Annotated in this window: 35 protein-coding genes, 7 tRNA genes and 1 pseudogene; 19 read left to right on the top strand and 24 right to left on the bottom strand. The window is 71.3% G+C overall.

The features are described from left to right. From ABT170_RS32520 to ABT170_RS32500, 5 genes are all read right to left on the bottom strand, one after another. Positions 1–2,084 (bottom strand): DEAD/DEAH box helicase (locus ABT170_RS32520; protein WP_351873392.1); only part of this gene is annotated, 2,084 nt, incomplete at its 3' end. Positions 2,085–2,293: 209 nt separating this feature from the next. Then, positions 2,294–2,872 (bottom strand): hypothetical protein, encoded by a 579-nt coding sequence (locus ABT170_RS32515; RefSeq protein WP_351873389.1) that lies wholly within the window; start codon positions 2,870–2,872, stop codon positions 2,294–2,296. Positions 2,873–3,130: 258 nt separating this feature from the next. Continuing rightward, entirely contained in the window at positions 3,131–3,505 is a 375-nt protein-coding gene (locus ABT170_RS32510) for a fluoride efflux transporter FluC (protein ID WP_351873386.1), read from the bottom strand. Further along, a complete protein-coding gene (locus ABT170_RS32505) occupies positions 3,502–3,981 on the bottom strand; it encodes a fluoride efflux transporter FluC (protein ID WP_351873442.1) in 480 nt (159 codons plus the stop codon). The genes ABT170_RS32510 and ABT170_RS32505 overlap by 4 nt, the downstream gene beginning before the upstream one ends. Before the next feature lie 62 nt (positions 3,982–4,043). After that, positions 4,044–4,394: a metallopeptidase family protein gene (locus ABT170_RS32500; RefSeq protein ID WP_266932415.1), complete on the bottom strand. Its 351-nt coding sequence runs from the start codon at positions 4,392–4,394 to the stop codon at positions 4,044–4,046. Positions 4,395–4,505: 111 nt separating this feature from the next. On the opposite strand from ABT170_RS32500, the gene ABT170_RS32495 reads away from it, so the two are divergent. The 4 genes from ABT170_RS32495 to ABT170_RS32480 all read left to right on the top strand — a co-directional run bounded on the left by ABT170_RS32495 (position 4,506) and on the right by ABT170_RS32480 (position 6,467). Then, complete coding sequence (locus ABT170_RS32495) at positions 4,506–6,101, top strand: metallophosphoesterase family protein (RefSeq protein ID WP_329944897.1); 1,596 nt, start codon at positions 4,506–4,508, stop codon at positions 6,099–6,101. 81 nt (positions 6,102–6,182) lie between these two features. After that, positions 6,183–6,255 (top strand) — tRNA-Glu (locus ABT170_RS32490). A 38-nt stretch (positions 6,256–6,293) separates the two neighbouring features. Continuing rightward, a tRNA-Asp gene (locus tag ABT170_RS32485) sits at positions 6,294–6,368 on the top strand. Between the two features lie 22 nt (positions 6,369–6,390). Next, a tRNA-Phe gene (locus ABT170_RS32480) sits at positions 6,391–6,467 on the top strand. A gap of 38 nt (positions 6,468–6,505) precedes the next feature. On the opposite strand, the gene ABT170_RS32475 is transcribed toward ABT170_RS32480, so the two are convergent. The 3 genes from ABT170_RS32475 to ABT170_RS32465 are packed head-to-tail and all read right to left on the bottom strand — an operon-like array spanning position 6,506 to position 8,703. Continuing rightward, positions 6,506–7,366 carry a cytochrome c biogenesis CcdA family protein gene (locus ABT170_RS32475; RefSeq protein ID WP_329944896.1) on the bottom strand — a complete coding sequence of 287 codons (861 nt, stop codon included), beginning with the start codon at positions 7,364–7,366 and terminating at the stop codon, positions 6,506–6,508. Further along, complete coding sequence (locus ABT170_RS32470; protein ID WP_351873381.1) at positions 7,363–8,166, bottom strand: DsbA family protein; 804 nt, start codon at positions 8,164–8,166, stop codon at positions 7,363–7,365. Before ABT170_RS32470 ends, ABT170_RS32475 begins: the two co-directional genes overlap by 4 nt. 54 nt (positions 8,167–8,220) lie before the next feature. Further along, complete coding sequence (locus ABT170_RS32465; RefSeq protein ID WP_351873379.1) at positions 8,221–8,703, bottom strand: hypothetical protein; 483 nt, start codon at positions 8,701–8,703, stop codon at positions 8,221–8,223. Between the two features lie 161 nt (positions 8,704–8,864). Between ABT170_RS32465 and hrpA the strand changes: the two genes are divergently transcribed. From hrpA to ABT170_RS32450, 3 genes are all read left to right on the top strand, one after another. Continuing rightward, positions 8,865–12,797, top strand: coding sequence for an ATP-dependent RNA helicase HrpA (gene hrpA, locus ABT170_RS32460; protein WP_329944893.1), 3,933 nt, complete (start codon positions 8,865–8,867; stop codon positions 12,795–12,797). 152 nt (positions 12,798–12,949) lie between these two features. Beyond that, positions 12,950–13,024 (top strand) — tRNA-Asp (locus tag ABT170_RS32455). Positions 13,025–13,162: 138 nt separating this feature from the next. Next, positions 13,163–13,420 (top strand): DUF6274 family protein, encoded by a 258-nt coding sequence (locus ABT170_RS32450; RefSeq protein ID WP_329944892.1) that lies wholly within the window; start codon positions 13,163–13,165, stop codon positions 13,418–13,420. Between the two features lie 520 nt (positions 13,421–13,940). On the opposite strand, the gene bldC is transcribed toward ABT170_RS32450, so the two are convergent. Together bldC and ABT170_RS32440 are read right to left on the bottom strand one after the other, a co-directional pair. Further along, complete coding sequence (gene bldC, locus ABT170_RS32445) at positions 13,941–14,147, bottom strand: developmental transcriptional regulator BldC (protein ID WP_003949541.1); 207 nt, start codon at positions 14,145–14,147, stop codon at positions 13,941–13,943. Between the two features lie 658 nt (positions 14,148–14,805). Then, complete coding sequence (locus ABT170_RS32440; protein WP_329944891.1) at positions 14,806–15,678, bottom strand: DUF8083 family protein; 873 nt, start codon at positions 15,676–15,678, stop codon at positions 14,806–14,808. A 171-nt stretch (positions 15,679–15,849) separates the two neighbouring features. On the opposite strand from ABT170_RS32440, the gene ABT170_RS32435 reads away from it, so the two are divergent. Both ABT170_RS32435 and ABT170_RS32430 read left to right on the top strand, forming a co-directional pair. Next, a complete protein-coding gene (locus tag ABT170_RS32435; protein WP_329944890.1) occupies positions 15,850–16,932 on the top strand; it encodes a Leu/Phe/Val dehydrogenase in 1,083 nt (360 codons plus the stop codon). 334 nt (positions 16,933–17,266) lie between these two features. Then, a complete protein-coding gene (locus ABT170_RS32430) occupies positions 17,267–17,521 on the top strand; it encodes a DUF3073 domain-containing protein (protein WP_326678655.1) in 255 nt (84 codons plus the stop codon). Positions 17,522–17,695: 174 nt separating this feature from the next. Here the strand turns inward: ABT170_RS32430 and purM are convergent, their stop codons facing one another. Both purM and purF read right to left on the bottom strand, forming a co-directional pair. Continuing rightward, positions 17,696–18,769: a phosphoribosylformylglycinamidine cyclo-ligase gene (gene purM, locus ABT170_RS32425; RefSeq protein ID WP_351873373.1), complete on the bottom strand. Its 1,074-nt coding sequence runs from the start codon at positions 18,767–18,769 to the stop codon at positions 17,696–17,698. A gap of 60 nt (positions 18,770–18,829) precedes the next feature. Next, a complete protein-coding gene (purF, locus tag ABT170_RS32420; RefSeq protein WP_266932424.1) occupies positions 18,830–20,356 on the bottom strand; it encodes an amidophosphoribosyltransferase in 1,527 nt (508 codons plus the stop codon). 570 nt (positions 20,357–20,926) lie between these two features. Here purF and ABT170_RS32415 point away from each other — a divergent pair. After that, positions 20,927–21,019, top strand: coding sequence for a putative leader peptide (locus ABT170_RS32415; RefSeq protein ID WP_351873371.1), 93 nt, complete (start codon positions 20,927–20,929; stop codon positions 21,017–21,019). Between the two features lie 267 nt (positions 21,020–21,286). Beyond that, entirely contained in the window at positions 21,287–22,741 is a 1,455-nt protein-coding gene (locus ABT170_RS32410) for a sulfatase family protein (RefSeq protein WP_351873368.1), read from the top strand. Between the two features lie 118 nt (positions 22,742–22,859). Here the strand turns inward: ABT170_RS32410 and ABT170_RS32405 are convergent, their stop codons facing one another. The 7 genes from ABT170_RS32405 to purS form a co-directional block, all read right to left on the bottom strand. Then, positions 22,860–23,363: an META domain-containing protein gene (locus tag ABT170_RS32405; protein ID WP_443034334.1), complete on the bottom strand. Its 504-nt coding sequence runs from the start codon at positions 23,361–23,363 to the stop codon at positions 22,860–22,862. A gap of 51 nt (positions 23,364–23,414) precedes the next feature. Then, positions 23,415–24,215: a maleylpyruvate isomerase family mycothiol-dependent enzyme gene (locus ABT170_RS32400; protein ID WP_351873365.1), complete on the bottom strand. Its 801-nt coding sequence runs from the start codon at positions 24,213–24,215 to the stop codon at positions 23,415–23,417. A gap of 43 nt (positions 24,216–24,258) precedes the next feature. Then, positions 24,259–25,209, bottom strand: a complete 951-nt coding sequence (locus ABT170_RS32395) for a M23 family metallopeptidase (RefSeq protein ID WP_351873362.1) — start codon at positions 25,207–25,209, stop codon at positions 24,259–24,261. A gap of 48 nt (positions 25,210–25,257) precedes the next feature. Beyond that, positions 25,258–25,764 carry an ArsR/SmtB family transcription factor gene (locus tag ABT170_RS32390; RefSeq protein WP_266932428.1) on the bottom strand — a complete coding sequence of 169 codons (507 nt, stop codon included), beginning with the start codon at positions 25,762–25,764 and terminating at the stop codon, positions 25,258–25,260. 102 nt (positions 25,765–25,866) lie between these two features. Continuing rightward, positions 25,867–28,116, bottom strand: coding sequence for a phosphoribosylformylglycinamidine synthase subunit PurL (gene purL / locus ABT170_RS32385; protein WP_266932429.1), 2,250 nt, complete (start codon positions 28,114–28,116; stop codon positions 25,867–25,869). Then, positions 28,113–28,793, bottom strand: coding sequence for a phosphoribosylformylglycinamidine synthase subunit PurQ (gene purQ / locus ABT170_RS32380; protein WP_329944884.1), 681 nt, complete (start codon positions 28,791–28,793; stop codon positions 28,113–28,115). Before purQ ends, purL begins: the two co-directional genes overlap by 4 nt. Continuing rightward, positions 28,790–29,041 carry a phosphoribosylformylglycinamidine synthase subunit PurS gene (gene purS / locus ABT170_RS32375; RefSeq protein WP_266932431.1) on the bottom strand — a complete coding sequence of 84 codons (252 nt, stop codon included), beginning with the start codon at positions 29,039–29,041 and terminating at the stop codon, positions 28,790–28,792. The genes purQ and purS overlap by 4 nt, the downstream gene beginning before the upstream one ends. Positions 29,042–29,439: 398 nt before the next feature. On the opposite strand from purS, the gene ABT170_RS32370 reads away from it, so the two are divergent. The 8 genes from ABT170_RS32370 (at position 29,440) to ABT170_RS32335 (ending at position 34,835) form a co-directional block, all read left to right on the top strand. Continuing rightward, positions 29,440–29,775, top strand: coding sequence for a histone-like nucleoid-structuring protein Lsr2 (locus ABT170_RS32370; RefSeq protein WP_329944883.1), 336 nt, complete (start codon positions 29,440–29,442; stop codon positions 29,773–29,775). Positions 29,776–30,255: 480 nt separating this feature from the next. Continuing rightward, positions 30,256–30,327 (top strand) — tRNA-Gly (locus ABT170_RS32365). Between the two features lie 80 nt (positions 30,328–30,407). Beyond that, positions 30,408–30,480 (top strand) — tRNA-Gly (locus ABT170_RS32360). Positions 30,481–30,673: 193 nt separating this feature from the next. Further along, positions 30,674–31,741, top strand: a complete 1,068-nt coding sequence (locus ABT170_RS32355; protein WP_351873356.1) for an ABC transporter ATP-binding protein — start codon at positions 30,674–30,676, stop codon at positions 31,739–31,741. Further along, positions 31,738–32,511: an ABC transporter permease gene (locus tag ABT170_RS32350; protein ID WP_351873353.1), complete on the top strand. Its 774-nt coding sequence runs from the start codon at positions 31,738–31,740 to the stop codon at positions 32,509–32,511. Before ABT170_RS32355 ends, ABT170_RS32350 begins: the two co-directional genes overlap by 4 nt. A gap of 16 nt (positions 32,512–32,527) precedes the next feature. After that, complete coding sequence (locus ABT170_RS32345) at positions 32,528–34,120, top strand: sensor histidine kinase (protein ID WP_351873350.1); 1,593 nt, start codon at positions 32,528–32,530, stop codon at positions 34,118–34,120. Next, entirely contained in the window at positions 34,117–34,737 is a 621-nt protein-coding gene (locus ABT170_RS32340; protein ID WP_329944879.1) for a response regulator, read from the top strand. The genes ABT170_RS32345 and ABT170_RS32340 overlap by 4 nt, the downstream gene beginning before the upstream one ends. 22 nt (positions 34,738–34,759) lie before the next feature. Further along, positions 34,760–34,835: transfer RNA gene (locus ABT170_RS32335), tRNA-Gly, on the top strand. A gap of 64 nt (positions 34,836–34,899) precedes the next feature. On the opposite strand, the gene ABT170_RS32330 is transcribed toward ABT170_RS32335, so the two are convergent. From ABT170_RS32330 to ABT170_RS32310, 5 genes and pseudogenes are all read right to left on the bottom strand, one after another. After that, a complete protein-coding gene (locus ABT170_RS32330) occupies positions 34,900–35,811 on the bottom strand; it encodes a phosphoribosylaminoimidazolesuccinocarboxamide synthase (RefSeq protein ID WP_329944878.1) in 912 nt (303 codons plus the stop codon). 303 nt (positions 35,812–36,114) lie between these two features. Further along, positions 36,115–37,596, bottom strand: a complete 1,482-nt coding sequence (locus ABT170_RS32325) for a N,N-dimethylformamidase beta subunit family domain-containing protein (protein ID WP_266932438.1) — start codon at positions 37,594–37,596, stop codon at positions 36,115–36,117. 828 nt (positions 37,597–38,424) lie between these two features. Next, the gene (locus tag ABT170_RS32320; protein ID WP_329944876.1) at positions 38,425–40,134 is read right to left on the bottom strand and encodes a M48 family metalloprotease; all 1,710 of its coding nucleotides are present in this window, start codon (positions 40,132–40,134) and stop codon (positions 38,425–38,427) included. 387 nt (positions 40,135–40,521) lie between these two features. Further along, entirely contained in the window at positions 40,522–41,772 is a 1,251-nt protein-coding gene (gene purD / locus ABT170_RS32315) for a phosphoribosylamine--glycine ligase (protein ID WP_351873347.1), read from the bottom strand. Between the two features lie 214 nt (positions 41,773–41,986). After that, positions 41,987–42,723: pseudogene (locus ABT170_RS32310) on the bottom strand (DNA polymerase III subunit gamma and tau); the annotation flags it as partial.

The following is a 42,723-nucleotide window of genomic DNA, read 5'->3' as shown; positions in this document are numbered from 1 at the left end:
CGCCCGGACGGACGGTCGTCACGACGGTCACGGCTGAACGACGGACGGTCGTTGTCACGACGCTCGAACGAACGACCACCACGGTCATCACGACGGTCACCGCCACCGGAGCGGAAGCCACCGGACGGACGGTCGTCACGACGGTCACGGCTGAACGACGGACGGTCGTTGTCACGACGCTCGAACGAACGACCACCACGGTCATCACGACGGTCGCCACCACCGGAGCGGAAGCCACCGCGGTCGCCACCGCGGTCGTTGCCGCCGCGGTATCCACCGCGGTCGCCGCCGCGGTCGTCACGGCGGTTGTCGCGGCGCTCGTAGTTGCCGCGCTCGTCACGGCGCTCCTCGCGCACGACGGGCTGCTCCGGCACGGACACGGCGGCCTCGATCGCGGCCTCCGCCTCGGCGGTGACCTCGGCCACCGCCGCCTCCGGGTCGTCGCCCCGCTCGCGTGCGGCGCGGGCGACCAGGCGGTCGGCCTCCTCGCGCAGCTCACCGGCACGGCGCTGGACGCGCTCCAGCTGCTTGGTCAGGTCGGCGACCTCGCGCTCGGCCTGCTTGGCGGCGTTGTTCGCGGAGTCGGCCTGGACCTCGGTCAGCGAGCGGGCGCCGGTGATCTCGGCGACCTCCGGCTCGAAGACGCCCGCGCCCTGGACGATGTGGCGCGAGGCGTCGACGCCCGCGTCCTCCATCAGGCGGAAGATCTGGCGGCGCTGGTGCGGAAGCGCCAGCGAGACGACGACACCGGACTTGCCGGCACGGGCGGTACGGCCCGAGCGGTGCAGGTAGTCCTTGTGGTCACCGGCCGGGTCCACGTTCAGGACCAGGTCGATGCCGTCGACGTGGATACCGCGGGCGGCGACGTCGGTGGCGACCAGGGCGTTGACGTAGCCCTTCTTGAAGTCCTCAAGGACGCGGGTACGGGCGCCCTGCGTCATACCGCCGTGCAGCGCGTCCGCCTTCACGCCGGAGTCGATGAGCTGCTCGGCGATGCGGTCGGCACCCAGCTGGGTACGGACGAAGATGATCGTGCGGCCCTTGCGGGCGGCGATGGCGGCCGTGACCGGCGCCTTGTCCTTCGGCTTCACGACGAGGACGTGGTGCGACATGGTCGAGACGTTGCCCTGGGCGCTGTCGACCTCGTGGCTGACCGGGTTGGTCAGGTAGCGCTTGACCAGGGTGCCGATCTCGTTCTCCATGGTGGCGGAGAAGAGCATGCGCTGGCCGCCGCCGGGGATCTGGTCGAGCAGCTCGGTGACCTCGGGCAGGAAGCCCAGGTCGGACATCTGGTCGGCCTCGTCGAGGACGGCGACCTGGACGTTCTCCAGGGAGCAGGCGCCCCGGTTGATGATGTCGCGCAGCCGGCCCGGGGTGGCGACGAGGACGTCGACACCGCGCTCCAGCGCGTAGATCTGGTTGCCCATCGACGTACCGCCGCAGACGACCTTCATCTTCAGGCCGAGCACATCGCCGTACGGCTGGAGCGCGTCCGCGACCTGCATCGCGAGCTCACGGGTCGGGGTGAGGATGACGGCGCGGGGCTTCTTCTTCTCGGTGAAGCCGCCGGCCAGCGCGGCCAGGGTCGGCAGACCGAAGGAGAGGGTCTTGCCGGAACCCGTACGGCCGCGGCCGAGGATGTCCTTCCCGGCCAGGGCGTCCGGGATGGTCGCCGCCTGGATCGGGAAGGGAGCGGTCACACCGTTCTGGGCGAGCTTGCGGACGATGCCGTCGGGCAGTCCGAGCGAGCCGAAGGTGACGGTCGGCTCGGCGTCGGCGTCGGCCTCGTCGCTGTCGGCCTGCACGTCGGAGACCTCGGCGGACGCCTTGGCGTCGGCGACCTCGGCGGACGCCTCGGCCAGCGCCTCGGCCTCGACGACGTCCACGACGGTGACGGGGGTGACGGGGGTCGTGGCAGTGGTGGTGGTGTCGGCGACGGGGGTGGTGTCGGCGACGGTCACATCGGCCTGAGCCGCCTGGGATGCCTGCGAGGCCTGGGCCACTACGGCCTCGGCGAGCTCAGCGAGCTCGGCGTTGTCGACGCTCTCGGGCATGACGGTGTGGTCAGAACTGGAAATTGACATGCGAAATGCGAAACCTTCCGGAGTCTCGGCACGCGCCCGTAACTCCGTGATTCGCAATTTCGACCGCCTCAATGCGGTCCAGCCACGGCAAGGGAGAGTACGCGCCACACGGCGCTCTTCTGTGTCGGCGCCGGGCAATGGGATCAAACGATCTACCACCATACGCACCCTCACCCACATCGCGCAAACCGCCCCCTCCCCCGGCCGCCCTACATCGGCCCCACCTGCGGTGATGCCTCCGGAGTCCGCAGCGACTGCGGGCGCGCCGGTGCTCTCATCGCATCAGTCCGGAACTGTGCGGCGGGCGAGACCGAGGGGGGTGGCGTGGGCGGTTCCGAGGGCTGCGGGGGCTCCGGATCGGGGTCGGGTCCGGGGCCGGGCTGCGAGGGGCCCGGCGGCTCCGGGGTGACCTGCGGCGGGGACTCCCCGGGCCCCGGTACGGAAGAGCTCGGCGCCGGCGGATGGCCGCCCCGGGTGGGCAGCGGGCTGCCGGGAACCGGGCGCGGGCCCTGTGGCGCGTGCGAGGACGCGGCCCCCGAGGCGTCCGGGTCCGGCTCCCCCGGGACCTCCCGGTCGGAGTGCGTGCGGGCGAGGCGTCCGCCGGAGCCGGCCCGGCCGGAGTCCGGCACCGCGCCACCGCCCGGCCCGGCCTCCCCGCCCTTCTCGTCGGCGGACCGTGAGGGCCCCGGCCGCGCGGCGTCGTCGCCGACGCTCATACAGCCGGTGGACGCGGCGATCGTCAACGCGGTGACAGTGGCCCAGCGGACAGGAGCGGACAGATGGCGCACGGGTGATACCTCCGGGGCGAGGAGACGGCGGAGTGGAGCAGCCACGCGGAACGGCGGGAAGCGACGGCCGGACGGAACGACGCGGTGGGACCGCGAGGACGCACGACGACAGGGCCGTAAAAGGAGCGGCTCCGTGCCCAACTCCCCGACCCCCGCCGGAGACACGCCCGCGGCGTCACCCGCCCGGCCCGCGGCGCCTCCCGTCACACCCCGGGCCCGCCCGCCGCGCACCCCGGCGCACGCCCTTCCCGCACCCCGTCAGACGCCGAATCCACCGGCCAGCTCGGCGCCCAGGAGAACCGCCCCCAGCCCCACCAGCAGGGACGCCACCACGTTCGCGGCCGCCAGGAAGGCCCGGCCGCCCTCGGCCAGCCGCAGCGTCTCGTACGAGAAGGTCGAGTACGTCGTGAGCGCCCCGCACAGCCCCGTGCCCAGCAGGGCGTACGTATGTGCGGAGACCGCGGCCCCGGTCAGCACCCCGAGCAGCAGGCTGCCCGCCGCGTTGACGGTGAACGTTCCCCACGGGAACACGTACGGCAGCCCAACGCCGTGGCGCGCCCGCACCGCACGGTCGGTCAGATGGCGCAACGCCGCCCCGGCGGCACCGCCGATCACCACCAGCAGCCAGTTCATCCCCGCCGCCCGCCTGCGGACCGCCCGCCCTCGGACCGCCCCAGCAGCGCCCGGGTCGTCGCGGCGGCGCCCCACACCGCGCCGAGCGCGCCCACGACCGTCGCCGCCGCGTAGGCCATGGCACGCGGCACCTCCTGGCGCACCAGGAGCCCCGACACATCGGCCGCGTACGTCGAAAAGGTCGTGAACCCGCCGAGCACCCCCACCCCGAGGAACGGCCGCACCAGCGGACCGGTGACCGTGCCCCGCTCGGAGACCAGCACCATCAGGACGCCGATCAGGGCGCAGCCGGTCACATTGACGACGAGGACGGTCCACGGGAAGCCCCCGTCGGCGGCCGGCCAGAGCCGCAGGGCCGCGTACCGTGCCACGGCGCCCAGCGCCCCGCCGGCCGCGACGGCCCCGAGGACCCCCGCCTGCCCGGACGGACCGGTGCCGTCACCGCCGCCTCCGCGGCCGTCACCATCGCCGTCCACCGCGCCGTCGCCGCCGCTGATCGCATGGCCGCCGCCGGGCCGCCGCCCGGAACGGGGACCGCTCACCCGTAACCCAGCGCGTGCAGCCGCTCGTCGTCGATGCCGAAGTGGTGGGCGATCTCGTGGACCACGGTGATCTCGGTCTCCGCGACGACGTCCTCGTGGGACTCGCACATCCGCAGCGTCGGGCCCCGGTAGATGGTGATCCGGTCCGGCAGCACTCCGGCGTACCACTCACCGCGGTCCGTGAGCGGAGTGCCCTCGTACAGCCCGAGCAGCTCGGGGTCGCCGGGGTCCGGTTCGTCCTCGACGAACACCGCGACGTTGTCCATCAGCCGCGTCAGCTCCGGCGGAATCCGGTCAAGAGCCTGGCTCACCAGCTCTTCGAACTGCTCCCGCGTCATCTCCAGCACCCCGCCATTGTCACGTATGACGGACCCGAACGGGGGAGTCCGCCGGGGTGGGCCCGCGGCCTGCCGCCATGCCCCCGCATGGCGGGCGCCGTATCGGGGCATACGGGTCCAATGGCCCGCGACCCGTTCCGTGCCGCAGTCGCCCGCACCCGGCACCGCCCCCGAACCGAGCGCCACCCCCGCACCTCCCTCCGCAGCGTCCTCCGCAGCCCCTTCCACCACCCCCTCCGCTCCCCCGGGGACCCCGCCGACCCCCTCGCCGGCGCCCCGAACCCGTACCTCCGTGCCCTGGGCCTGCTCGCCGTCGTCGTCCTGGGGGCCTGGCTGGGACTCCTGATCGTGGGCAGCGTCCGCACCCCGGTCGGGCCCATGGACACGAACATGACCCTGCGCCCCTCCCTCACCGGCGGCAGCAGGATCAACGTGGCCCCGCTCGGCGCCCTGGAGCTGGACTCGCACGTCGCCCCGCTCCGGCTGGACGTCGACGTCGACCGCCTCGACCCCGGGCGCTCCCAGACCCTGGTGGACCACCCCGAACAGTTCTCCGGCCTCCAGGACCAGGTCACCAGGGACGTCGCCACCGGCACCCGCGAGCTGGCCGTGCGCTCCTGCGCGGCCGTCGTCTCCGGCGCCACCGCGCTCGGCCTCGCCGTCTACCGCCGCCCCCGCCGCGCCCTGGCCGCCGGAGGGCTCGCGCTGACGCTCCTGGCCGCGTCCGCCGTCAGCGCGTACGCCACCTGGAACCCGAAGTCCGTCCTGGAGCCGCGGTTCTCCGGACTGCTGTCCAGCGCCCCCTCCGTCGTCGGCGACGCCCGCTCGATCGTCACCGAATTCGATGTCTACCAGCGGGAACTGGCCCGGCTCGTCACCAATGTCACCAAGCTGTACGACGCCACGTCCACGCTCCCCGTCTACCGCCCGGACCCCGGCACCATCCGCGTCCTGCACGTCTCCGACATCCACCTGAACCCCGCGGCCTGGCACATCATCGGCTCCCTCGTCGAGCAGTACGAGATCGGCGTGATCATCGACTCCGGCGACACCATGGACCACGGCAGCGCCGCCGAGAACGGCTTCCTGGACCCGGTCCGGGACCTCGGCGCGCCCTATGTCTGGGTCCGCGGCAACCACGACTCCCCGGTCACCCAGGACTATCTGAAGGGCTTCGAGAACGTGCGTGTCCTGGACGAGGGCAGCGCGGTGAGCGTCGCCGGGCTGCGGATCTCCGGCATCGGCGATCCGCAGTTCACCCCGGACCGCTCCCTCCCCGCCGAGGGCCGGGTGGCCGAGCAGGCGGCGGGCGCCCGGCTCGCCGCGGCCATCCGCGCCCAGAAACGGGCCGGCACCCCGGTGGACATCGCGGTCGCCCACGACCCGAACGCCGCCCGGGAGACCGACGGCACGGTCCCGCTGGTGCTCGCCGGGCATGTGCACCACCGGGTGAACGAACTCCTGAAGCTCGGTACGCGCCTGAAGGTCGAGGGCTCCACGGGCGGCGGCGGACTGCGCGCGGTGCAGAACGAGAAGCCCGAGAAGGTGCGCGCCTCGGTGCTCTATCTGGACCGGGCCACCCGCCGGCTGCAAGCGTGGGACGAGATCACCCTGGGCGGTCTGGGCCTGACGACGGCCGAGGTCAGCCGCCATCTTCCACAGGAGAACCTGGAGAACGGGGGACCCTCGCCGACGCCCGTCGCGACCTCCCGGTAAACCGTTTTGGCGATAGCTCCCCGCATCCCATATGCTTCTCACGTCCCCGACGCGCTGCAAAGCGAACAGGTGGGCCAATTAGCCCTCATCGTCTAGTGGCCCAGGACGCCGCCCTTTCAAGGCGGTAGCACGGGTTCGAATCCCGTTGGGGGCACGCTTTACCGTGTGCGAGACTCGTCTCGCACATTGCTTGGTCCTGTGGAGCAGTTTGGAGTGCTCGCCACCCTGTCAAGGTGGAGGCCGCGGGTTCAAATCCCGTCAGGACCGCTGCAGCCCTTGTGCGCTGCGTGGCTGGGTAGCTCAGTTGGTACGAGCGATCGCCTGAAAAGCGATAGGTCGCCGGTTCGATCCCGGCCCCAGCCACCACCCGAAGGCCCCGTCCACCGGACGGGGCCTTCGCCGTGTCAGACGCCTTCCTTCCGCTCCGGCGTACCGGTGGTGCCGCCGTCCCGCCGCCGCCAGGCCCGTACGCCCAGCACCAGCAGCACCACAGCCACCACGGACCCCAGCAGTACGCCATCGGGCACCCGCTCGCCGAGACGCTGCGCCCACTGCTCGACCGCGAACGAGTCGTCCACGTTCAGCAGACCGGGCAGCGCCGTCGTCCCGTCGTAGATCAGGAACAGCGCGCCGAGGCCGATGAAGAACAGCCCGGAGAGCAGCGACGTGGTGTGCAGCTCGAAGCGGCCGAGCCGGAAGGTACGGCCGCGCAGCCAGGCACGGCGGCCGAGGTCGAAGCGCTCCCAGAGCAGCGCCAGCACGAAGAGCGGTACGGCCATGCCCAGTGCGTAGACCGCGAGCAGCAGCCCCCCGTAGACCGGGCTGCCGCTGACGGCCGCCACGGTGAGGACGCTGCCGAGGATCGGCCCCGCGCAGAATCCGGCCAGGCCGTAGACCGCGCCCAGGGCGTAGACCGAGAACGCGGTGGTGGGGCGGATCCGGCCGCTGAGGGCCGCGATCCGCCGCGAGGCGAAGCCCAGCCCGACGATCTGGGCGACGCCGAGCGCGATGATCAGCCAGCCCGCGCCCGTGACGAGGGCGTCGCGGTGGCTGTAGAAGAGCCGTCCCGCGTACGAGCCGGCGGCGCCGAGCGGGACGAGGGTGGTGGCCAGACCGGCGTAGAAGATGCCGGTACGGGCCAGCAGGCGCGAGGTGGAGTCGATGGAGTACGCGAAGAAGGCCGGGAGCAGCAGGGCGCTGCACGGGCTGACCAGTGCGAGCAGCCCGCCGAGGAAGGCCGCGAAGTAGCCGATGTCCGCCGTCACTTCGCGGAGTTCCCCGCGTTGCCGGTGCCGGCGCTCTTCGCCTGCTCGGCCGCTTCCTCGATGGCCTGGGTGAAGGCCTCCATCGGCTGGGCTCCGGCGATCGGGCGGCCGTTGATCAGGAACGAGGGGGTGGAGGTGGCGCCGATGCCGTACCCCTGCTCCTGGTCCTTGCCGACCGCGGCGCGCGCCGCGGCCCCGTCCAGGTCGGTCATGAACCGGTCGATGTCCTTCACCCCGGCCTGCTGGGCGAGCGCCTTGAGCCGGTCCTTGCCGAAGCCCTTCTCCTTGGCTCCTTCGGCGTAGGCGGCCTGGTGGAACTGCCAGAAGCGGTCCTGCTGTCCGGCGGCCCAGGCGGCGCGGGCGGCGGCCTCGGACTCCTCGCCGAAGATCGGGAAGTTGCGCCACTCGATGCGCAGGGTGCCGTTGTCGACGTACTTCTTCACCAGTTCGGGCTCGGTGTCACGGGCGAACTTCCCGCAGTAGCCGCACTTGAAGTCGGCGTACTCGATGAGCACGACCGGGGCGTCCGCGCGGCCCTGGGCGAGCTTGTCGCCCGCGTCGCGGCGGGCCAGCTTCGCCAGCTCGGGGTAGACGCCCTCCGCCGGGTCGGTGGACACCTCGGCGGCCGGTGCCGAGGCGGAAGCGCCGGAGCCGGAGTCGGGGGCGGTGGCGCGGTACGAGACGAAGCCTAGGAGGCCGGCGGCGATGACGACGACGGCGCCGTACATCAGTGGCTTCCTGGCGGACGAGGAAGAGCGCGGGGACGAGGAGGTGGAGCGGGTGCGGTGGGGCGTGGGCATGGGGCACTCCGTGCTGATGATGCGGGAAAGGGGCAGGGCGGGGCAGCGGGGCTGCTACACCCTCAGCACGGAGAGTTCGACGGGGGTGGGCGTGGCGGGAGCGGGGGCGCACAGCCGTATCCGTACGAGCGCGCGGGCCGGCTCCTGGCCGATGACCGCGGGCAGGCCCCACTGGACGAGGCCGGGCGCCTGGTCGTTCAGCGCGCGGGCGCGGACCGGGGCGGCGGGTTCGGTGCCGTCGTGGTTCCGCTTCTTGCCGCAGCCCGGGATGCCGGAGCCGCCGCGGTCCTCACCGGCGAGGACCGCGGTGTCACCGGCGTCGGCAAGGACGGCGGGCACGGCGGCGGAGCCGTCGGAGGCGGAGTCATCTGCGCCGGCATCGGGCACCGCTGCCGGCGCCCCCGCCGGGACCGCCCCCACCGGGCCCGTCACCGCTGCGTCCCGGGCGACCGGGGCCGATGTCGCCGCCGGTCCGCAGAACAGCCCCAGGACCACCGCGAGCACCGCCGTCAGGCAGCACCACTGCGTACGGGACACGGGGACGGCCTTTCCTGGAGAATCCTGCGGGGCACGCGTTCAGTTGCCCGAAATGGTACGTGCCATGACCGCCTCCGCTCCCGCGGTCACCGGGAAGGTGACGCAGTCCGCGTGAAATGCGTTCGCCACTCCTCGGGCCCGGGTGAGATCCTGGGACCCGTATGTCTACTTCCTTTGCCGATCTCCAGTCCCAGCTCGGCCGGCTCTCGCTCCGTGACGCGCACCGGCTCGGCCGTCGCCTCGAAGGTGCCCGCCGGATCCGCAAGCCCGAGGCCCGACAGTCCGTGCTGGACGAGATCGCGGCCGAGTCGGGGAAGGCGGCCGAGCGGCTCGCCGGGCGCGCCGCGCGGATGCCCGCCCTGTCGTACCCGGAACAGCTTCCGGTCAGCCAGAAGAAGGACGAGATCCTTGAGGCGATACGCGACCACCAGGTCGTGATCGTCGCCGGGGAGACCGGTTCCGGGAAGACCACGCAGATCCCCAAGATCTGTATGGAGCTGGGGCGCGGCGTCCGGGGCATGATCGGCCACACCCAGCCGCGCCGCATCGCGGCGCGCACGGTCGCGGAGCGGGTCGCCGAGGAGCTGAACACCCCGCTCGGCGAGACCGTCGGCTGGAAGGTCCGCTTCACCGACCAGGTGAACCCGGACTCGACCTTCGTGAAGCTGATGACGGACGGCATCCTGCTGGCCGAGATCCAGACGGACCGCGAGCTGCTCGCCTACGACACGATCATCATCGACGAGGCCCACGAGCGGTCGCTGAACATCGACTTCCTCCTCGGCTATCTGGCCCGGCTGCTGCCCAGGCGCCCGGATCTGAAGGTCGTCATCACCTCCGCGACCATCGACCCCGAGCGCTTCGCCCGGCATTTCGGCGAGGCACCGATCGTCGAGGTCAGCGGGCGTACGTATCCGGTCGAGGTGCGCTACCGCCCGCTCCTCGAAGAGGACAGCGCGGATCCCGACCGGGACCAGATCACCGCGATCTGCGACGCCGTCGACGAACTCCACGGGGAAGGACCCGGCGACGTCCTGGTCTTCCTCTCCGGCGAGCGGGAGATCCGCGACACGGCGGACGCGCTGAACAAGCGCAATCTCAGGCACACCGAGGTGCTCCCCCTGTACGCGCGTCTCTCGCACGCCGAGCAGCACCGCGTGTTCCAGCGCCACACCGGCCGCAGGATCGTTCTCGCGACGAACGTCGCCGAGACCTCGCTGACCGTTCCCGGTATCAAGTACGTGATCGACCCGGGCAACGCCCGTATCTCCCGGTACAGCCACCGCACCAAGGTCCAGCGGCTCCCGATCGAGCGGATCTCCCAGGCCAGCGCGAACCAGCGCAAGGGCCGTTGCGGCCGTACGTCGGACGGCATCTGCATCCGGCTGTACTCCGAGGACGACTTCGTGACCCGGCCGGAGTTCACGGACCCCGAGATCCTCCGGACGAATCTGGCCTCCGTCATCCTCCAGATGACCGCGGCGGGCCTCGGCGAGATCGAGAAGTTCCCCTTCATCGACCCGCCGGACCACCGCAATATCCGCGACGGCATCCAGCTGCTCCAGGAGCTCGGCGCGCTGGATCCCGCGGAGAAGGACGCCTCGAAGCGGCTCACACCGCTGGGACGCAAGCTCTCCCAGCTGCCCGTCGACCCGCGGCTGGCCCGCATGGTCATCGAGGCCGACCGCAACGGCTGCGCCCGTGAGGTCATGGTGATCGCCGCCGCGCTCTCCATCCAGGACCCGCGCGAGCGGCCCTCGGAGAAGCAGACGCAGGCCGATCAGCAGCACGCCCGGTTCAAGGACGAGACCTCCGACTTCCTGGCGTTCCTGAATCTGTGGCGCTACATCCGCGAGCAGCAGAAGGAGCGCGGCTCCTCCAGCTTCCGCCGGATGTGCAAGCAGGAGTATCTGAACTTCCTGCGCATCCGCGAGTGGCAGGACATCTACGCCCAGCTGCGTACGGTGGCCAAGCAGATGGGCATCGCCGTCGAGGAGCCCAAGGCCGACGAGGGCGTCCCCGAGCAGGCGGTGCACACCTCGCTGCTGGCCGGGCTGCTGTCGCACATCGGGCTGAAGGACACCGAGAAGAACGAGTACCTGGGCGCACGAAGCGCCAAGTTCGCGATCTTCCCCGGTTCGGCGCTGTTCAAGAAGCAGCCCCGGTTCGTGATGTCCGCCGAGCTGGTCGAGACGTCCCGGCTCTGGGCGCGGGTCAACGCCCGGGTCGAGCCGGAGTGGATCGAGCCGGTCGCCCAGCATCTGCTGAAGCGCACCTACAGCGAGCCGCACTGGGAGAAGGACCAGGCGGCGGTGATGGCCTACGAGCGGGTCACGCTCTACGGGGTACCGATCATCGCCCAGCGCAAGATCAATTTCGGCCGTATCGACCAGGAGGCCTCGCGCGACCTCTTCATCCGCAACGCCCTGGTCGAGGGCGACTGGCGCACGCACCACCAGTTCTTCCATGACAATCGCAAACTCCTCGGCGAGGTCGAGGAGTTGGAGCACCGCGCCCGGCGCCGCGACATCCTGGTGGACGACGAGACGCTGTTCGACTTCTACGACCAGCGGATTCCCGAGCACATCGTCTCGGGAGCGCACTTCGACTCGTGGTGGAAGCACAAGCGCCGTGACGAGCCGGACGCGCTGGACTTCGAGCGCTCGATGCTCATCAACGAGAAGGCCGGGGCCGTCACCAAGGACGACTACCCGGACTCCTGGCGGCAGGGGAAGCTCAAATTCCGGGTGACGTACCAGTTCGAGCCCGGCGCGGACGCCGACGGTGTGACCGTCCATGTCCCGCTCCAGGTCCTCAACCAGGTCACCGCCGAGGGCTTCGACTGGCAGATCCCGGGGCTGCGTGAGGACGTGGTCACCGAGCTGATCCGCTCACTGCCCAAGCCGATCCGCCGCCACTACGTCCCCGCGCCGGACTACGCGGCCAAGTTCCTGGACCGTGCCGTGCCCCTCCAGGAGCCGCTGCCGTTCACGCTGGCCCGTGAGCTCCAGCGGATGGTCGGCGTCCCGGTCACGGCCGACGACTTCGACCTGACCCGTGTCCCGGACCACTTGAAGATCACGTTCCGGATCGTCGACGAGCGGCGCCGCAAGGTCGCCGAGGACAAGGACCTGGAGGCGCTGAAGCTCCGGCTGCGCCCCAAGGCCCGTCAGGCGCTCTCCAAGGCCGCCGCGGCGACCGCGGGCCCCTCGGGCGAGTCCATCGAGCGCTCCGGCCTCACGGACTGGACGATCGGCACCCTGAACCGCGTCTTCGAGACCCGGCGGGCCGGCCAGCCGGTCAAGGCGTACCCGGCGCTGACCGACCAGGGCGACAGCGTCGCCGTACGGCTCTTCGACACCGAGGCCGAGCAGCAGCAGGCGATGTGGCGCGGCACCCGGAAGCTGATCCTGCTGAACATTCCGGTGAACCCCGCCAAGTTCGCCTCGGACCGGCTGACCAACCAGCAGAAGCTGGCCCTGTCCCGCAATCCGCACGGCTCCGTCCAGGCGCTCTTCGAGGACTGCGCGACCGCCGCCGCCGACCGGCTGATCGCCGCCCACGGCGGTCCGGCCTGGGACGAGCAGTCGTTCCGGAAGCTGTTCGACAAGGTGCGCGCCGACCTGGTGGACCTGACCGTCCGCACCATCGACCAGGTGCAGCAGATCCTGGCGGCCTGGCAGGCCTGTGAGCGCCGTCTGAAGTCCACCAACAGCCTGACGCTGGTCAACAACGTCACGGATGTACGGGACCAGCTGGCCCGGCTCATGCCGCCCGGCTTCGTCACCGCGACCGGGCTGCGCAGGCTGCCCGACCTCATGCGCTACCTGGTCGCCGTGGACCGCCGGCTCCAGCAGATGCCGACGGCCGTCCAGCGCGACACCACGCGCATGGAGAAGGTCCACGAGATGGCGGACGAGTACGCGTGGCTGCTCGAACAGCTCCCGCAGGGACGGCCCGTCCCGCAGGAGGTGCTGGACATCCGCTGGATGATCGAGGAGCTGCGGGTCAGCTACTTCGCGCACGCGCTGGGCACGGCCTACCCGGTCTCGGACAAGCGGATCGTGAAGGCGATCGACGCGGCGGCCCCGTGACCGGGGGCGCGCTCCGGGCCGGGCCGCGGGCCCGGATCCGGGCCGCCCCGGTGGCGTAACGGAGTCACCACCAGGAGTGAAGTCGACCTGGACCTCCCACCTCCTGTACAGTCTGGTTTCGCAGCCAGCCGCGAGGCAGACAGCGAAAACCTGGTCCTGTGGAGCAGTTTGGAGTGCTCGCCACCCTGTCAAGGTGGAGGCCGCGGGTTCAAATCCCGTCAGGACCGCAGTAGACGAAAGCCCGGATCCCCTGGATCCGGGCTTTCGTTCGTCTTGACGGCGGCATCTGCCACGGGTACCCCGTAGAGCAGGGCCGCTCCTGTTTCCCCGGCGAGGAGCGGCGGGCCCACCGGGAGGTGGCTCGTATGTCCGCGTCCACAGCACGGCACGAGACCCGCGCACTGCTGCGGGCCCATCTGGCCGCCGCCTCCGACTTCCGCCACCTCACCCGGCACTGTCCGGTCTGCCACCGCCTGCTGCGGCTCGCCATGGAGCCTCCAGAGGCCCCCGAGGCCCCTCGTACGCCCCCGAAGGCTCCAGAGCCGCCCGAGGCCCCGGAGGGCCGGGAGAGACCCTCCGGGGCGCCGGACGCGACCGAGGACGAAAGTCCTGCCCCGACATGACCATCGGCCGGGTGGTTTCGCCTCCCGGCAGTGGCAGGCTCGTAGTTGGCAAGCTTCAGGCAGTGTGACGGGAGTCACGGCAGTAGTTTTCAGAAGGGGTGACTTTACGCCCTTCCTACAACTGGCGAATTTAATATGTGCAATTGCACCTACGCGCCAGTACTACCGGACCGTTCCGTCCGGAGCTGTCCCCGAGCGTCCGGGACGCTCACCCACACTCCCCCGCAGACCCGCCCACAGCCAGTCGAACCGAACCGACCGCGCGGTTCTGCGCCGGGCCCGTCAGGGCCGCCCGGAGCCCGCGGACACCCGGGCACGGGCGTGAGCACGGATGTGAGCGCGGACACAAAAAGATCGCGCTGGACCCGGCGGAGTCCAGCGCGATCAAAACGACGCAGCCCTCTGACGAAGGCATGACGCCCGTTGGGGCGGGCGTCCGTCGTGTGGAGCTATGGGTGGGCGGCTGAGGTTTGGGGGACCTGGCAGCAGCCCGGTTGTGGTGCGGCGTGACAGGGGTGTGTCAGGCCTCGCTGCGCTGCTGCGGAATACCCGCAAGCAGTGCGCGGACCTCTGCCTCGCGGTACCGGCGATGCCCACCGAGCGTGCGGATGGACGTGAGCTTGCCAGCCTTGGCCCAACGGGTGACCGTCTTCGGGTCCACGCGGAACATCGTGGCAACCTCAGCCGGGGTCAGCAGCGGCTCGGCATCAGGGGTGCGAGCGGTCATGAGCGGCCTCCTCGGGAGAACCGAACATTCTCGGTTCTTTCCTCTAAATTCTGCACCTTGACCCACGTTGCCCGAAATGGCGGACGCGGGCCGAGTCGGTTATAGGACGAACGGCTTGTCCTCGGCACTACAACTACACCATCCGTCCAGCCGCTTCGGCCAAACCGATGGAATTGCCCTCCCAGGTGTTCATCAGCGACGGAAGCCGATGGACCATGCCATAGCGGACAGTCACACCACCGTGACGATCAGTCACAGAGCGATCAGGAGTCACCAGACCCCCCATAGCGTGCAATGCTGAGCATTCCGCCCGTAGTTGGACGGATGGAGCCCTCCCCGGACTCCTTGTCCTATTTTGGCACGAGGAGCAGGGATGGGCGCAAGGGCCCCGTTAGTGCTATCCGTCACGCTTGAGGCAAAGGCCCGGTTCGGGACGTAGGTCCCAGACCGTAAGGAGTAGTCTTCCGCCTCAGCCATCCCACGTGCCACACGGGACGCAGGTTCACACCCCGTCAGTTCCCGCGGAATCCCGGCTGTTCCTCCCGGCTTCTCGCCTCAGCGCCGCCTCAGCACCTCGTCACCTCCTCCCGGCCGGATTCGCCCCGAAGGAAGGATGCCCCGGTTCACTCAGGTTGATTCCGCTGTGCGCCTTTTCACGTCAATTGGTGAACTGGCGGTCCCGTACCGACCGCCAGCGCTCCGCGAGCCGGGCGTACGCCACGCTCGCCCCGTCGTTGTCACCGTCCCTCAGCGCGGCCAGCCCCTCGGTCACATCCGCGGCCGACCGGTCCGCCGCGAGATGCTCCGCCGGCAGCGCGTGCACCAGGCCTCCGTAGTCGAGCTCGACGAGAGCGCGCGGATGGAACTCCTCCAGCCAGCGGCCCACGTCCACCAGCCCTTCGGCCAGCGGCCCGTCGTCGACGCTCTCGCGCAGCGTTCTCAGCGCCCGCGCCAGCCTGCGCCGGGCCTGCACCATCGGGGTCCGGTATCGCAGCACGGGCACCCCTCCGTCGCCGCCGCCCTCCCCGTCGCCGTCCGCAGCCGCGTACGCCCGGTACTCCCGCTCCTCGTCGGCGAAGAGCACGAACCAGCGCACCGGAACGTGCCACACCGTGGTCCGGATCCATGGGCGCGCATCCGGATTCCGCTTCCGCCAGCGCTCGTGATCCACGCTCGCCTGCCCCCGGACCACCGGGGGCAGCACCGCGTCGAGCACAGTGGCCGGAAACAGTCCCCCCAGCTCCTCCAGCGCCAGCCATCCGCGCAGCCGCGTACGCCACGGACAGACGCACACCACCCCGTCCAGCTCCGCCACGAACGCGTCGCCGCTCTCGTGCACGGGCACCCCGACCGGCGGGGTGGGCACCAAGTCGGCCAGCGAACGACGCAGTTCGTCCTGGTACGTCGGCAGGGAGGGGCGCTGCGCGTAACGGGCCCAGTGGCTTCGCTCGGGCTCCGGGAACGCGGCGAGCGGCTCGTACACCCGGAGGTAGGACGTGTAAGGGACGAACACTGAAGACACCACCGACATGCAGCGAATCGTGTCACGCCCGTACTCCCCCGGGGGGTGATCCTCCACACCGGCGCCGATCCACGGCTCCGTAGGACTTACGCTCTTGCCCGTACCGGCCGTGCCGGCCGGTACAGGGCCCTCCCCACCTGCAGGAGGGCTTCCGCCGCTTCGTACTTGGGAGTCACCACAGTGACCGATGTGACCGACGGCGTCCTGCACACCCTGTTCCACTCGGATCAGGGAGGTCACGAGCAAGTCGTGATCTGCCAGGACCGTGCCAGCGGCCTCAAGGCCGTCATCGCCATCCACTCCACCGCCCTGGGCCCGGCCCTCGGCGGCACCCGCTTCTATCCGTACGCCTCCGAGGAGGCGGCCGTCGCCGACGCGCTGAACCTCTCGCGCGGTATGTCGTACAAGAACGCCATGGCCGGACTCGACCACGGTGGCGGCAAGGCCGTCATCATCGGCGATCCGGAACAGATCAAGTCGGACGAACTCCTCCTGGCCTACGGCCGTTTCGTGGCCTCGCTCGGCGGGCGCTACGTCACCGCCTGCGACGTCGGCACCTATGTCGCCGACATGGACGTCGTCGCCCGGGAGTGCCGCTGGACCACCGGCCGTTCCCCCGAGAACGGCGGCGCCGGCGACTCCTCCGTCCTCACCGCCTTCGGCGTCTTCCAGGGCATGCGGGCCTCGGCCCAGCACCTGTGGGGCGACCCGACGCTGCGGGGCCGCAAGGTCGGCGTCGCGGGTGTCGGCAAGGTGGGCCACTACCTCGTCGAGCACCTGCTCCAGGACGGTGCGGAGGTCATCATCACGGATGTCCGCGAGGAGTCCGTACGCCGGATCACCGGCCCCCACCCCGAGGTGGCCGTCGCGGTGGACACCGACGCGCTGATCCGTACCGAGGGCCTCGACATCTACGCCCCGTGCGCGCTCGGCGGTGCTCTCGACGACGACACCGTCCCGGCGCTCACCGCGAAGGTGGTGTGCGGCGCGGCCAACAACCAGCTCGCCCACCCGGGCGTCGAGAAGGACCTGGCCGACCGCTCGATCCTGTACGCCCCCGACTACGTGGTCAACGCCGGTGGTGTGATCCAGGTCGCCGACGAGCTGCACGGCTTCGACTTCGACCGGTGCAAGGCGAAGGCGTCGAAGATCTTCGACACCACGCTGGCCATATTCGCACGTGCGAAGGCCGATGGGATTCCGCCGGCCGCGGCCTCCGACCGCATCGCCGAGCAGAGGATGGCCGAAGCCCGCCGTCACTGACCGGTCACGGGCCGTTCAGAGGCCCGTGACACGGGCATGCGGGTCCCTCACACGGACCCGGCAGGGCTGAGCCGCCGGCCGGCGAGACAAGACTCACGCCGGTCGGCGGGTCGCCCGCCAAGAAGAGGTTAAAATCGCAGTTGACCAGGGAGGACGGAGCTCCTCGCTGACCCTGCACCGGGGCGCAAGACACGGGCGGCGTACCGTATGGCCACGGAAGCAGGTACCGTTAAAGCTCTACGGGCGCGGTCTCTCTACTGGGAGTCCGTCCTGAAACATGAACGCGTGTCAAGACTCTGGGGCCGTCGAGCCCCGTCACCGAGGGGGTCGAGCCATGGGGCGCGGCCGGGCAAAGGCCAAGCAGACAAAGGTCGCCCGCCAGCTGAAGTACAGCAGCGGCGGGACTGACCTGTCGCGTCTGGCCAATGAGCTGGGCGCATCGCCTTCGAGTCAACCACCGAACGCTGAGCCGTTCGAGGACGACGACGAGGAAGATGACCCGTACGCACAGTACGCGGATCTGTACAACGACGATGACGAGGACGAGGACGACCAGTCCGGTCCATCGTCACAGCGCCGCGGCGCTTGACCTCGCGCTGACACAACAACCCGGTCCGGGCCCGTCCCGGACCGGGTTCTGTGCTGTCCCGGTCCGGGAACGGAGCGTGAGCACCCGGCCGCCGGACGGAGCGGGCGATCATGCCCGTCCGGCGTTCGGGAGCAGCCCCTGCCCGGGGGCGGAGCCCGCCGGGAGCCCCGGGCCCTAGCTCGCGTAGCTGCCGGTCAGCTCGGCGCCCGTGGCGTGCGCGCCACGGTCGGTGATCTCACCGGCGACCCAGGACTCGACCCCGCGGTCGGCCAGCGTCGTCAGCGCGGCGTCCACCGAATCGGCGGGCACGATCGCGATCATGCCGACGCCCATGTTGAGCGTCTTCTCCAGCTCCAGCTGCTCGACCCGGCCGGTCCGGCCGACGACCTCGAAGACCGCGCCGGGCGTCCAGGTGGAACGGTCCACCGTGGCGTGCAGGCCGTCCGGGATGACCCGGGCCAGGTTGTTGGCCAGGCCACCGCCGGTGACATGGCTGAAGCCGTGCACCTCGGTCGTACGGGTGAGGGCCAGACAGTCCAGCGAGTAGATCCTGGTGGGCTCCAGGAGCTCCTCGCCGAGGGTGCGGCCGAACTCCTCGACCTGACGGTCCAGCGCCCAGCCGGCCCGGTCGAAGACGACGTGGCGGACCAGCGAATACCCGTTGGAGTGAAGACCGGAGGACGCCATCGCGATGACCGCGTCACCCTTACGGATACGGTCCGGGCCGAGCAGGCGGTCGGCCTCGACCACGCCCGTACCGGCGCCGGCGACATCGAAGTCGTCGGGGCCCAGCAGTCCCGGGTGCTCGGCGGTCTCGCCGCCGACGAGGGCGCAGCCCGCCAGGACACAGCCCTCGGCGATGCCCTTCACGATGGCCGCGACACGCTCGGGATGCACCTTGCCGACACAGATGTAGTCGGTCATGAAGAGCGGCTCGGCACCGCAGACGACGAGGTCGTCGACGACCATCCCGACGAGGTCGTGGCCGATGGTGTCGTACACACCCATCCGGCGCGCCAGGTCGACCTTCGTACCGACGCCGTCGGTGGCGGAGGCCAGGAGCGGGCGCTCGTAGCGCTTGAGCGCCGAGGCGTCGAAGAGGCCGGCGAAGCCGCCCAGGCCGCCGAGGCCCGCGACCTCGGCGCGCTGCGTCTTCTTCACCCACTCCTTCATCAGCTCGACGGCGCGGTCACCGGCTTCGATGTCGACGCCCGCTGCCGCGTAGGAAGCACCTGTTGTCTCAGACATTGCCTGGGATCTTTCGTGTGGAGATACGGGGCTGGTGGGAAGGCTGCCGGCCGGTCCGGGTCACGGACGGCGCAGCGCGTCGGCCGCGGCGGTCGCCGCGGGGCCGGCCGCCAGCTCGGTCTCCAGCAGCTGCTTGCCGAGCAGCTCCGGGTCCGGCAGCTCCATCGGGTACTCACCGTCGAAGCAGGCGCGGCACAGGTTCGGCTTGGCGATCGTGGTCGCCTCGACCATCGCGTCGAGCGAGATGTACGAGAGGGAGTCGGCACCCATCGAGGTGGCGATCTCGTCGACCGACATGCCGTTGGCGATCAGCTCGGCGCGGGTCGCGAAGTCGATGCCGAAGAAGCAGGGCCACTTCACCGGCGGCGAGGAGATCCGGATGTGGATCTCGGCGGCACCGGCCTCGCGGAGCATCCGGACCAGGGCGCGCTGGGTGTTGCCGCGGACGATCGAGTCGTCGACGACCACCAGGCGCTTGCCCTTGATGACTTCCTTGAGCGGGTTCAGCTTGAGGCGGATGCCCAGCTGGCGGATGGTCTGGGACGGCTGGATGAAGGTCCGGCCGACGTAGGCGTTCTTGACCAGCCCCGCGCCGAACGGGATGCCGCTGGCTTCCGCGTAGCCGATGGCCGCGGGCGTGCCGGATTCCGGCGTCGCTATGACCAGATCCGCCTCGACGGGGGCCTCGGCGGCCAGTTTCCGGCCCATCTCGACCCGGGAGAGGTAGACGTTCCGCCCGGCGATGTCGGTGTCGGGGCGGGCCAGGTAGACATACTCGAAGACACAGCCCTTGGGCTTCGCTTCCGCGAAGCGCGAGGTGCGCAGGCCGTTCTCGTCGATGGCGACGAGCTCACCCGGCTCGATCTCGCGTACGAAGCTGGCGCCGCAGATGTCGAGGGCGGCGGACTCGGAGGCCACCACCCAGCCACGCTCCAGACGGCCGAGGACCAGCGGGCGGATGCCCTGCGGGTCGCGGGCCGCGTACAGCGTGTGCTCGTCCATGAAGACGAGCGAGAAGGCGCCCCGGACCTCGGGAAGCACCTTCGCGGCGGCTTCCTCGACGGTGAGCGGCTTGTCGTCGTCATCGGTCTGGCCGGCGAGCAGCGCGGTCACCAGGTCGGTGTCGTTGGTCGCGGCGACCTGGGTGGCGCGGCCGTCCTTGCGCGGAAGGTCGGCGACCATCCCGGCGAGCTGGGCCGTATTGACCAGGTTGCCGTTGTGGCCCAGGGCGATCGAGCCGTGCGCGGTGGCACGGAACGTCGGCTGCGCGTTCTCCCACACCGAGGCACCGGTGGTGGAGTAGCGGGCATGACCGACCGCGATATGGCCCTGGAGGGATCCCAGAGACGTTTCGTCGAAGACCTGCGAGACCAGTCCCATGTCCTTGAAGACCAGGATCTGGGACCCGTTGCTCACTGCGATGCCCGCGGACTCCTGTCCACGGTGCTGCAGGGCATACAGTCCGAAATAGGTGAGCTTGGCGACCTCTTCACCCGGAGCCCAGACACCGAAGACGCCACAAGCGTCCTGGGGGCCTTTCTCTCCGGGGAGCAGGTCGTGGTTGAGTCGTCCATCACCACGGGGCACGACACCGAGTGTAGGCGAGGTCGACCACTGGTCCGAATTCGGGACCGGTCCGCAAAGAGCCGCCGGAGCACCGGGAACACCCCGAGGGGCGGTCGGGTGCAGGCGTTTCGGGGGGCTTCGCGCGATCACCCGGAGTGATCATCGAGCGGTGTCCGGACACCGCCCGGAGACACCGGGCACGGGCGTCACCCCGAAAAAAAGCCGGTTACCGGCCAGTTCCGGCCATCGGCCGCCGTCGGCCGGAACGCGCCAGGTCGTGGCACTGGGTGAACCGGCGCCGACGGCGCACCGGCCACCGGTCGAACGCTCGTTTCGTGGTGAGCCTCACACGCGGGGAGGGGATGCGGTGGGGAAGGGGCGCGGACGGGCGGCTCGTGCGGAGGGGCGCGGGCGATGGACCGACACCGGGCGGGGGAGCGGTGGCGGGGGGGGTGTGGGCGGTGGGTTGTGGGCGGTGCGCCCGTCCGGGGTACGTACGGGGCGGGGGCGGGCGTCCGGGGTGCGGGGCGGGCGTCCGGAGTGCGAGACCGGCGTTGACACGCGCATGCCCTCTTGGCAGGCTCCTGGGCCATGCAGCCCCCCGGTGACCGTTCGGTCACGCTCGTGGAGCGCCGCCACGTCGATCTGGGACGTGTGTCGAGCGCCATCTGTCGCTGCTCCTGACCCTCACGCACCCCGCCGCCGCCCGGCTCGCCCCGGGCGCCGGTGCCGCACGTGGGCACGTACGCGCGTATGTACGCATGCACGTGCTCGCTGACGGCGGACACCGGGCCGGCGCCGAGTGTGCACTGAGAGTGCGCTTGAGAACGCGCCGATCCTCGCCGATGCGCGCGCCCCTCCTCCCCTGCCCTGCTTCCCCGGCCGCGCCCAGGCCGGGCCACGCCATGCCGTGCGCCCGGCCGTCCGCCGCCCTGCCCCGAGGACCCCCTCATGCCTTCGCACGCCCACGATCCGATCAACCAGAACTCCAGTTCGATATCCCCGCTCACCCGGCGCGCCTTCGGTACGGCCGTCGGCGCGACGGCGGCAGCCGCGACCATCGGTCCGCCCGCCGCGGCGGCGCAGCCCGCACCCCCGCGATCCGTGGAGGAACGGCCCTTCCGGGCGGCCCGCGGACGGCACGCGCGGCGGCCCAACATCCTCTTCATCCTCGGCGACGACCTCGGCTGGGCCGACCTCTCCTCGTACGGCTCCCCGGACATCCGCACCCCCCACCTGGACCGGCTCGGCCGTCAGGGGGTGCGGTTCACCGACGCGTACTCCGGTTCCGCCACCTGCTCCCCCACCCGCTTCAGCCTCTACACCGGGCGCTACCCGGGGCGGACGAAGGGCGGGCTGGCCGAGCCCATCGCGGACCGGTCGGTGGGCCTCGAACCCACGCACCCGACGCTCGCCTCACTGCTGCGCGGCAGCGGCTACGCCACAGCGCTGATCGGCAAGTGGCACTGCGGCTTTCTGCCGGACTACAGCCCGACCAGGTCGGGCTGGGACGAGTTCTTCGGGAACTTCGGCGGCGCGCTGGAGTACTACTCCAAGCTCGGCGGCAACGGCGAGTACGACCTGTTCGAGGGCGACGCCGAGTACAAGGACCTGCGCTACTACACGCGCATCCTCACCGAGCGCGCCGGCGAGTACGTCCGGCGCGACCACGACAGGCCGTGGCTGCTCAACCTGAACTTCACCACCCCGCACTGGCCGTGGATCGCGGACGGGGACCGGGAGGCGAGCGCCGAGATCGTCCGCCGGATCAAGGCCGGGGACCGGGGTGCGCTGTGGCACGCCGACGGCGGTTCGCTGGAGAAGTACAAGGAGATGGTCGAGGACCTGGACCGTTCGGTCGGCGAGGTCCTCAAGGCGCTGAAGCGGTCCGGACAGGAGCAGGACACCCTGGTGTTCTTCGCCAGTGACAACGGCGGTGAGCGCTTCTCGTACAACTGGCCGCTGTCCGGCAACAAGGGCTCGCTCAAGGAGGGCGGCATCCGGGTTCCGGCCCTGCTCCGCTGGCCCGCCCGGATCGACGGCCACCAGGTCAGCGACCTGCCGGTGTTCTCTCCCGACTGGACGGCGACGCTGCTGGAGCTGGGCGGCGCACGGCCCGACCCCGCGTACCCGCTGGACGGGACCAGCCTCGCCGGGTACCTGCTGCGCGGCGAGGAGCCCGGGGAGCGGGATCTGTTCTGGCGCGTGCGCGGGGAGCGGGCGCTGCGGCGCGGCGAGTGGAAGTACTACCGGGGCAGGGGCGGTGCCGATCAGCTGTTCCGGCTGACGCGCGATCCCCGGGAACAGGCCGACCGCTCGTCCGCCGAGCCTGAGCTGCTGGCCGGGCTGCGGGCTTCCTGGGAGAGGACGGACGCGGGCCTGCTGCCGTACCCGACGGGTTCCTGAGACGTCTGCCGTCCCCGCCGCCCCCGGTCCTGGGCCCTGGACCCCGCCCCGGTCCTCGGCCCTGGACTCCGCCTCTTCAGCCCCGGCTCTTCCCCGTCAGCCCCGGCTCTTCCACCGGTCAGCCCTGGCTCTTCCCCGGCTCCGGAGCCACGGCCGAGGCGCCGAGGCCCTTGCCTCCGGGGGCGGTGAGGGACAGGACCTGGTCCTTGATCGTGTACGTCGTTTCCCCGGCCAGGACCGCGAGAACGGACCGCTCCACCTCCATGGCCTCCGCCGCGCACATCTTGCGGGTCGAGGCGAGCGGACCGAAGGTGATCGTCGTGCCCTTCACGGTCGCCTTGCCGTGGAAGGTGTTGCAGCCGAGGCTGCCCTCCACCGTGCCGTCCTCGCCGAAGGTGAGGTGCGGCGCCCTGCCGTCCGGCAGGTCGGCGGGCAGGGCGGTGGTGTTCCGGCCGCTGACCAGGGTGGTCACCGTCCACTTGGTGCCGGTGACGGGCGGATCCGTCCGTACGGTGCCGCTGCCGTCGCCGGAACCGGAGCCGTCCGAACCGGAGCCCGAACCGGGGGCGGCCTGTGTCCCGCAGGCCACGAGGGCGAAGAGAGCCAGAACGCTGACTGCCATACGTTGTGTGCGCATGGCCATGGGACGGAACGAGTGGCCGATCCGTTCCCCTCAGCCCATCAGCGGCAGCAGCGGCCCGAGATCCGCCCGCTCACCGCTGGCGCTGACCTGGGCCTCGTCCAGTGCCTCCGCCCACGCCAGCCGGCCGGTGGCGAGCCGGATCCAGGTGAGCGGCGCGGTCTCCACGACATTGGGCGGCGTACCGCGCGTGTGCTTGGGGCCGCCGATGCACTGGACGACCGCGAAGGGCGGGACGCGCACCTCGACCGAGCCGCCGGGCGCCTTGTCCGCGAGGGCGTCGGCCAGCAGCCGGGTGCAGGCCGCGAGCGCCTGCCGGTCGTACGGGATGTCGAGCCCGGCCGCCTCGTTCACGTCGTCCGTGTGCACGATCAGCTCGACGGCGCGGGTGACCAGGAAGTCCCCGAGGCGCATGGTCCCGAACCGGGTCGGCAGCAGCCGGTCCCCCGCGTCGGCCAGCACCGTCGCCGCGAACCGCTCGGCCGTCTCCTCGTACAACGCGTCGAGGTCGGGGCGGTCCACGGCGAGCGCCATGGTGTCGTCGGTGATCCGTCCGGCCGCCCCGGCGGTGAAGAACGGCCACTGGAGCAGCGCGAGCTCCGGCTTGGGACCGGACGGCTCGGGCAGTTCCAGGCTCCCGGTGACGCGGGAGAGCGCCATCGCGATGTGGGCGGCGAGATCCCGGACCGTCCAGTCCCCGAGCCTGGTCGGCCGGGCGAGCTGTTCAGGCGTCAACGTGGCCACGGCTTCCCGGACATGGGCGAACTGGGCGAGGACCGCGGTGCGCGTCCTGGCGTGGTCGTAGCTGCGCGGACGCTTCTTGGCCGGTGGCATACCGCCGAGACTAACGGGCGCCACCGACACCGGGGGCCGGGCGTCAGGAGGGATCCGGCCTCATCGGGATGGAGGCGGAAGGGGACGGCGAAGAGGAGGCGGAAGGGGACGGCGAAGCAGCGGCGGACTCCCCCGCGGTGAACGCCTCGCCATGGGACGGGACGCCGATGCCCCGCCAGGTGAACGGAATTCCGCGGGCCACATCCAGATCCGGATCGTCCATCAGCTGGAAATGCACATGCGGTTCGGTGGAGTTTCCGGAATTACCGCAGCGGGCGAGTTGCTGCCCGGCCCGTACGGTGTCCCCCGCCTTCACCTGGAGCGACCCGTGCCGGACATGCGCGTACAGGGCGAATACGCCCTCACCGAGGTCCAGAACGACATGATTGCCGACGATTTTGCCGGCGCCGTGCATGTCCCGGAACGGGGCCTCGAACAGCATCAGGTAGAGGAGACCGAGGCCGGAGTTCCGGCTCAGATGGTCGCGCTGACCGTGGCTCGCGTGGACGACGGTCGCGTCGGCCACCGCGAGCAGCGGGGCGCCGAAGGCCGGGAAGTCACGGTTGCGGCGGGCTATCGGCCACACCCAGCGGAACGGCGGCCGAGCGGGCACGCCCTCTCCCCCGGACATGTCGACCGCGTCAGCCGACGCGTCGCCCTCTCCCCCGGGCTCGGCGACGATGTCGATCGCGTACGCCTGTCCGTACACATGGGTGCCGTGGCTGGGCACCTTGTCCGCCGGGCTGTTGACCGCGACCCAGCGCCCGGCCACCGGCGGGCCGACCTCCACGGCCGGGCGGCGGTGCGGCTCGCGGGCCCGGGACACGGCGCCGGTGCGGCTCAGGAGGAGAGCGATCGTGATCGCCGCGGCCGCGGGTACGAAGGTCAGCCAGAACGGATACAGGTGGCCGACGAACACCCCCGCCACAGCCATGGCGACGAAGGCGATCCAGCACACACGGTGCAGCACCATCAGCTTCTTGCGGACGGACATGTCTTCCCCCAGTCGGTCAGGTGTGCGGTGTCGTGGGACGCGGCCGGCTCAGGGCCGGGACGCCGTCAGCACCACCAGCAGCGGCACCACCCGCACGCCCGGCACCTCGTACCGCCCGCGTCCCGTCGTGTGCAGCCAGCCCGCGCCGGTCAGCTGGCGCAGATGGTGGTAGATCTGGCCGGTCGTACCGACCTCGTCGAGCGCGGCCAGTTCGGCGGCCGTGCGCCGGCCGCCGAGGATCTCGCGGAGCAGCCGCAGCCGTACCGGATGGCCGAGAGCGGCGAACGACTCGGCGCTCTCGGTCCAGTCGGCGTCCATGAGGCTCCCGGTGAGCGCGCCGTACTGCCATTCGTACGTCTCGCCGGCCGGCAGCCGGACCGCCCCGGTGTAGAGCACACCGCCGCTGTCGGCCGCGCCGCCGGCATCGGTGAGCTGCGCCTTGAGCCCCTCCAGCGCCCAGAAGTCACCGTCCCCGAGGCGCGGCGCCTCGCGGTCCGCGCCCTCCAGCGCGGTGAGCCGCCGTTCCAGCTCGGCGACGCGTTCCTCAAGCCCCATGACTCAACCTTACGTAATTACGTAATCTCACACAACGGGAAAGCCGAAGCCCCCGTCCGGACGACGACCGGGCGGGGGCTTCGGGCAGAGACGGCGGGCGGCTCAGGCGAGCAGCGCCGGGATGGTCTCCTCGTGCGCCGTACGCAGCTCGCTCAGCGGAATGCTGAACTCGCCCTGGACCTCGATCTCCTCGCCGTCCACGACACCGATGCGGGCGACGGGCAGACCGCGCGCCCCGCACATGTCGTTGAAGCGGAGCTCCTCGCTGCGCGGAACCGCGACGACCGCGCGCCCCGCCGACTCGGAGAAGAGGAAGGTGAACGCGTCCAGACCGTCCGGCACGACCAGCCGGGCACCCTTCCCGCCGCGGAGGCAGGACTCGGTGACCGCCTGGATCAGACCGCCGTCCGACAGGTCGTGCGCCGCGTCGACCATGCCGTCGCGGGAGGCCGAGATGAGGATCTCGCCGAGCAGCTTCTCGCGGCCCAGGTCCACCTTGGGCGGCATGCCGCCCAGGTGCTGGTGGATGACCTCGGACCAGGCCGAGCCGCCGAACTCCTCGTGCGTGTCACCCAGCAGGTAGAGGAGCTGGCCCTCTTCCGCGAAGGCGACCGGCGTACGCCGCGTGACATCGTCGATCACACCGAGCACGGCCACGACCGGCGTCGGGTGGATCGCCGTCTCACCGGTCTGGTTGTACAGCGACACATTGCCGCCGGTGACCGGGGTCCCCAGCTCCAGGCAGCCGTCCGCGAGACCGCGGGTGGCCTCGGCGAACTGCCACATGACGTCCGGGTCCTCGGGCGAACCGAAGTTCAGGCAGTCCGAGATCGCGAGCGGCTTGGCACCGGAGGCGGCGACGTTGCGGTACGACTCCGCCAGCGCGAGCTGCGCACCCGTGTACGGGTCGAGCTTCGCGTAGCGGCCGTTGCCGTCGGTGGCCATGGCCACGCCCAGGTTCGACTCCGCGTCGATCCGGACCATGCCCGCGTCCTCGGGCATCGCGAGCACGGTGTTGCCCTGCACGAAGCGGTCGTACTGGTCGGTGATCCACGCCTTGGAGGCCTGGTTCGGGGAGGCGACCAGCCTGAGGACCTGCTCGCGCAGCTCGGCGCCGTTCGCCGGGCGGGCCAGCCTGCCGGCGTCGTCCGCCTGGAGCGCGTCCTGCCAGGACGGGCGGGCGAACGGGCGGTGGTACGTCGGGCCCTCGTGGGCGACGGACCGCGGCGGAACGTCCACGATCTGCTCGCCGTGCCAGAAGATCTCCAGCTGGGAGCCCTCGGTCACCTCACCGATGACGGTGGCGATGACGTCCCACTTCTCGCAGATCTCCATGAACCGCGCGACGTGCTGCGGCTCGACGATCGCGCACATGCGCTCCTGCGACTCGCTCATGAGGATTTCCTCGGGCGAGAGGGAGGAGTCGCGCAGCGGCACGGTGTCCAGCTCGACGCGCATACCGCCGGAACCGGCACTCGCGAGCTCGCTCGTGGCGCAGGACAGACCGGCACCGCCGAGGTCCTGGATGCCCGCGACGAGCTTCTCCTTGAAGATCTCCAGGGTGCACTCGATCAGGAGCTTCTCCTGGAACGGGTCACCGACCTGGACGGCCGGACGCTTGGCCGGGCCGGTCGACTCGAAGGTCTCCGAGGCCAGCACCGAGACGCCGCCGATGCCGTCGCCGCCGGTGCGGGCACCGTAGAGGATCACCTTGTTGCCGGGGCCCGAGGCCTTGGCCAGGTGGATGTCCTCGTGCTTCATCACACCGATGCAGCCGGCGTTGACGAGCGGGTTGCCCTGGTAGCAGGCGTCGAAGACGACCTCGCCGCCGATGTTCGGCAGACCCAGGCAGTTGCCGTACCCGCCGATACCCGCGACGACGCCCGGCAGGACGCGCTTGGTGTCGGGGTGGTCGGCCGCGCCGAAGCGCAGCGGGTCGACGACCGCGACCGGACGGGCACCCATGGCGAGGATGTCGCGGACGATGCCGCCCACGCCGGTGGCCGCGCCCTGGTAGGGCTCGATGTACGAGGGGTGGTTGTGCGACTCGACCTTGAAGGTGACCGCGTAACCCTGCCCGACGTCGACCACACCGGCGTTCTCGCCGATGCCGACGAGCATGGCGTCGTTGGCGGGGACCTTCTCACCGAACTGCTTGAGGTGGACCTTGCTGCTCTTGTACGAGCAGTGCTCGGACCACATCACGGAGTACATGGCGAGCTCGGCACCGGTGGGACGGCGGCCCAGGATCTCGCGGATCCGGGCGTACTCGTCCTCCTTGAGGCCGAGCTCCTTCCAGGGCTGCTCGGTGTCCGGGGTCTCGGCCGCGTGCTTGACCGTATCCAGGCTCATGCGTTGACCAGCTTCTTGATGATCGAGGTGAAGAAACCGAGGCCGTCGGTGCGACCGGTTCCGATCAGCGGCTCGACGGCGTGCTCCGGGTGCGGCATCAGGCCGACGACATTGCCCGCGGCGTTGGTGATGCCCGCGATGTCGCGCAGCGAGCCGTTGGGGTTGCCGTCCAGGTAACGGAAGGCGACGCGGCCCTCGGCCTCCAGCTCGTCGAGCGTGTGCTCGTCGGCGGTGTACCGGCCGTCCATGTTCTTCAGCGGTACGGAGATCTCCTGGCCCGCGGTGTAGTCCGAGGTCCAGGCGGTCTCCGCGTTCTCCACCCGCAGCTTCTGATCGCGGCAGATGAAGTGGAGGTGGTTGTTGCGCAGCATCGCGCCGGGCAGCAGGTGCGCCTCGGTCAGGACCTGGAAACCGTTGCAGATGCCGAGGACCGGCATCCCCGCCCGTGCCTGCTCGATGATCGGCTCCATCACCGGCGAGAAGCGGGAGATGGCTCCGGCGCGCAGGTAGTCCCCGTAGGAGAAACCGCCGGCCAGGACCACCGCGTCGACCTGGTGGAGGTCCTTGTCGCGGTGCCACAGCGATACGGGCTCCGCGCCCGCGAGCCGTACCGCCCGCAGGGCGTCCTGGTCGTCGAGCGTGCCGGGAAAGGTGACGACGCCGATGCGAGCGGTCACTTGGACTCCTCGACCTTCACGACGAAGTCCTCGATGACGGTGTTGGCGAGGAAGGTCTCGGCCATCTCGTGAATACGGGCCAGAGCGGCCTCGTCGACCGGCCCCTCGACCTCCAGCTCGAAACGCTTTCCCTGACGAACGTCCGCGATTCCCTCGAAGCCGAGACGGGGCAGTGCGCGCTGCACCGCCTGTCCCTGCGGGTCGAGGATCTCCGGCTTGAGCATGACGTCGACTACGACGCGTGCCACTGGCACTCCCGGTGGTGTGGTGCGGCTGTTTCTCCGGGGGGTTCCCCAGACCCCCGCGGGTCCCCTCAGCGTACCTGGCCGAAAATTCTACGCGGGTAGATATCATGCGACGCAGATCACGCGGAGATATCGGCGAGGACAACGTCCGGGGAAAGTCCTGGGAAAAATCACGTCCGGATTGCACACTGACACGCGGATGCAATTGGCAGGGCTTCACAATGCGGCACCAACCGCTGTACAAATGATTACCGGGGAAAACAACATTGCCCGGGAACACTGGAACACCGGAAGAGTCGACATCAGTCGATCCACATCCGTATCCACATCCGCCTAACAGCCGGAAGGCCGGCATCCGCGCATACCAGTCGCGAGGTTGCCGTAGGAAAGGACCGATATCCGTGGCTCAGCGCGTAGTGGTTACGCTCTCCGACGACATCGACGGGGGAACAGCGGCGGAAACGGTCAGCTTCGCCCTGGACGGGAAGTCGTACGAGATCGACCTGAATACCGTCAACGCAAAGAAACTGCGCAAGACCCTCGCGCCGTACGTGGCGGCCGGCCGCAAGCAGACGCATGCCGGCAAGAGCGGCAGGAAGCCGACGTCGTACCACCACACGGCACTCGCCCCCGACCCGGCGGCCGTCCGCGCCTGGGCCCGCTCGCACCGGATGGAGGTGCCGGCCCGCGGCCGGATCCCCAAGAAGGTCTACGAGGCGTTCCACGCCGCCAGTTGAGCCCGGGGCACGGCGTCGCGTGAGCCCGGGGCAGGACATCGCGTGAGCCCGGGGCAGGGCGACGTACCGCCCCGCCGGACCGTCCCTGCCGGTGAACGCACCGGCGGGGCGACGGCGGGGCCGCGCCGGTGAACGCACCGGCGGGCCGCCGGGAGCCGCCGCAGCCGACCGTGGGCCCGGTCCGGAGCGGCGGCGGGCGGGGGGGGCCGAGGAGACGTACGAGGTGACACGCGAGGAGGCGCCGGGCCGATGCCGGGAGATGCCCGTCGGACCGTCAGTTGGCGGACACCCGGGGGAGAACCCCCGCGCATCCCCCTCCGGAGCCCGTCCCGGCGCCCGCTCCGGCCCCTCCCCGGACGTCCGCTCCGACCCCTTCCCGCGACACCCGCCGGAAGCCGACTTGCGCGACACCCCTGCAGGTCGGCTAGAGTCTGGAGCACGCCGAGGGGCAAGGCCGAAAAGCCGAATCCCACGCAGCGTGCGGGTGTAGTTCAGTAGTAGAACATCCCCCTTCCAGGGGGAAGGCGCAGTGTGCAATTCCTGTCACCCGCTCTGCATCACCTTGTTCGACCGGTTCGCCGGATCGGGTAGAGTGGTGAGCGCTCCACCGGTGAAAGCCGAGTGGCAGCAATGCGGACGTAGCTCAGTTGGTAGAGCGCAACCTTGCCAAGGTTGAGGTCGCCAGTTCGAACCTGGTCGTCCGCTCTTGATCAAAGGCCCCGATCGACACCGATCGGGGCCTTTGTCGTATCTCGGATCCCCGCGAATCGATCCCCGATCCCCTCTACCTGCTCCCGTTTTTCCGTTCTCCGTCCGGTCCGGCACCCATGACGTTTGTCATGAGCAGTGATGACAGCGCGCACTGCTCCCGGTCCCGATCCGGCGAGAGTCTGAAGTCATGACCAGCGACGACACTCACAGCGAACGCAGCCGTGGCCGTGTACAGGGACAGGGACAGGCGCGGGGGCAGGCACGGGGACAAGGAACGGCCCAGGCGCAGGACGCCGTGATCGAGGCGATCGACGTCCGGCGCAGCTACGCGGGCGGCTTCGAGGCCGTGTCCGGGATCTCCTTCTCGGTGGCCCGCGGCGAGCTGTTCGCCCTGCTCGGGACGAACGGTGCGGGCAAGACCTCCACCGTCGAGCTGCTGGAGGGCCTGGCCGGCCCGGACAGCGGCACCGTACGGGTGCTCGGCCACGACCCGTACCGCGAACGTGCCGCCGTCCGCCCGCGGACCGGGGTGATGCTCCAGGAGGGCGGCTTCCCGTCCGATCTGACGGTCGCCGAGACCGTACGGATGTGGTCGGCCTGCACCAGCGGCGCGCGGCCCGGGGCCGAGGTCCTGGAGCTCGTGGGTCTGTCCGGGCGGACAGACGTACGGGTCAAGCAGCTGTCCGGCGGCGAGCGGCGCCGCCTCGATCTGGCGCTGGCCCTGACCTCCCGGCCCGAGGTGCTCTTCCTGGACGAGCCGACGACCGGGCTCGACGCCGAGGGGCGGCGCGACACCTGGGATCTGGTCCGGGGGCTGCGCGACAACGGCACGACCGTGCTGCTGACCACACACCACCTGGAGGAGGCCGAGGCGCTCGCCGACCGGCTGGCGATCATGCACCGGGGGCGGATCGTGACCTCGGGGACGACCGCCGAGGTCACGGCCCGGCAGCCGGCCCGCATCCGGTTCGAGCTGCCCGACGACGTACCGGCCGCACGGCTCCCGCTCCCGCTGCGGGCGGCGGCCGACGGCCGGCGGGTCGAGATCCGTACCCCGGCGCTCCAGGAGTCCCTGCACGAACTCCTGCACTGGGCACGGGAGTCGGGGGTCCGGCTGATCGGGCTCGATGCCCGTTCCGGGTCGCTCGAAGAGGCCTTCCTCGACATCGCGAAGACCCAGCACGCCCAGGCCCCGCACCCCGCGGACACCCGGCCGGCCGGCGCGCACGCGGCGAAGGGCAAGGTGACGGCATGACCGCGTCCTCCACCGCCGCGGGGCGCCTGAGCGCGCTCGGACGGGCGGAACTGACCCTTCTCGCGCGCAACCGGACGGCCGTCTTCATCGCGCTGCTCATGCCGCTCCTGATGATCTTCGCGATCAAGTCCTCGCTCGACCGGATCGACCTCGGCGGCACCGGGCTGACGGTCGCCGGGGCGGCGCTGACCGGCGGCATCGGCATGGTGCTGCTCCAGGTCATCTACATGAACCTCGTCTCCGCGTACGTGGCCCGGCGCGAGGAACTCGTCCTGAAGCGGCTGCGCACGGGCGAGGTCTCCGACCCGGAGATCCTGACCGGGACCGCCCTGCCGGCCGTGCTCCTGACCCTCGTCCAGTGCGTACTGATCGTCGTGATCGGCACGCTCGCCTTCGACCTCGGGTCACCGGGGCGGCCGGACCTGCTCGTCGCCGGGCTCCTCGTGGGGTCCGTCATGCTGTCCGCGCTGGCGGCGGCCACCGCGACTCTGACCCGTACGGTGCAGACCTCGCAGCTCACCACGCTGCCGCTGTTCTTCGCCTCGATGCTGGGCTCCGGCGTCTTCATCCCGCTGGACGTCCTCCCGGACCGGGTCGCCTCGCTGTGCGAGCTGCTGCCGCTGACCGGGGTGATGACCCTCGTACGGGCCGGCTGGCTCGGCGGGGCCGAGGACGGTGACCTGCTCAGGGCGGCGATGACGGCGCTGGCCTGGACCGTGTTCGCGGTGTTTGCTGTGAAGCGGTGGTTCCGCTGGGACCCTCGTCGCTGAAAGGGAGGGCTGTGCCGTGTGGCTGAGGACGAAGATGCGGGGCTGGCAGAGCCGCAGCGGCTTCGACAAGATCGATCTCTACACGCGCGGCACGCTGTACTCGCTGGTGTGGCTGACGGTCGTCTCCCAGTCCCTGCTGATGGTGACCCGCCCGGTGCGGGCCTCCGACGCACCCGTCGTACTGATCCTCGGGACGCTGCTGACGGCGCTCGCCCAAGGGTTCTGCGGGACCCGGCTGACCGCCCGCGCGGTCGACCAGTACCTGGGCCGGAGCGCCGTCGACCGGCCGCTCGTCGGCCTCGGATTCGTCCTGTCCCTCGCGAACGCCACCGGGCTGCTGGCCCTCGGCCGGTACACCGGGGTGGAACAGTTCCCCGAGCTGCAACTGGCCCTCATCGCCTCGGTGGTGCCGTTCGCCACCCCGCTCGTCCTCCTCGTACCGCTGTGGGTGTCACTCGTCTTCCAGACCGTGGTGGCCGCGGCGCTGAGCGGCGGCGCCGCGCTGGCCGGCGCGGATGGAGCGTTCGTGGTGAGCATCCTCGTCTCGTCGGTCTTCGGCAGCGGGCTGGTCGCGTTCACCACACGCGTGTCCGCGTGGTCGTTGGGGGTGATGACGAAGCTCCGGGACGCCCAGGACATGGAGACCCGGCTCGCCGTCGCCGAGGAGCGGCTGCGGTTCGGCCGCGACATGCACGACGTGCTGGGCCGGAATCTGGCGGTGATCGCGCTGAAGAGCGAACTGGCGGTGGAACTGGCCCAGCGCGGCCATGCGGCGGCCATGGATCAGATGGTCGAGGTGCAGCGGATCGCGCGCACCTCCCAGCAGGAGGTGCGCGATGTCGTACGCGGCTACCGCGAGGCGGACCTGAGCACGGAACTGCTGGGCGCGCAGGGTGTGTTGCGGGCTGCCGGAATCGTCTGCGACATCGACGACCGGAGCGGCGGCCTGCTCGCCCCGCGGGTGCAGTCGGCGCTCGGCTGGGTCGTCCGGGAGGCCGCGACCAATGTGCTGCGGCACGGCGACCCGCAGCGGTGCGCGATCCGGCTCACGACGGCCCGGGGCGCCGCCGTCCTGGTCGTGGAGAACGACGGAATGGCCGTGACGGGGAACGGAGTGCCGGGGAACGGAGTGCCGGGGAACGGAGTGCCTGGCGCCGTCTCCGGGACCCCGGGCGGCGGCTCGGGGACTCCGGGCGGCGGCTCGGGCCTCGCCGGGCTGCGGGAACGGCTCGCGGCGCTCGGCGGATCGCTGGAGGCGGGACCGGCGGGAGCCGGCCTCTTCCGGCTGACCGCGACGGTGCCGGAATCGGAATCGGACGCGGGAGCGGGGGCGGGAGCGGTATCCGGGGCGCGATCCGGGGATGGTCCCGCGTCCCGGGCCGCCGGGGCGGAGGCCGACGCCGGATCCGGACCCGGTCCAGGATCCCGTCCCGGACCCGGACCCGGATCCCGTCCCGGACCCGGACCCGGATCCCGTCCCGGACCCGGACCCGGATCCCGTCCCGGACCCGGATCCCGTCCCGGACCCGGACCCGGAGCCCGTCCCGGACCCGGACCCGGATGCCGTCCCGGGTCATCGCCGCGGGAACCCTTCATGGAGGAACGATGACAACCGCGCCGCCCGTACGGGTGCTGCTCGCCGACGACGAACATCTGATCCGGGGCGCGCTGGCGGCTCTCCTCGCCCTGGAGGACGATCTCGTCGTGGTCGCGGAGGCGGCGACCGGCCCCGAGGCCATCGCCATGGCGATGGCCCACCGGCCCGATGTCGCGGTCCTCGACCTGGAGATGCCGGGGGCGGACGGTGTGAATGTCGCCACATCCCTGCGGTCCGCACTGCCCGGCTGCCGGACCATGATCGTGACGAGCCACGGCCGCCCCGGACATCTCAAGCGGGCCCTCGCGGCGGGCGTGCGGGGCTTCGTGCCGAAGACGGTGAGCGCCCGCAGACTCGCCGAGATCATTCGCAGCGTGCACACCGGAAACCGTTACGTGGACCCGGAGTTGGCCGCCGACGCCATTGCCGCCGGGGACTCTCCGCTGACCGCCAGGGAGGCCGAGGTGCTGGAGCTCGCGGCCGACGGGGCGCCGGTCGCGGAGATCGCGGAACGGGCTTCGCTGTCGCAGGGAACCGTGCGGAACTACCTGTCCTCCGCCGCCTCGAAGATCGGTGCGGAGAACCGTCATACGGCAGTGCGTCTCGCACGGGAGCGAGGATGGGTATAGTAGGCATCGCGCTTCGGCGCATGCGAACGTAGCTCAGCTGGTAGAGCGCAACCTTGCCAAGGTTGAGGTCGCGAGTTCGAACCTCGTCGTTCGCTCCACGGAAGAAGGCCCCGGTCCTCAGGACCGGGGCCTTCTCGTTGTCTGTCGTACGCGGACCAGCGGCTACCAGTTGCTGCCGGTCAGCAGTTCGTACGCCTCGATGTACTTGGCGCGGGTCGCGTCGACGATCTCCTGCGGCAGCGCCGGGGGCGGCTGCTCGCTCGCCCGGTCCCAGCCGGAGGCCGGCGAGGTCAGCCAGTCCCGGACGAACTGCTTGTCGTACGAGGGCTGCGCGCGGCCCGGCTCCCAGCCCGCGGTGGGCCAGAAGCGGGAGGAGTCGGGGGTCAGCACCTCGTCCGCGATGATCAGCCGCTCGCCGCCGTCCGCCGTGGGCTCGAAGCCGAACTCGAACTTCGTGTCGGCGAGGATGATCCCCCGCTCGTGCGCGACGTCCCGGGCCCTGCGGTAGACGTCCAGGGTGGTCTGCCGCAGCAGGGCCGCCGTCTCGACACCGACCTCCCGGGCGACCTCCTCGTAGCTCACGTTCTCGTCGTGGTCGCCGACGGCCGCCTTGGTGGCGGGCGTGAAGATCGGGCCGGGCAGCTCGGAGCCGTCGAGGAGCCCCTCGGGAAGGCCGATGCCGCAGACCGTACGGGAGCGGTTGTACTCGACGAGTCCCGAGCCGGTCAGATAGCCGCGGGCCACACACTCGACCTGGACCATCCGCAGCGACTTGCAGACCAGCGTGCGGCCCGCCCAGTCCGCCGGAGCGCCGGCCGGCAGCTCGGTGGAGAGCACATGGTTGGGCACCAGGTCGGCGAGCTGGTCGAACCACCACAGCGAGAGCCGGGTGAGGACGCGGCCCTTGTCGGGGATCTCGGTGGGCAGGACCCAGTCGTACGCGGACATACGGTCGCTGGCGACCATGACGAGGTCGCCCGCCTCGTTCCGGTACAGGTCACGCACCTTGCCGGTGTGCAGGTGGGTGAGGCCCGGGACCTGCACGGGCTCGGGCTTTTCTACGAAACCGGACACGCTGCCTCCGCGTAGGTTGATCCAGGAGCGGTTCCGATTGTCCCGTATCCCGGCGCCGGACCGGGGAGCGGGGCCGCCCGGTGCGTCCGGGAAGCCATCGCGGGCCGGTACGGGCCGACGCGGGCCGGGGAACGCGTCAACCTGGTACGTCCTCCGGCCGACCGCGCGAGCCGGACCCCGTACAGGGCCGTACGGGCCGGTCTCAGGGCGCACGGCCGTCTCACGGCGCACGAGCTGGTCTCGCGGCGCACAGGCCCGGTCCCACGGCGTACGAGCCGGTCCCACGGCGTACGAGCCGACGGGTCAGTCGCGTTTGCAGATCCGGTCGAGGAGATTGGCCGTGGCGCGCTGGATCCGCGCGTCCACATGGCCGGGGCGGTCCAGCGCCGGGGACCAGGCGAAGGTGCCGGAGGCGAAGACCAGAGCGCCGGACGGGGCCCGGTAGAGGGAGGTCTCCTGGTGGCGGGTGGCCCCCTCGGAGTCCTGGTACGGGGAGTGGGCGAGCAGGATGCGGTTGTCGTGCTCGGGCAGCGAGGTGCGCGGGAAGTAGCGGTCGGCCTCGCCCGCCACCAGACCGTCCAGCTCGTCGCCCTCGGCGGCACCCGTGGCGTCCCAGAGCCAGTGCTCCGCGTTCCGCACGACCAGGGGGCGGGGTTCGGGGACCCGGCCCGCGTACTGGATGCCGAGAAGCTGCTGCTCCGGCCGGTCTACCTCGCGCCACAGCGTCGGTTTTCCCGGCCCCCGGCGTTTTCGGCAGGTGAGCAGGCGGTCGGGGACCCCGGAGGCGGACGGGGCGAGGCCGACCTGCCAGTACATGGTGTTGGCCGAGAGGAAGACGAGCGAGGTGCCGGTGTCCCGGGCGAGCTCGGTGGTGCGCCGCATGGGCAGGGACCAGTACTCGTCGTGGCCGGGGAAGATCAGGCCCCGGTAGCGGCTGGGATCGACGCGGCCCGCGTGCAGGTCGCGGGCGTCCGCGTAGGCGAGGTCGTAGCCGTACCGCTCGGCCCAGCGGATGAAGTCGTAGGCGTGCCCCACGTGGAGCGGCAGACCGGCGCCCGCGAAGGGGCGGTCGAAGGAGATCGTGGCGGCGGCGTCCTGCTCGCCGAGCAGCCGCCCCTGCTCGTCCCAGGCGTGGTAGAGGCTGGCGCCGGTACGGCCGTCCTCGGGGTAGAGGTTGTACGCCTGCCAGGTGATGTCGGGCAGCAGGAGCAGCAGATCGGCGGGGTGGTCGTCGCGGACCGTGAAAGGGATGTGGGACCGGTAGCCGTCGACGGTGGTCAGGACGGCGACGTACGCGCCGACCGACCAGTAGCCGGGGATCTGCAACCGCCACGACATCCACCAGTGGTGGCAGGAGACCGTGCGGTCGGCGGCCAGCGGGGCGGGCTGGACGATGCCTGAGAGCCGGGGACTCGTGGTGATCTTGGCGGCGCCGTCGCCCGCGTAGTGGCCGATCCGATAGATGTCGACGGAGAACTGCTGGGGCGGGTCCACGGTGATGTGGAAGTCGATGGCCTCGCCCGGGGCGGCGGCGCTGGGCGAGACGAAGCCCTTGATCTGCCGGTGCACATCATCAGCCGTACGAGTGCCACCGCCGGCGCCGCCACGGCCCAGATCCGGGTCCGCGTACCAGGGAACGACCTGACCGGTGTCGTCGAAATAATTCTCGCTGCCGCGCAGCCAGGGCAGCGGCCCTTGGCCGAAAGGATCGCTCACGGCATGCGCGAGGGCACCCGATTCCCATCGGCGGATGTGTTCCGCCCGGCGAATCTGCTCCGCCCCCATACCGCTCCCCTCCCTCAGTCCCCGGACATCGTTGGTGCGCCAATCTTGTGGCTGGATGTCAGCACTGGGCCCCAGCACATCACATAACGCATGCGATCCGTCACCGTTCGTCGCGAATTGACGTGAACGGAACCTGCCCTTCCGGTTATTGGGGGCTGGGACCGATCCGTACCGAGCCGCGAAGAAGGTGGGTGCCGGACCGGTCCGGGAGGCGCACACTCCGGCGCCCGCCACGGACCGGGGCGGCTACCGGCGGGCATCCGGGGCGAGTTGGGGCGAGTCGAGCGGGCCGGATGGGCAAGTTTCGGCCGGAGTCAGGACGAGGGCAAGTCGGGGCAGGTCGGAGCGGGTCGTCAACAGGACCGAGGCAGGGCCGAGGTGGGGCCGAGGTGGGATCTGGGCAGGTCACGGGGGCGGGCGTTCAAGGCCGGTCGGCACGAGGGGGGCGTGAGGAACCGCAAGGGGGCGTGAGGGACAGCAGGGGGCGCGAGGGACGGCAGGGGCAGAAGCCGCGCGTACGATTCGGGGCCAACAGAGCGGCGCGTGCGGTCAGTTTGCGGCCGGGAGCGGCACGTTGTGAACCGTCGCGGCCGGGAGCGGCGCGTGCGGGCAGCTTGCGGCCGGGAGCGGCACGTTGTGAACCGTCGCGGCCGGGAGCGGCACGTGCGGACAGCTTGCGGCCGGGAGCGGTCCGCATACTGCCCGTTGCTGCTTGGTGATGCCTGGGGCCGCCCGTTGCCGCTCGTTGCCGCCTGGGGGCCGTTGTTGCTCGTTGCCGCCTGGGGCCGCCCGCGTACGGCCCCTCACGGCCGGGGAGCGGCCCGTTGCTCAGACCAGGCGTACCGGCTTGTCCGAGCGCACACCCAGATCGGTGAGCCAGCTCCGCAGGGGCCCCGCGTCGCCGTCCTCCACGAGGCTGAGGACGGGAGTGCCCAGGTCCGCCCGGCGCTCGCCGTCGACCAGCAGCGCGGGTCCGTCCAGCCAGTCCAGGCCGGGGGCCGCCCCTGCCGTGTCCACGGCCGCACAGCAGACCATCGCCGCCACATGGTCGGCGAGCAACTCCGTGCCCGTACGCGGCGGCTGGAGCGGGAAGAGCGGAAGCGGATCGGGGCCCCAGAGGTCGAGGGGGTCCGGTCCCGCGCCGCCCGATGTACGCGGCGCCGACGCACCACCCCCGGCCGGCGGGGCCGTGGCCTCCTCGCGGGCGACCTCGGCACTGATCCCGGCCGCCAGCTCCTCGCCCGTACCGCTCGGTCCCGCGAGGTGTTCCATGACCCGGGCCAGGGTGGGGCCGCCGGGCTCGGCCGCGGACACCGGAGGTACGCCCAGGGCGTCGAGCACCCGGTGCAGCCGGGCGGCCTCCGAACGCCACTTACGGTCGACGACCTCCTCGGGATACTGCTGCCAGTCGACCGGCGCCCAGTCGGGGCCGCTCTCGGCGGGACCGCCGTGGAAGAGCCGGGCGGCCAGCAGCGAGGCCGCCTCGTCGGCCGTACCGGGTTCTTCCAGGAGATCGCAGGCGGGCCGCTCGCCGAGCCGGGAGGCGAACCCCTCGGCCAGCCGGTCGCGCCGGGAGAGCTCCGTGAGCGCGGAGACGACGCCCGCGTCCAGCCGCGAGGGCCAGCGCCCCATCCGCCAGGCGGGCAGCGCGACCCGGGTCAGCAGCCGGTCCCAGCCCGCGTAGGCGAGACCGACCTGTTCCTGGGCGACGATGCGGAGCCCGTAATCCACACCCTGTGCGCGCATGGAGGCGGAAGCGGCGACGCACCGCTCCATCTCGGCGGCGTGGCTGCGGCAACTGCGCAGCAGCAGCCGGGAGATCCAGCCGACGAAGGCGAGCGGGAGCCTGCGTACCGGCCCGGCTCCGGCCGCGGAGGCGTCCGCGACCGCCGCGTCGAGCCCGCGCACGAACCGGCGTGCCGCGGCTATGTCGGGGTGCGCGGACGGCGCCGTGCCCGCGACGACGGGGGCGAGCACCGCGCGCAGCTCGGCGATCCGCATCCACCACAGGAAGGGCGAGCCGATCACCAGGACAGGGGCGGCCGGCACGCTGCGGCGGCGGCGCTCGGCCGCGAAGTCCTGGGCCACCGCTCGTGGTCCGGCCCGCTGCTTCGGCTGGGCGGCGGGATGCGTACGGTCCTCCAGCCAGCTGTCGCAGTCCGGGGTCAGCGCTATGGCCGACGGCGCCGGGACATCGAGCCGCTCCGCCAGGTCCCGGACCAGCCGGTAGAGATCGGGGGCGGCTTCCTCCGTCACGGCGACGGTCGGGCTGATCGCGGGCCGCGCGCGGGCGACGGCCCCCGCGACACCGGCGGTGACCAGCAGCACCAGGACCGCCACGCAGGCCATCGACCAGCGCACGGCGTCCCAGCCGGCGCCGCCGATATGGCCCTGCGCGGCCGCGGCGAACAGCACGACGGCCACGGCCGCCGGCAGGATAGCCACGGCGAGTGCCCTGCTGCGGATACGCAGCAGCGCGAGCGCTCGGGCCCGCGCGGCCCGCGCCCCCAGCTCCTCACCTACGTCGGTACCGGACACGGCTGGAAGTCACCCCCTCTGCCCCCGCGACGCTGTTGCTCACTCCCCCACTGTGGCACCCGTCACTGACATCGCAATGCCGGTGGGCCAAGTGCCGGAACGCTTGCGCCGCACCCTAGTTGGGGGCTCGGCGGACGTCATCCGGATGGCCTAGTCGTCACTCGATGGAATGGCTTTGGGTAAAGCTGCTGACGTGTCGGCGCTGATAGGGCAGTACCACCGGTACGTGCGGCTCAAAAGCGCCTCACGCACCGGCGCACATGGGGCGCGCAACCCACGGAGATACCGGGCGGAAAGCCCCGGCAGTCCGGTCGCCGCAGCGACGGTCAGACCTCGGCGGCGGCCACTCGGTCCTCCGCGACGGCGATCGGACCTCCGCGACGGCGGTCAGACCTCCGCGGCCTGCCTGGCAATGTCCGTACGGTGCTGGGAGCCATCCAGCCGGATCCGGCCCAGCGCGGTGTAGGCACGCTCACGGGCCTGCGTGAGGTCCTTGCCGGTCGCCGTCACGGAGAGCACCCGGCCGCCCGCGGTCACGATCGCGTCCCCCTCGGTACGGGTCCCGGCATGCAGGACGTACGCGTGCGGGGCATCCTGCGCCTCGACGTCCGCGAGCCCCTCGATCGGGTCGCCGGTACGCGGGGTGCCCGGGTAGTTGTGCGAGGCGATGACCACGGTGACCGCCGCGTCCTCGCGCCAGGTCAGCGGGGGGAGAAGGTCGAGCGTGCCGTTGGCGGAGCCGAGCAGGACACCGGCCAGCGGGGTCTTCAGACGGGCCAGGACCACCTGGGTCTCGGGGTCGCCGAAGCGGGCGTTGAACTCGATGACCCGTACACCGCGCGAGGTGATCGCGAGGCCCGCGTAGAGCAGCCCGGAGAAGGGCGTACCGCGGCGGCGCAGCTCGTCGACCGTCGGCTGGAGAACGGTCTCCATGACCTCGTCGACCAGCTTGGGGTCGGCCCACGGGAGCGGGGAGTACGCGCCCATGCCGCCGGTGTTCGGACCCTCGTCGCCGTCCAGGGCCCGCTTGAAGTCCTGGGCGGGCTGGAGCGGCAGCACGGTGATGCCGTCGGTGATCGCGAAGAGGCTCACCTCGGGGCCGTCGAGGAACTCCTCGATGACCACGCGGTCGCAGGCCAGCGCGTGGGCGCGGGCCGCCTCGATGTCGTCGGTGACGACGACGCCCTTGCCCGCCGCGAGACCGTCGTCCTTGACGACGTACGGGGCGCCGAAGGCGTCGAGGGCCGTATCGATCTCGGCGGGGGTGGTGCAGACGTAGCTGCGGGCGGTCGGAACGCCCGCTCCGGCCATGACGTCCTTGGCGAACGCCTTGGACCCCTCCAGCTGGGCAGCCTCGCCGGAGGGACCGAAGCACGGGATGCCGGCCGCGCGCACGAAGTCGGCGACCCCGGCGACAAGGGGCGCCTCCGGGCCGACGACCACCAGCTCGGCGCCCAGGTCGGTGGCGAGGCGCGCGACGGCGTCGCCGTCGAGCGGATCGACCGGGAGCAGTTCGGCCACCTCTGCGATACCGGCGTTGCCGGGGGCGCAGTACAGAGCGGTGACGTCGGGGTCGAGGGACAGAGAGCGGCACAGGGCGTGTTCGCGGGCGCCGCCGCCGATGACGAGGACCTTCACGTGTGCAGCCTAACCGCCGGGTGCCGGGGGTCTTGACGGCCGCCGGTCCGTGGACAGCCGTGATGTCCGCCGGTCCGTGGACAGCCTCCCTGTCCGCCGGTCCGTGGACCGCCGTGACGGCCGCCCGGCTGTGGACCGCCGTGACGGCCGCCCGGCTGTGGACCGCCGTGATGGCCGCCCGGCCGTGGACAGCGGGGAGGCGTCACCGGCCTCGTCACTGCTCGTTGGTGAATTCCTCCACGACCGTGGCACCCAGCTCGCGGACGATCAGGTCGTGCCCGGAGAGCGCCGAGTCGACGAGGTCCGGGTCGTCGGCCTCCGGGGTGTCGTCCTCCGGGGCCACCGAGCGCGGCGGTTCCGAACCGAAGGAGGCGTGCTCCGCGCCCGGCCCCTGGCCGGGGCCCTGGCCCTGGCCGCGCTGGGGCGGCTGCGACTGCGGGGGCTGGTGGGCCGGTGCGGACGGTGCGGAGTGGGGCTGCGGGGGCTGCTGCTGCGCCGGGGCCGGCCGGGACTCGTACGACTGTGGGGCGGCGGGCGCGGGCTGGTACGCGGGGGCCTGCGGGCGTCCGCCACCGGTCTCCGGGGGCATTCCCGCGCCACCGGAGGCATCGACGACGGCTTCGACCCGCCACTGGGCGTTGAAGTGCTCGGAGAGCGCCTGCTTCAGCACTTCCTCGCTGCCGCTGCTCGCGAAGTTGTCGCGGGCGCCCGCGTTGAGGAAGCCGATCTGGAGGGTGGTTCCGTCGAAGCCGGTGACCTGGGCGTTCTGGCTGAGCAGGATCCAGGTGAACCGGCGGCGGTTCTTCACCGCCTCCAGGATGTCCGGCCACATGTTCCGGACCTGGGCGGCGCCCTGCACCATGCCCTGGCCGCCGGGCGCGGGGGCGGCGGGGGCCCCGGTGTGGACCGGGACGGCCGGACCTGCGTGATGGTGACCCACGATCCGGTCGC

The organism is Streptomyces sp. NPDC001787, from assembly GCF_040297465.1.
Classification (GTDB): domain Bacteria; phylum Actinomycetota; class Actinomycetes; order Streptomycetales; family Streptomycetaceae; genus Streptomyces.
This window is presented reverse-complemented; position numbering and strand designations above follow the sequence as displayed.

What these genes read in the sequence shown, in the direction of transcription:
- ABT170_RS32510 (WP_351873386.1), bottom strand. Translation starts at nt 3,505, where the DNA reads ATGAACTGGCTGCTGGTGGTGATCGGCGGTGCCGCCGGGGCGGCGTTG.
- ABT170_RS32495 (WP_329944897.1), top strand. Translation starts at nt 4,506, where the DNA reads ATGGCCCGCGACCCGTTCCGTGCCGCAGTCGCCCGCACCCGGCACCGC.
- ABT170_RS32470 (WP_351873381.1), bottom strand. Translation starts at nt 8,166, where the DNA reads ATGCCCACGCCCCACCGCACCCGCTCCACCTCCTCGTCCCCGCGCTCT.
- hrpA (WP_329944893.1), top strand. Translation starts at nt 8,865, where the DNA reads ATGTCTACTTCCTTTGCCGATCTCCAGTCCCAGCTCGGCCGGCTCTCG.
- ABT170_RS32450 (WP_329944892.1), top strand. Translation starts at nt 13,163, where the DNA reads ATGTCCGCGTCCACAGCACGGCACGAGACCCGCGCACTGCTGCGGGCC.
- bldC (WP_003949541.1), bottom strand. Translation starts at nt 14,147, where the DNA reads ATGACCGCTCGCACCCCTGATGCCGAGCCGCTGCTGACCCCGGCTGAG.
- ABT170_RS32440 (WP_329944891.1), bottom strand. Translation starts at nt 15,678, where the DNA reads ATGTCGGTGGTGTCTTCAGTGTTCGTCCCTTACACGTCCTACCTCCGG.
- ABT170_RS32430 (WP_326678655.1), top strand. Translation starts at nt 17,267, where the DNA reads ATGGGGCGCGGCCGGGCAAAGGCCAAGCAGACAAAGGTCGCCCGCCAG.
- purM (WP_351873373.1), bottom strand. Translation starts at nt 18,769, where the DNA reads ATGTCTGAGACAACAGGTGCTTCCTACGCGGCAGCGGGCGTCGACATC.
- ABT170_RS32415 (WP_351873371.1), top strand. Translation starts at nt 20,927, where the DNA reads ATGCAGCCCCCCGGTGACCGTTCGGTCACGCTCGTGGAGCGCCGCCAC.
- ABT170_RS32410 (WP_351873368.1), top strand. Translation starts at nt 21,287, where the DNA reads ATGCCTTCGCACGCCCACGATCCGATCAACCAGAACTCCAGTTCGATA.
- ABT170_RS32405 (WP_443034334.1), bottom strand. Translation starts at nt 23,363, where the DNA reads ATGGCAGTCAGCGTTCTGGCTCTCTTCGCCCTCGTGGCCTGCGGGACA.
- ABT170_RS32400 (WP_351873365.1), bottom strand. Translation starts at nt 24,215, where the DNA reads ATGCCACCGGCCAAGAAGCGTCCGCGCAGCTACGACCACGCCAGGACG.
- ABT170_RS32395 (WP_351873362.1), bottom strand. Translation starts at nt 25,209, where the DNA reads ATGTCCGTCCGCAAGAAGCTGATGGTGCTGCACCGTGTGTGCTGGATC.
- ABT170_RS32390 (WP_266932428.1), bottom strand. Translation starts at nt 25,764, where the DNA reads ATGGGGCTTGAGGAACGCGTCGCCGAGCTGGAACGGCGGCTCACCGCG.
- purL (WP_266932429.1), bottom strand. Translation starts at nt 28,116, where the DNA reads ATGAGCCTGGATACGGTCAAGCACGCGGCCGAGACCCCGGACACCGAG.
- ABT170_RS32355 (WP_351873356.1), top strand. Translation starts at nt 30,674, where the DNA reads ATGACCAGCGACGACACTCACAGCGAACGCAGCCGTGGCCGTGTACAG.
- ABT170_RS32350 (WP_351873353.1), top strand. Translation starts at nt 31,738, where the DNA reads ATGACCGCGTCCTCCACCGCCGCGGGGCGCCTGAGCGCGCTCGGACGG.
- ABT170_RS32340 (WP_329944879.1), top strand. Translation starts at nt 34,117, where the DNA reads ATGACAACCGCGCCGCCCGTACGGGTGCTGCTCGCCGACGACGAACAT.
- ABT170_RS32325 (WP_266932438.1), bottom strand. Translation starts at nt 37,596, where the DNA reads ATGGGGGCGGAGCAGATTCGCCGGGCGGAACACATCCGCCGATGGGAA.